The organism is Caballeronia sp. ATUFL_M2_KS44 (assembly GCF_023630965.1).
Classification (GTDB): Bacteria; Pseudomonadota; Gammaproteobacteria; order Burkholderiales; family Burkholderiaceae; genus Caballeronia; species Caballeronia concitans.
The window spans coordinates 113835-170672 of sequence record NZ_JALQEA010000057.1 but is presented as its reverse complement, the minus strand read 5'-3'; the positions used below and the strand labels follow the sequence as shown (position 1 = coordinate 170672).

The 56838-nt window shown below is 61.8% G+C and carries 55 protein-coding genes (1 of these 55 cut by a window edge); 26 read left to right on the top strand and 29 right to left on the bottom strand.

Translation table 11 applies throughout. The annotated features are described in order from the left end of the window. Positions 1 to 96: 96 nt before the first annotated feature. The 3 genes from NCR39_RS24520 to NCR39_RS24510 are packed head-to-tail and all read right to left on the bottom strand — an operon-like array spanning position 97 to position 2796. Complete coding sequence (locus tag NCR39_RS24520) at positions 97 to 957, bottom strand: ABC transporter permease (protein ID WP_040053446.1); 861 nt, start codon at positions 955 to 957, stop codon at positions 97 to 99. A 23-nt stretch (positions 958 to 980) separates the two neighbouring features. Continuing rightward, positions 981 to 1769: an ABC transporter ATP-binding protein gene (locus tag NCR39_RS24515; protein ID WP_250455161.1), complete on the bottom strand. Its 789-nt coding sequence runs from the start codon at positions 1767 to 1769 to the stop codon at positions 981 to 983. A 10-nt stretch (positions 1770 to 1779) separates the two neighbouring features. After that, positions 1780 to 2796: an ABC transporter substrate-binding protein gene (locus NCR39_RS24510; protein ID WP_250454678.1), complete on the bottom strand. Its 1017-nt coding sequence runs from the start codon at positions 2794 to 2796 to the stop codon at positions 1780 to 1782. 166 nt (positions 2797 to 2962) lie between these two features. Here NCR39_RS24510 and NCR39_RS24505 point away from each other — a divergent pair, with 166 nt between their 5' ends. Continuing rightward, positions 2963 to 3640 carry a response regulator gene (locus tag NCR39_RS24505; protein ID WP_250454677.1) on the top strand — a complete coding sequence of 226 codons (678 nt, stop codon included), beginning with the start codon at positions 2963 to 2965 and terminating at the stop codon, positions 3638 to 3640. Then, positions 3630 to 5006, top strand: a complete 1377-nt coding sequence (locus NCR39_RS24500) for a sensor histidine kinase (protein WP_250454676.1) — start codon at positions 3630 to 3632, stop codon at positions 5004 to 5006. Before NCR39_RS24505 ends, NCR39_RS24500 begins: the two co-directional genes overlap by 11 nt. A 44-nt stretch (positions 5007 to 5050) precedes the next feature. Here NCR39_RS24500 and NCR39_RS24495 read toward each other — a convergent pair whose 3' ends face one another. From NCR39_RS24495 to NCR39_RS24460, 8 genes are all read right to left on the bottom strand, one after another. Then, entirely contained in the window at positions 5051 to 5806 is a 756-nt protein-coding gene (locus NCR39_RS24495) for a COG4705 family protein (protein WP_250454675.1), read from the bottom strand. Between the two features lie 247 nt (positions 5807 to 6053). Next, entirely contained in the window at positions 6054 to 7673 is a 1620-nt protein-coding gene (locus NCR39_RS24490; RefSeq protein ID WP_250455159.1) for an alkaline phosphatase family protein, read from the bottom strand. Positions 7674 to 7953: 280 nt separating this feature from the next. Next, a complete protein-coding gene (locus NCR39_RS24485) occupies positions 7954 to 8292 on the bottom strand; it encodes a DUF4087 domain-containing protein (RefSeq protein WP_250454674.1) in 339 nt (112 codons plus the stop codon). 96 nt (positions 8293 to 8388) lie between these two features. Beyond that, positions 8389 to 9078: a hypothetical protein gene (locus tag NCR39_RS24480; RefSeq protein WP_250454673.1), complete on the bottom strand. Its 690-nt coding sequence runs from the start codon at positions 9076 to 9078 to the stop codon at positions 8389 to 8391. Positions 9079 to 9104: 26 nt separating this feature from the next. Beyond that, complete coding sequence (locus NCR39_RS24475; protein WP_250454672.1) at positions 9105 to 11120, bottom strand: hypothetical protein; 2016 nt, start codon at positions 11118 to 11120, stop codon at positions 9105 to 9107. 7 nt (positions 11121 to 11127) lie between these two features. Beyond that, positions 11128 to 12765: a hypothetical protein gene (locus NCR39_RS24470; RefSeq protein WP_250454671.1), complete on the bottom strand. Its 1638-nt coding sequence runs from the start codon at positions 12763 to 12765 to the stop codon at positions 11128 to 11130. Positions 12766 to 12783: 18 nt separating this feature from the next. After that, complete coding sequence (locus tag NCR39_RS24465) at positions 12784 to 13281, bottom strand: hypothetical protein (RefSeq protein WP_250454670.1); 498 nt, start codon at positions 13279 to 13281, stop codon at positions 12784 to 12786. 413 nt (positions 13282 to 13694) lie between these two features. After that, entirely contained in the window at positions 13695 to 14087 is a 393-nt protein-coding gene (locus NCR39_RS24460; RefSeq protein WP_250454669.1) for a RidA family protein, read from the bottom strand. 240 nt (positions 14088 to 14327) lie between these two features. On the opposite strand from NCR39_RS24460, the gene NCR39_RS24455 reads away from it, so the two are divergent. Then, positions 14328 to 14909: a flavin reductase family protein gene (locus tag NCR39_RS24455; RefSeq protein ID WP_250454668.1), complete on the top strand. Its 582-nt coding sequence runs from the start codon at positions 14328 to 14330 to the stop codon at positions 14907 to 14909. Positions 14910 to 15088: 179 nt separating this feature from the next. On the opposite strand, the gene NCR39_RS24450 is transcribed toward NCR39_RS24455, so the two are convergent. The 4 genes from NCR39_RS24450 to NCR39_RS24435 are packed head-to-tail and all read right to left on the bottom strand — an operon-like array spanning position 15089 to position 18807. Then, complete coding sequence (locus NCR39_RS24450; RefSeq protein ID WP_250454667.1) at positions 15089 to 15880, bottom strand: ABC transporter substrate-binding protein; 792 nt, start codon at positions 15878 to 15880, stop codon at positions 15089 to 15091. A 44-nt stretch (positions 15881 to 15924) separates the two neighbouring features. Next, on the bottom strand, positions 15925 to 17370 hold the full coding sequence (locus NCR39_RS24445) for an NAD(P)/FAD-dependent oxidoreductase (RefSeq protein WP_250454666.1): 1446 nt from the start codon (positions 17368 to 17370) through the stop codon (positions 15925 to 15927). Next, the gene (locus NCR39_RS24440) at positions 17367 to 17678 is read right to left on the bottom strand and encodes a (2Fe-2S)-binding protein (RefSeq protein WP_502800276.1); all 312 of its coding nucleotides are present in this window, start codon (positions 17676 to 17678) and stop codon (positions 17367 to 17369) included. The genes NCR39_RS24445 and NCR39_RS24440 overlap by 4 nt, the downstream gene beginning before the upstream one ends. Continuing rightward, positions 17662 to 18807, bottom strand: a complete 1146-nt coding sequence (locus NCR39_RS24435; RefSeq protein WP_250454665.1) for an NAD(P)/FAD-dependent oxidoreductase — start codon at positions 18805 to 18807, stop codon at positions 17662 to 17664. Before NCR39_RS24435 ends, NCR39_RS24440 begins: the two co-directional genes overlap by 17 nt. A gap of 101 nt (positions 18808 to 18908) precedes the next feature. On the opposite strand from NCR39_RS24435, the gene NCR39_RS24430 reads away from it, so the two are divergent. The 5 genes from NCR39_RS24430 to NCR39_RS24410 are packed head-to-tail and all read left to right on the top strand — an operon-like array spanning position 18909 to position 25421. Next, positions 18909 to 19814 carry a LysR substrate-binding domain-containing protein gene (locus tag NCR39_RS24430; protein ID WP_250454664.1) on the top strand — a complete coding sequence of 302 codons (906 nt, stop codon included), beginning with the start codon at positions 18909 to 18911 and terminating at the stop codon, positions 19812 to 19814. Positions 19815 to 19864: 50 nt separating this feature from the next. Then, positions 19865 to 21001 carry a cytochrome c oxidase subunit II gene (gene coxB / locus NCR39_RS24425; RefSeq protein ID WP_502800280.1) on the top strand — a complete coding sequence of 379 codons (1137 nt, stop codon included), beginning with the start codon at positions 19865 to 19867 and terminating at the stop codon, positions 20999 to 21001. Between the two features lie 10 nt (positions 21002 to 21011). Continuing rightward, positions 21012 to 23612 (top strand): cytochrome c oxidase subunit I, encoded by a 2601-nt coding sequence (gene ctaD / locus NCR39_RS24420; RefSeq protein WP_250454663.1) that lies wholly within the window; start codon positions 21012 to 21014, stop codon positions 23610 to 23612. Continuing rightward, entirely contained in the window at positions 23555 to 24085 is a 531-nt protein-coding gene (locus NCR39_RS24415) for a hypothetical protein (RefSeq protein WP_250454662.1), read from the top strand. The genes ctaD and NCR39_RS24415 overlap by 58 nt, the downstream gene beginning before the upstream one ends. Position 24086: 1 nt before the next feature. Next, positions 24087 to 25421, top strand: a complete 1335-nt coding sequence (locus tag NCR39_RS24410; protein ID WP_250454661.1) for a c-type cytochrome — start codon at positions 24087 to 24089, stop codon at positions 25419 to 25421. Positions 25422 to 25430: 9 nt separating this feature from the next. Here NCR39_RS24410 and chrA read toward each other — a convergent pair whose 3' ends face one another. Together chrA and NCR39_RS24400 are read right to left on the bottom strand one after the other, a co-directional pair. Further along, positions 25431 to 26663 (bottom strand): chromate efflux transporter, encoded by a 1233-nt coding sequence (chrA, locus tag NCR39_RS24405; protein WP_250455153.1) that lies wholly within the window; start codon positions 26661 to 26663, stop codon positions 25431 to 25433. A gap of 94 nt (positions 26664 to 26757) precedes the next feature. Beyond that, positions 26758 to 27051, bottom strand: coding sequence for a GYD domain-containing protein (locus NCR39_RS24400; protein WP_250454660.1), 294 nt, complete (start codon positions 27049 to 27051; stop codon positions 26758 to 26760). Between the two features lie 587 nt (positions 27052 to 27638). Between NCR39_RS24400 and NCR39_RS24395 the strand changes: the two genes are divergently transcribed. Then, positions 27639 to 28640, top strand: coding sequence for a sugar-transfer associated ATP-grasp domain-containing protein (locus tag NCR39_RS24395; RefSeq protein ID WP_250454659.1), 1002 nt, complete (start codon positions 27639 to 27641; stop codon positions 28638 to 28640). Positions 28641 to 28646: 6 nt separating this feature from the next. On the opposite strand, the gene NCR39_RS29695 is transcribed toward NCR39_RS24395, so the two are convergent. The 4 genes from NCR39_RS29695 to NCR39_RS24380 all read right to left on the bottom strand — a co-directional run bounded on the left by NCR39_RS29695 (position 28647) and on the right by NCR39_RS24380 (position 30768). Beyond that, positions 28647 to 28775, bottom strand: coding sequence for a hypothetical protein (locus NCR39_RS29695; protein WP_284507342.1), 129 nt, complete (start codon positions 28773 to 28775; stop codon positions 28647 to 28649). Positions 28776 to 28834: 59 nt separating this feature from the next. Continuing rightward, the gene (locus tag NCR39_RS24390) at positions 28835 to 29200 is read right to left on the bottom strand and encodes a response regulator transcription factor (RefSeq protein WP_250454658.1); all 366 of its coding nucleotides are present in this window, start codon (positions 29198 to 29200) and stop codon (positions 28835 to 28837) included. A 50-nt stretch (positions 29201 to 29250) separates the two neighbouring features. Then, a complete protein-coding gene (locus NCR39_RS24385) occupies positions 29251 to 29919 on the bottom strand; it encodes a response regulator transcription factor (RefSeq protein WP_250454657.1) in 669 nt (222 codons plus the stop codon). Between the two features lie 84 nt (positions 29920 to 30003). After that, complete coding sequence (locus tag NCR39_RS24380; protein WP_250454656.1) at positions 30004 to 30768, bottom strand: bestrophin-like domain; 765 nt, start codon at positions 30766 to 30768, stop codon at positions 30004 to 30006. A 255-nt stretch (positions 30769 to 31023) separates the two neighbouring features. On the opposite strand from NCR39_RS24380, the gene NCR39_RS24375 reads away from it, so the two are divergent. Continuing rightward, on the top strand, positions 31024 to 32988 hold the full coding sequence (locus tag NCR39_RS24375; protein WP_250454655.1) for an alkyl/aryl-sulfatase: 1965 nt from the start codon (positions 31024 to 31026) through the stop codon (positions 32986 to 32988). 6 nt (positions 32989 to 32994) lie between these two features. Here the strand turns inward: NCR39_RS24375 and NCR39_RS24370 are convergent, their stop codons facing one another. Then, a complete protein-coding gene (locus tag NCR39_RS24370; RefSeq protein WP_250454654.1) occupies positions 32995 to 34938 on the bottom strand; it encodes a sensor histidine kinase in 1944 nt (647 codons plus the stop codon). 142 nt (positions 34939 to 35080) lie between these two features. Here NCR39_RS24370 and NCR39_RS24365 point away from each other — a divergent pair, with 142 nt between their 5' ends. Together NCR39_RS24365 and NCR39_RS24360 are read left to right on the top strand one after the other, a co-directional pair. After that, the gene (locus NCR39_RS24365; protein ID WP_250454653.1) at positions 35081 to 35962 is read left to right on the top strand and encodes a class I SAM-dependent methyltransferase; all 882 of its coding nucleotides are present in this window, start codon (positions 35081 to 35083) and stop codon (positions 35960 to 35962) included. 206 nt (positions 35963 to 36168) lie between these two features. Then, positions 36169 to 36561, top strand: coding sequence for a hypothetical protein (locus NCR39_RS24360; RefSeq protein WP_250454652.1), 393 nt, complete (start codon positions 36169 to 36171; stop codon positions 36559 to 36561). A gap of 222 nt (positions 36562 to 36783) precedes the next feature. Here the strand turns inward: NCR39_RS24360 and NCR39_RS24355 are convergent, their stop codons facing one another. After that, on the bottom strand, positions 36784 to 37149 hold the full coding sequence (locus NCR39_RS24355; protein ID WP_250454651.1) for a hypothetical protein: 366 nt from the start codon (positions 37147 to 37149) through the stop codon (positions 36784 to 36786). 12 nt (positions 37150 to 37161) lie between these two features. After that, a complete protein-coding gene (locus NCR39_RS24350; RefSeq protein ID WP_350029695.1) occupies positions 37162 to 37899 on the bottom strand; it encodes a putative bifunctional diguanylate cyclase/phosphodiesterase in 738 nt (245 codons plus the stop codon). A gap of 730 nt (positions 37900 to 38629) precedes the next feature. Between NCR39_RS24350 and NCR39_RS24345 the strand changes: the two genes are divergently transcribed. The 3 genes from NCR39_RS24345 to fghA are packed head-to-tail and all read left to right on the top strand — an operon-like array spanning position 38630 to position 41180. Further along, positions 38630 to 39739 (top strand): S-(hydroxymethyl)glutathione dehydrogenase/class III alcohol dehydrogenase, encoded by a 1110-nt coding sequence (locus NCR39_RS24345; protein ID WP_250454650.1) that lies wholly within the window; start codon positions 38630 to 38632, stop codon positions 39737 to 39739. Between the two features lie 32 nt (positions 39740 to 39771). Continuing rightward, positions 39772 to 40347 carry an S-(hydroxymethyl)glutathione synthase gene (gene gfa / locus NCR39_RS24340; protein ID WP_250454649.1) on the top strand — a complete coding sequence of 192 codons (576 nt, stop codon included), beginning with the start codon at positions 39772 to 39774 and terminating at the stop codon, positions 40345 to 40347. A gap of 2 nt (positions 40348 to 40349) precedes the next feature. Further along, the gene (fghA, locus tag NCR39_RS24335; RefSeq protein WP_250454648.1) at positions 40350 to 41180 is read left to right on the top strand and encodes an S-formylglutathione hydrolase; all 831 of its coding nucleotides are present in this window, start codon (positions 40350 to 40352) and stop codon (positions 41178 to 41180) included. Between the two features lie 45 nt (positions 41181 to 41225). Here the strand turns inward: fghA and NCR39_RS24330 are convergent, their stop codons facing one another. The 4 genes from NCR39_RS24330 to NCR39_RS24315 form a co-directional block, all read right to left on the bottom strand. Further along, entirely contained in the window at positions 41226 to 42341 is a 1116-nt protein-coding gene (locus NCR39_RS24330; protein WP_250454647.1) for an aminotransferase-like domain-containing protein, read from the bottom strand. Positions 42342 to 42758: 417 nt separating this feature from the next. Beyond that, positions 42759 to 43811 (bottom strand): Rieske 2Fe-2S domain-containing protein, encoded by a 1053-nt coding sequence (locus NCR39_RS24325; RefSeq protein ID WP_250454646.1) that lies wholly within the window; start codon positions 43809 to 43811, stop codon positions 42759 to 42761. Positions 43812 to 43887: 76 nt separating this feature from the next. Further along, positions 43888 to 44859, bottom strand: coding sequence for a PDR/VanB family oxidoreductase (locus NCR39_RS24320; protein ID WP_250454645.1), 972 nt, complete (start codon positions 44857 to 44859; stop codon positions 43888 to 43890). A 15-nt stretch (positions 44860 to 44874) separates the two neighbouring features. Continuing rightward, the gene (locus tag NCR39_RS24315) at positions 44875 to 45264 is read right to left on the bottom strand and encodes a VOC family protein (protein WP_250454644.1); all 390 of its coding nucleotides are present in this window, start codon (positions 45262 to 45264) and stop codon (positions 44875 to 44877) included. 288 nt (positions 45265 to 45552) lie between these two features. On the opposite strand from NCR39_RS24315, the gene NCR39_RS24310 reads away from it, so the two are divergent. The 7 genes from NCR39_RS24310 to NCR39_RS24280 all read left to right on the top strand — a co-directional run bounded on the left by NCR39_RS24310 (position 45553) and on the right by NCR39_RS24280 (position 52306). Further along, positions 45553 to 46200 (top strand): GntR family transcriptional regulator, encoded by a 648-nt coding sequence (locus NCR39_RS24310; protein WP_250454643.1) that lies wholly within the window; start codon positions 45553 to 45555, stop codon positions 46198 to 46200. Beyond that, positions 46197 to 46841 carry a Rieske 2Fe-2S domain-containing protein gene (locus NCR39_RS24305; RefSeq protein WP_250454642.1) on the top strand — a complete coding sequence of 215 codons (645 nt, stop codon included), beginning with the start codon at positions 46197 to 46199 and terminating at the stop codon, positions 46839 to 46841. The genes NCR39_RS24310 and NCR39_RS24305 overlap by 4 nt, the downstream gene beginning before the upstream one ends. A 10-nt stretch (positions 46842 to 46851) precedes the next feature. Then, positions 46852 to 47190, top strand: coding sequence for an NAD(P) transhydrogenase subunit alpha part 2 (locus NCR39_RS24300; protein WP_250454641.1), 339 nt, complete (start codon positions 46852 to 46854; stop codon positions 47188 to 47190). Beyond that, positions 47187 to 48653 (top strand): NAD(P)(+) transhydrogenase (Re/Si-specific) subunit beta, encoded by a 1467-nt coding sequence (locus NCR39_RS24295; RefSeq protein WP_250454640.1) that lies wholly within the window; start codon positions 47187 to 47189, stop codon positions 48651 to 48653. The genes NCR39_RS24300 and NCR39_RS24295 overlap by 4 nt, the downstream gene beginning before the upstream one ends. A 76-nt stretch (positions 48654 to 48729) precedes the next feature. Then, positions 48730 to 49821: a LysR family transcriptional regulator gene (locus NCR39_RS24290; protein ID WP_250454639.1), complete on the top strand. Its 1092-nt coding sequence runs from the start codon at positions 48730 to 48732 to the stop codon at positions 49819 to 49821. Between the two features lie 340 nt (positions 49822 to 50161). Beyond that, entirely contained in the window at positions 50162 to 51208 is a 1047-nt protein-coding gene (locus tag NCR39_RS24285; protein ID WP_284507340.1) for a porin, read from the top strand. 147 nt (positions 51209 to 51355) lie between these two features. Further along, a complete protein-coding gene (locus NCR39_RS24280; RefSeq protein ID WP_250454637.1) occupies positions 51356 to 52306 on the top strand; it encodes a LysR substrate-binding domain-containing protein in 951 nt (316 codons plus the stop codon). Between the two features lie 46 nt (positions 52307 to 52352). On the opposite strand, the gene NCR39_RS24275 is transcribed toward NCR39_RS24280, so the two are convergent. Next, positions 52353 to 52904, bottom strand: a complete 552-nt coding sequence (locus NCR39_RS24275) for a DUF2889 domain-containing protein (RefSeq protein ID WP_250454636.1) — start codon at positions 52902 to 52904, stop codon at positions 52353 to 52355. A 170-nt stretch (positions 52905 to 53074) separates the two neighbouring features. Here NCR39_RS24275 and NCR39_RS24270 point away from each other — a divergent pair, with 170 nt between their 5' ends. The 4 genes in view from NCR39_RS24270 to NCR39_RS24255 are tightly spaced (at most 19 nt apart) and all read left to right on the top strand, a layout consistent with a single transcriptional unit that may run on beyond the window. Further along, positions 53075 to 54220 carry a CoA transferase gene (locus NCR39_RS24270; RefSeq protein ID WP_250454635.1) on the top strand — a complete coding sequence of 382 codons (1146 nt, stop codon included), beginning with the start codon at positions 53075 to 53077 and terminating at the stop codon, positions 54218 to 54220. A 19-nt stretch (positions 54221 to 54239) separates the two neighbouring features. After that, positions 54240 to 55457: a CaiB/BaiF CoA transferase family protein gene (locus tag NCR39_RS24265; RefSeq protein ID WP_250454634.1), complete on the top strand. Its 1218-nt coding sequence runs from the start codon at positions 54240 to 54242 to the stop codon at positions 55455 to 55457. Beyond that, positions 55454 to 56638, top strand: a complete 1185-nt coding sequence (locus NCR39_RS24260) for a thiolase family protein (RefSeq protein WP_250454633.1) — start codon at positions 55454 to 55456, stop codon at positions 56636 to 56638. The genes NCR39_RS24265 and NCR39_RS24260 overlap by 4 nt, the downstream gene beginning before the upstream one ends. Before the next feature lie 8 nt (positions 56639 to 56646). Next, on the top strand, positions 56647 to 56838 hold the 5' end (the start) of the coding sequence (locus NCR39_RS24255; protein ID WP_250454632.1) for a Zn-ribbon domain-containing OB-fold protein. 243 nt of this gene lie beyond the right edge of the window; only the first 192 of its 435 coding nucleotides appear in the window; it begins with the start codon at positions 56647 to 56649; its stop codon lies off the right edge, out of view.

The window sequence follows — 56838 nt, the reverse complement described above, 5'->3', positions numbered from 1 at the left end:
TACTAGTCGCAAGAGGTCGTGCATATCGAGTAGGTTTCAACAAAAAAAGCCCCACGCAGCCGCGTGGGGTTTTTTCTTGAACGCACGAACGAGCGATCAACTCACTGTGGGCCGCCATTTCAACAAGCGGTGCTCGACCGCCGTGAGCAGATAATCCGCCGCAAGCGCGACCACGGCCAGCACGATCATCGCCGCGAACACGCCGCTCGCATTGAACGCGCCTTGCGCCGTCGAGATCAAGAGGCCGATGCCCTGTTTCGAGCCGAGAAACTCGCCGACCACCGCGCCGACCAGCGCAAAGCCGAAGCTTACGTGCAGGCTCGCGAGAATCCACGAGAGCGCCGACGGAATCACCACCGAGGTCGTCACCTGCCGCCGTGACGCGCCGAGAATCTGCGCATTCGCGATCATGTAGCGATCCGCTTCACGCACGCCCTGGAACGCGTTCGCGAAGACGACGAAGAACACCATGACGACCGCGAGCGCGACCTTCGACGCCATGCCGAGACCGAGCGCAATCACGAACACCGAGCCGAGCACGACGCGCGGAATGGAGTTGGCGATCTTGATGTACAGGCTGAACACGTCGGACAGCAGCTTGTTGCGCCCGAGCACGATGCCGCAGAAGATGCCGCCCACCGAGCCGATCAGGAAGCCGAGAATCGTCTCTTCGAGCGTGACCCACACTTGCGTGAGCAGCGGGCCTTGCGAGGTGCCCTCGACGAACCATTCGACGATCTGTTCGAAGATCGCGGACGGCATCGAGAAGAAGAACGGGTCGATCCAGTGCAGCCGCGCGGACAATTCCCAGCCGCCGAGCACGAGCACGAGCACGGCGATGCGCAGTCCGATCACGAGCGCGTGGCGCTGCTTGATGCGCTTCTGCGCTTCACGTTCGACCTGCGCGAGCGCGGTCGGGTCGATGCCCGCGGGCATCGCTTGTTGAGGCGTGGACATAGTGATGTTCCTTTGGAGCGGGTTCAACCGATCTGCACTTCTTCGCGCAGGTCGTGCCAGATATCGCGCGAAATCTCGATGAAATGCGGGTGATAGCGGATTTCCGACGTGATGCGCGGACGCGGCAAGTCGATCTCGTAGACCTTCTTGAGCGTCGCGGGGCGCGCGGTCAGCACGAACACGCGGTCCGCGAGCGCAATCGCCTCTTCGAGATCGTGCGTGACGAACACGACCGATCCCGCATTCGCCGACCACAGTTGCAGCAGTTCGTCCTGCATCAGCGTGCGCGTTTGCATGTCGAGCGCGGAGAAGGGCTCGTCCATCAACAGGATTTCAGGCTTGTTGATGAACGTCTGCGCGAGCGCGACACGCTTTCGCATGCCGCCCGAGAGTTGATGCGGATAGTGCTTGCCGAACTTGTCGAGCCCGACGCGGCGCAGCCATTCGTTGGCTTCGTCGTAGGCGGCGGACTTCGACCGGCCGCGATACATGGGGCCGGCCGCGACGTTGTCGAGCACCGAGCGCCACGGAAACACGGCATCCGCCTGAAAGACGAAGCCGATGCGCGGATCGATGCCATCGACCGGCTGGCCCATCACGCGCACTTCGCCCGTCGTCGGCTTGAGCAGGCCGGTGATCATGCTGAGCGTCGTCGATTTCCCGCAGCCCGTCGGTCCGACGATCGCGACGAACTCGCCCTTCGCCACGGACATGCTGAAGTCGCGCAACGCGACGGTCGCCTTGCCGTCCGGCGAGATGAAGCGGCATGAAACGTGGCGCAGTTCGATGGCCGGTTGAGTGGTTTGATTCATCATTGAAGCCTCACTTGGACGCCGTCGCCGTGGCGGCCACGTAGTCGTTCGAATACGTGCGCGCGAGATCGATATGCTTGCCCTTCACCGAAGGATTGAACGCGGAGAGCACCTTCAGCACGGTGTCGGGACCATCGGCGGGCATCTTGCCGTCCTTCGTGAACATCGGCAGCGAGGCCTTCAGCGCGGCCACGTACAGGTCCTTGTTCTTCGCGTAATAGTCCTTCGGCATCTTCCCGGTGATCTCTTCGGCGCTATGCGTCGCGATGAAGTTGAGCGTCTTCGCGAACGCGTGCGAGAGCTTCGCGGCTTCCGTCTTGTGCGATTCGGCCCATGCGCGCTGCACGTAGAAGCTCGATGCGGGATACGTGCCGCCGAGCGCGGCGCGCGTGCCTTCGAGCGTGCGCATGTCGACGAGCACCTTGGCGTCGCCCGTCTTGAGGAGTTGCGAAACGGTCGGCTCGGTGGTCATGCCCGCGTCGATGCGCTCCTGCTTGATCGCCGCGATGAAGCTCGCATCCGCGCCCACCGGCAGCAGCGTGTATTCCTTCGACGTCACGCCCGAGCGTTGCGCGAGATATTGCGTGAGAAAGCTCGTCGATGAACCGAGGCCCGTCACGCCGAGCGTCTTGCCTTTGACATCGGCCATGCTCTTGATCTTGTCGGCCTGCTTCGTCGAGACCATTTCGACTTCGCCCGGCACCTGACCGAAGATCACGAGCGCCTGCACTTCCTTGCCCTTGCTTTGCAGGTCGATGGTGTGATCGTAAAAGCCGACGACGCCTTGCACCGCGCCCGCGAGCAACTCGTTCTCGGCATCGACGCCTGCGGGTTGCGAGAGAATTTCGACGTCGAGCCCTTCGTCCTTGAAGTAGCCGAGCTGCTCGGTCAGCTTCGCGGGCAGATAGATGATCTTGGTGGCGCCGCCGACCATGATGGAAATCTTTTCGGCGTGCGCGGACACGGACGCCGCCGCGAGTGCGAAGGTGATGCCGGACAAGACAGCGATCTGGCGAAGGGTACGCATCTGAAGTCTCCTTGTGTGTGGGCCGCGACGAAGTGCGACCCGCTTTTCGATTGTGTGCGGCGATTATAGGAACGCGAAACCTTCTGCCAGCTTTCTGCGGCGATGCCAAAACATGGGTGTTAACCCGATGCGTTCATTGCGCGAGACACCTCTACAATCGCGCACCATGAAGCTGCTTCTCGTCGAAGACAATCCGACACTGTCCCTCTGGCTCGCGAAGATGCTGGAACAGGACGCGTTCGTGCTCGAAGCCGTGCAGGACGGCGAATCCGCCGATCAACTGCTGCTTACGAATCAATACGATGTCGTGCTGCTCGATTTGAATCTCCCGCGTCTATCGGGCAAGAACGTACTGCGCCGCATGCGCCAGCGCGGCGATGCGACGCCGGTGATGATCCTGACCGCGAGCGGTTCCATCGACGAGAAAGTGGAGTTGCTCGGCGCGGGCGCGGACGATTATCTGGTGAAGCCGTTCGAAGTCCGCGAACTCGTGGCGCGCGTGAAGGTGATGATCCGGCGTCGCTCGTCATCGACGGCGAACGAAGTCGCGTGCGGCGATCTCGTCTTCGATATCGACACGCGCCAGTTCACGCTCAAGAGCGCACCGCTCAACGTGACGCCGCGCGAACGCAGCGTGCTCGAAGCGCTCATTCTGCGTCTTGGCAAGACGGTCTCGAAGGCATCGCTACTGGATGCGATCTTCTCGCATGAAGATCAGCCGAGCGAGGACGCGGTCGAAATCTACGTGTCGCGGCTGCGCAAGAAGCTCGATGGCAGTTCGGCCGCGATCGTCACGCTGCGTGGGCTCGGCTATCTGCTGCGCAAGAAGGACGATGACCAATAGCTTGCGCATTCGCCTGTTGTGGTGGCTGCTCGTGCCGCTCGCGATCTACGTGTTCGTGACCGGCAAGGCCGCGTACGACAACGCCCGTCACACCGCCGATCTCGTGCAGGAAAACACGCTGCTCGCTTCGGCGCGGATGATCGCGGGCGAAGTAGAGTGGTCCGATGGCCGCCTGCTCGTCGACATTCCGCCTGCCGCGCTCGAAGTGTTCGCATCGCCGCAAGGCGATCAGGTGTTCTACAACGTCAGCGTCGACGATGGCCGTCTGCTCGCGGGCGCACCCGACTTTCCGACGCGCAAGACATCGGCGGGCCACGATTCACCCGTCTTTTACGACGCCGCGATACACGGCAAGCCGATCCGCGCGGTCGGCATGGTGCGCCAGATGTACGACAACGGCGCGATCCGCAGCGTGCTCGTTTCTATCGGCAAGACGCAGGCTTCGCGCGATGCGATGCTCCGCGAAATCTGGCGTCCGCAACTCGTGCGGCAGATCGAGATGGTGCTGCTTGCCGTGGCGCTGACGTGCATCGGCCTCACGTTCGAATTGCGGCCGCTCCTGAAGGTGAAGGAAGAGGTGATGGATCGCGATCCGATGCAGCTCGAACCCTTGCGCGTCGAGCGAATGCATACGGAGTTGCGGCCCATTGTCGAGGCGATCAATCAGTGCATCGCGCGCCTCGGGCTTCAGGTGGCGGCGCAACGGCGCTTTATCGCGGATGCCGCGCATCAGTTGCGCACGCCGCTCACGCTGCTGGAAACGCAACTGCAATTCGCGCGGCAGCATCGCGAGATGGAGCCGACGCTTTCGGAAGCGCTCGCGGCCATGCAACGCAGCAACCGGTCGATGGTCGGCCTGACCAACAAGCTGTTGCTGCTCGCGCAGGCGGAAGCCGCGGACTATACGCAGCTCGCGAGGCAGAAGGTCGATCTCGCTGCGATTGCGCAGGACGTGATAGAAGATCTCGCGATGTTCGCGCAGAAGCACGACATCAATCTCGGCGCGGAGCTGGCCGAATCGGCGTGGATGATCGGGCATCAGGGATTGCTGTCGGCGCTCGTTCATAACGTGACCGAGAATGCGATTCGCTATACGCAAGCGGGCGGACACGTGACCGTCGCGGTGGCGCGCGACGAAACGCGCGTGACGCTCACCGTCACCGACGACGGCCCCGGCATTCCCGCCGAAGCGCGCAGCCGCGTGTTCGAGCCGTTCTATCGCGCATCCGCGGATACGGAAGGGACCGGGCTCGGGCTCGCGATCGCGAAGGAGATCGTGCAGGCGCATCGCGGGGAGATTGCGCTTACGCATCGCGAGCAGCCGATGCGCGGGGTCATCGTCACGGCGACGTTTGGGGCCTTATAGAGCGAAGAGAGTGTGACGCGCGGGGCACGATGCGTGTGAACCCTTCAATGCATGGCCGAAGCCGGACGCTGCCTGAACATCAGCATGCAGATGAGCATGAACGTCACCAGCGCGAGCGATGCCCCATAACGGCTCAAATCGAGTCCGCCTTGCGCGATGGGTTTATCGAGGAAGTCGCCGAGCACCGCGCCAAGCGGTCGCGTCAGAATGAACGCGCTCCAGAACAGGAACGTGCGTGAGATGCGCGTCGCGAAGTAGGCAATCGCGATCAGCGCGAGCAAGCCGCCGAAGATCAGCGCGGCGCCCGTGTAGCCGAGGCCCGCGGTATCGGCGGTCCAGTCGCCGAGTGCCGTGCCGAGCGTCTGCGAGAACATGATGGTCACCCAGTAGAAGATCTCGGCGCGCGGCGATGAAACGGTCGTCACCGATACCGAACCCATCATGCTGTACCAGACGCCGAGTGAAATCAGCAGCAACGCGAGCAGGATCGCACTGCCGCCTGCGTAGCCGATCCCGAGCGAGCGATCGGCGAAGTCCGCCATCGTGGTGCCGACGGTCGTCGTCGCGACGATAGTGAGCCAGTAAAGCGCGGGATGAAACTTGCGGGCCTTCATCTGCGCGCTGACGGCGGCGATGAATATGATCGCGAAGATGATCGTGCTGATCAGATAGCCGAGCTTCATCGACATGGACACGGCGTCGCCCCCGGTTTCACCGAGCGTCGTGGCCGCGATCTTGATGAGCCAGAAGCCGAATGTGACTTCCGGAACCTTGACAGTGAGTGCGCTTCTTTCTTGCATGGGTGCTCCACTTAATAGAACGAGCGCAACAGCGGTTGCTGCTGCGCTCGTCATGGTGCTCAAAGTTTAGTCAACCATTGCTTAAGAAAGTCTTAGCGCGCCGGGCACTTGTTCAGTCACCTTTCATGCATGTTGAAATTTCCTGTCATCGGCGCGATGGCTAAGCACGTCTTGGCGATGCAACATACGAAGCCGCGCGATCTCGCCGCGACAGTGCTCTTTTCAGCCGATGATTCGCGTCGAGCGATCAGTCGCGGTCGTGGTCATGACCGCGATTGCCGTCGAGACCCGGCAGCGCTTGCGTGCCTTCGGCCACGACCGAGTGCAGACGCTTCGCATCCACGCCGAGCAGATCCAGCATCGTCGGCGCGACTTGCGTCGTCAGCACGCGATCGTTCACTGTGCCGCCCGCGTGCTTGCCGCCGGGCGCATACACCACGAGCGCGAGATGATTGTCGTCCGGTGCGTTGCCGCCGTGTTCCTCGTCCTTCGCCGTGCTCGACGTGTAGATGACGCCCGGATTCGGCTGCACGATGATATCGGGCGTACGGCCTTCACGCGGATCGCCGAACGCGGCCGTCATGCGCGGACCATAGAGCAGATACGCATACGGACCATCGGCGCAGATGCCGGGCGCGTTGCAGCTCAGATTGTCCTTCAGTGTCTTGACGACCTGCGCAAGCTGATGCTGATCGCGCAGCCAGATAAGCCCGACATCGTCCGTTTGCGCGAAGCCGGTATTGACGAGCCCGGTGCCGTCGTTCAGATTGCCGCTCTTCGTCGCGTTCTGGCCGTAGTTGCCGTTCGGATCGAGATAATTGTTCGTCTGAAGCAGCTTGGAAAGCGTGTCGCCGTTCTTGACGAGCTTGCTGTGATCCGTCGGCGACTGACCATGCTTGGACGTCACGACGATCGCCGTCGACTGATAGAGATTGCGCTGCTTCAATTCCGCGACGATGCGGCCGAGCGATGCATCGACATACTTGATGGCCGCGCTCACTTGCGTTCCCGGCGTGAAGCTCGCATCGAGATAGCCGCCGTTCTTCGCGACCGGCGCTTTCTGCGCCACGCTCAGCGTCTGGAAGTTCGCGCCGAAGAGCGTCGGCACAGCGGCCGATGCCGTGCCCGTGGAGTCCTTGCCATCGATCTGATTGATGAGCGCCTGCACATGCAGATCGTCGAATACTTCGGTGTGCGTATAGACATCGGTGTAGTCCGTCTGCGTCTTCGGATCGATGGAGTTGATCTCCGTGCGCATCAGATCGTCGACGCCCGCGCCCGATGGTCCGTTGAGCCAGTCATAACCCCATGCATGCTTGTCGGCCCATGCGGTGCGCGCGTTCGGCACGCCCGCCTTGACCGCTTCGAAAACGGTATTCGTCTTCACATAATCGTGCGGATACACCGGCTTGCACGCGCCATTGACCTTCGCATGCGGAATGGCCTGCGGATTGAACGCGCCGCCGCCATCGAGATGCGTGAGCGCGCCGCCATTCTTCGCATCGATGCCGGTGGTTTCATCGAACACCACGTTCCAGCCTTGCGCGCCGCTGCAATTGGAGTCGGACGGCGAGTAAAGCGTGCGGTCGTAGGACACGTCATAGAAGAGTCCGGCGGTCTTCGGCGAACCGCCCGTCACGAGCGCGGCGAGTCCCGGAAACGAATCCGACAGGCCGGGCGTATGCGCGTTCGTGTAAGTCGTGCCGTCCTTCGCCAGCAGCGCGATGTTGGGACACGTATTGGACGCGATGCATCGCGCCACGTCCTGCTCGTGCATGCCGTCGAAGCTGATGAGCATCACATGCCTGATCGCGTGGGCGTGACTGTTGTCGCGATCGTGACCGCGATGATCGTCGTCGCCTGCCATCGCATGCGACGCATGCAATGCAGCCACCGCGAGGATCGCGGCGGCGATGGGGCGTTGCGGGATTGCGCGCTTGTTCGTCTTCCTCATGCCTCGACTCCGTTTGCTGTTGATGAACGTCTTGCGGAAGTCGCTTACTGTGCTTTCCAAATGCGGCGAGTCGATGAACAAGGACTTTCAGTTGGCTTTTATTTCACGTTTTATTTTTTCTGATGCCAAGCCATTCTTAAGGATCTCATAAGGAATGTTGAGGAAGAGATTCGATGCGAGGCGCGGCCGCGTTTCAATTGGCCAGGTGATACCGCGCCTTGAACGCCTGAGTGAGTTTCTTGTCTGCATCGCAGACTTTCATCGGCTTCAGCTTGCCGCCCGTCACGCTGGTGAACGCGTGCGTCTGCGTGTCGGTCGTGCCGGTGACGCAGCCGCATTGTTCGCCGCGATTCGTAGGAGGCATGTTGTCGGGCACGCCGTTCTGGTCGAGCGTCCAGGCGGCGTCGCGATCGTCCAGCGTCAGTTCGCCGCCGGGCAGCGTGTTGGTGATGATCCCGCAGCGCGTCTCGGCGTGCGCGCTGATCGACAACGCCGAAAGAACGATGGCCGCCGCGAACGTGAATGGCTTCATGATGTCCTGCTATCGAATCGAATGGGTTTGGATGCTCGCGCGTGAACCCGGACGCATGCCGGACTCACGCATGATCGATGAATCGCCGATTGACGCTTACAGCGTTTCGACCGGCTTCTGATCTTCGGAAGCCGACTTCGGCAGCGCGGCGATCTTGCCCGTGCTCGACAGACGAATCAGACCTTCGCCGATCTTCGCGGTGCTGACCGCCTGCGCGCTCACGGACGTGGCGACATCCTTCAGTGCGGCGAGACGCGGGAGCAGCATCGGATTGGCGGCGACGCCGGTCACGAGCGCACGGCTTCCGTCGGCCAGTTGCTTGTCCTTCAGCACGCCCAGGAAGTAGGTGAATGCCGCGTTGCCGAATGCCTTCAACTGGTCCTTGTTCATCGCGGCGAGCTTCTGTTGAATGTCGTTGCTCGCCAGCGCCTTCTGAACGGCGGTCGCTTCGTCTTCGCGAATCTTGTTGATGGCCGCGGCCTTCTCGGCCGGATCGGCGATCGCGTTTGCCGTTGCCAGTTCGGCTTCCTGCTTCGCGATGGCTTCCTTGCCTTCGATCGCGCGGAAGATATAGCGCGACGACGTGGCGATCATCATGTCGGCGTCCTGCGCGGTCTTGATGAAGAGATCGATGTCGGAGCCGGTCACCGTGCTCGCCGATGCACCGCCGCCCACAGCCGGAATCGCCGAGGTCAGATTGCCGAGACCGAAGGCGTTGGCTTGCGGCATCTGAATGGCGAGGCCGGTCACGATGAGCGCGCCGAGCAATGCGGAGTAGGTTTTCATGCGATGTGTTCCCGTGAGAGTTATTTCTAGTTGGTTTTAAGGAGGAGCTGCTTCATGACACCATCGAGACCCGAACGCGTGTCCGCGTCGAGATCCACGTTCTGTAGTTCGGCGATATTCGACTTGTCGGTCGAGGCCGGATACGCGTTCGTCGTGAATCCATGTTCGAGAATCGCCTGACCCGCGACCGTATCGCCCGCTTTCTGACGGTACGCGAGACGCACGTTGTAGACGGTCGCGCATGCGCCGCTTTCGCAATGCTGATCTTTCTGATCGATGCGGTTCAGCGCCTGAAGGCAGCGGTCATAGACGGCCGGCTTGAGTTCGAGCGTCGTCGAGAAACCGGTCGTGCCGTTCACGCGTGCCTTGACGAGCGCGGCGAGCGTGGGATCGACGAGCGTGATGGGCGCGCGCGTCGCGCTTGCATACGCGAGCTGGTTGAAGCGATCGAGCGTGACCGAGCCGATCTGATTCTTGTCCGACGGACAGAACGCCAGCCGCTGCGCGCTCGCCGATGCATTCGCAATGCCGTCGAGCAGCACGACATCGCCACGCGAAGGACGCGGCGGATCGCCCGCGACGGCCAGGTCCGTGGCCGCGACGACGGTATTGCCGTTGCGGCTCACGACGCGCGCTTCCCACGTCGGCACGAGCACGTGTTCGGTGATGTTGCCCGGACGGCCCGCGTCGTGCGACACCTGGAAGCTGTCGCCGGGCTGCAGGTTCATGCCGGGATCGTCGACTTGAAACGTATCGGACGATGCATCGGTCACGTTCAGTGTCACCGGCTTGAAGCGCACCTCCTTGGCGAAGCGGTCGGCGAGATCGCTGAGCGCATTCTTTAGGATGACTTCCTTTCTGTCCGCGACGTTGAAGCCGGACTGATTGGTCACGGTATCGTCGATGCGCTGATCAACGTCCGCTGCATACAGCACGCGTCCGTCCTTCGATACGAGTTCCGCGAAGGCCCACGCCTGATAGTGCTGCTGGGTCTTGTAGGCGAGATTGGTCGCGAGCGCATAGTGACGCGCGGGCGGCAACACCATGCGGATGAAGTAGTTCGGCAGCGCGCGTTTGCCGCTCACGTCATGACCGATTCCGGTATGACTGTCGATGGACGCCTGCACCTGACTGAAGTTCGCGTTGAGCGGCAGCGTGGCGAACGGCGCGTTGCTGCCGAGGCGGTCGGTGAAAAGCTGCGTGCTGACGGCATCGGACAGGTCGCTGTTGCCGTCGCTCACGATCGCCAGCACGCGCGGCTTGCGCACGTCGGAGAGCGCCATCGTGCCGGGGCGGCTGAACACCGTGCCGCTCGCGGGCTTGCCGAGCACCGGAACCGCGACCGCGTAGCTCTGCCCGGCGTAGACCACGCGCACTTCGGCGTCGCCGGCATCGAGCACGTCGCCCTTGCCGATGCCCGACTGCGATCCCTTGTCGAGCAGCGTGAAGCCGCGCCACGTATCCGCGACGGTGGCTTCGATCACGTACGGATTGAACTGGCTCGATGCCGCCGTCAGCGTGCTGTCGAGCAGCGCGGCGAAACCTGCGCGATACGCCGCGCTGACCTTTGCATCGAGATCGGCGCGTGAGAGCGATTGCTGCACGGTCATCACGTCATAGCGCGTCTGGCTGAACGACTGCAGCACTTCGCCCGTGACCGGATTGCTGAAGTACACGCTCAGCGTGATCGGCAAGTAGACGTCCGTCGTGCCGTCGCTCTTGTCGATCTGATAGCGCGACACGCGCGTCACCTGCACGGACAGCGCGAGCGTGCGCAGACGGTTCTTGCTGTCAATGGTCGGTTCGAGCGCGGAGAAATGCGCCTGCGCGCGTTGCTGAAGCATCTCGACCGTCTGCCCGATATCGAGCGATGCGCGAAAGCCGGGATCGATCTTGCTGCTCGCCGATGCGGTGCGTTCGGAGCCGGGCGCGGCATCGTCTAAGAAGATGCCGGGCACGACATACAGGCCGACCGATTGCGCGGCCTGCGCGTGCGGCACGCCTATTAAAGCGAGCGCGGCGATCAGTGCGGAGACTTTCATGCGCATGTCAGTGCACCGCCTTCTTGCAACCGTTCATGCACAGCGTGATGACGTTGCCGTCCACGGCGGAATCGAGGCTCGCGAACTGCGGGTTGGTGCCGAGCGCCATGGCGATCGCCTGATCGAGCGGATCGCTGCCGCGATACGTCGCGATCATTTCCACCTGACCGGCGCCGGCCTGACGCTGCGTGGCCTTGTCGAGTCCCGGCACCGACTTCAGCGCCTGGCCGAATGCCGTGCGCGTCATGAGCGGAAGATTGTCGCCCGTGAGACGGATCGTGTATTCGGCGCCGTACATCGTGCGCTTCTTGACGAACTCCTGAATGCGCTTGCCGACCTGATTGCCGAGGCTGCCCGCGAGCTTGACGGCGAGACGCGCGCGGCAATCGTCCGGCGATGCGCCGATCGCGGCTTCCGATTGCGTGGCCGAGCCGATGTCTTCGCCGGTCTTGGTCGAGAAGGTCTTCGTGCTGGCGACGCCCGTGCACGACTCCTGGCCCGAGCTTTTATCGACGCCGAGATCGTAGATCACCGACGAGCCGATCATCAGATAGTCGGCGGTCGCGTCCTTGCGCGCATAGTCGACGTACTTCGTCAGTTCCGCGCCGTTCTCCAACTGATCCAGCGTGATGGCGCGGTCGCCGAAGTAGCGGCTCTTGAAGATCGCGTTGTCGAGCACCTTGATGTCGAGATCGCCGAGCTGGCCTTTCAGCTCGTTATACGTGTAGTTCTTGCGGTCGGGTCCGGTGTTCTGCGGCTGGTACTTCACGAGCTTGCGGAAGTACGTGTTGTCGTGATCTTCGGCGTTCACGTTATGCGCGTAAGCCGAATTCGACGATGACGCCGCCGCGACCCGGCTGCTCGCCGCAGCGGCCACCTGACGCGACGCGGCGCCCGCCGCCTGATGACTGTTCTGGCTCGACGCATCGAGCCGTCCCGAGCCGCTCGCGGACATCGCCGCCGCGTTCCCGTAACTGTCTTGCGCGGCGCCCGCGACGTTCGCGTTGTACGCGGCGTTCACGCGATTGGCCGACTTGTCGTTGACGGCGAACGCGACCTGTTCCTTCGACGCGTAAGCGGCATCGCTGCTCGCCGCATAAGCGGCATGCTTCGAACTCGACGCGGCTTCCTTCTCGTTGTAATGCGAGCCTTCCTCGTGGCGGAATTCGGTGAGTTCCTCGAGCGGGGCGTGAAGGTTGGTCGGCGTCGTGAAGAACTCGTCCATCATCACGAGGATCGGCTGGCTGCGCGTGGCGTTCGTGTTCAGCGCAAGACCGAGATCGCTGATCTCGCTGCGCAGCGCCTTGTCGTCCATGCGAAGCGTCACCTTGACCTGATACTGGCCGTCGGCGGAACTGGGCGTGACGTCATAGAACGCTTCGTCGCCGATCTGCACGACGAGGTCGTCGAGCTTCGCCTGCACGTCGGCATTGCGGCTCGTTCCCGCGCCGACGACCTTGTCGAGTGCGGACAGCACCGCGTTGCGCTTCGCCTGACGCAGGGCCACGGTACGCACGGAGTTGACGTCGCCCGTGATCGCGGCGGAACCGACGCCGCGCGCCTCGATATCGAGCGCGTGAGCGCAGGGCGCGATGACGAGCGCCGCGACCGCGACGCTCAGCAGTTTCTGTTTGAAGAAAGTCATGTCGTTGCGTGTGATGGATTATTTGTCGTTCGGAAGCGAGACGGACACGTCGCCGGCACGCACCACCGTGCCCGTCGACGTTTCGACGATCGAGGTATCGCCGGCCTTCGCGAGCGGGCGCATGAGCCCGAAGCGCATGAGCAGCGCTTCGTATTCGCTCGATGAACGAAGCGGATCGAGATAGGAATCGGCATCGAGGCGCGTGATGTCGCGCATGCCGCGGTTCATTGCGCTTTCGAGCGCCGCCAGCGCGTCGATGCGATTGCCCACTGCCGAACGCGCATCGGCGGCGATCATCCAGGCATCGACATCGTTCGGATTGGAGGCAGTGAGTTTGTCTGCGAGCGACGCCGCCTGACCGAAGTTTTTATGGTCCAGCTCTGTGCGCACCGTGGCGACGGTCACCGGAACATCGCCTTCACGCGTGGACAGGCTTTTCTCGCTGTCCTTGCACGCCGACACGCCGAGCGTGAGGGCGAGCAGAAGCGGCGCAACATGAATGCTGCGAAACTGCATGGGTTGGTCTCCCCGTACTGGAAAATCGTGCTGCACCTGAGGTGCTTTTGTTCGTGTGCTCGTGACTACAGCCGGCCCTCGTAGGAGCTTAAAATCATTTTGGATATCTAATTAAATTGAAAGCTTTCTCTCAGTGAAATGACTGGACCCCGCCCAGCATCACGACTTACTGATTCAGCCTCTCACCCGTACGCTCATGCGATATTTATCTTTTTGAGTTGGATCAGAGCATATCATGTGCTTATCAATTCGATAAGAATCGTCTGAAGTTTTTTCGCGCGTTTTTACAGAGATTTGAAAGATGGTCGCGATAGGCGGCTCGCCGGATAAAAAACCCTAAAGTCGGCGCGAATGCTGCCGTTAATAACCGCCTTCGATCATCGAGTGAGTCGCGATGATGCGCGCTCCATCGCTCAGAGCGCTGCCACGCAGTCGATTTCGATGTCGAAACGCCCGGGCCATGCCGGCACGTTGATGAAGATGCGGGCAGGCGGCTCCGGCCCGAAGAAGCGCGCATAAATCTCGTTGACGACCGGAAACAGTTCGACCGATGTGCAATAGACATTGCACTTGAGCACCTGATCCAGCGACGATCCCGCCGTCTCGACGCACAGCTTCAGTTGCTCCAGCACGCGTTGCGTCTGCTGTTCGATGGGTGCATCGAGCACTTCGCCGGTCGCCGGATCGAAAGGCGGAAGGCCGGACACGTAGAGCGTGTCGCCGTGACGCGTGGCAACGGAGGTCGGCGCCTTCCAGCGCTCGAGCCAGGTGGACAGCGGTTCCACACGGATGATTTCGCGAGCCATCTGCTTCTCCTTGAATGCAAGACGTTTCTGCTGGCATGCAAAATACCAACGGCTGCGGCCGCGCGCCTGATATGTCGTCTGCTCTTGCGCCGCAACATCCGACAGCCACCGCGCGCGCATCCGATTGATTCTCCGCGAAATCGAAAGCGCGCGCATTCGCCGAGCCCTTGGCGGCGCAACGTGCTGCGGACCGATAACGCCTACAATCTCGCGTCTCCTGGCCCAAACGGATTTCCGCCCATGTCCCGATTCGTCCCCGTCGCGCTCGAACACGCGAGCCGCCTCGTCAACCATGGCCCGACCGTGCTCGTGACCAGCGCCCACGGCGAGCGCCGCAACGTGATGGCCGCCGCCTGGTCGATGCCCGTCGAATTCACGCCGCCGCGCATCGCCATCGTGATCGACAAGAGCACGTACACGCGCGAACTGATCGCCGCGAGCGGAACGTTCGGCGTTTGTGTGCCGGGAGCGGCGGCGATCGACCTGACGTATGCGGTCGGCACGGCGAGCGGCCGTGACATCGACAAGTTCGATGCATTCGGTATTCAATCGACAAAAGGCCAAATGCTGGGCGTGCCGCTCATCGAGCGCGATTGCGCCGCGTGGCTCGAATGCCGGCTGATCAGCGAGCCGCATACGGAAGCCGCATACGACACGTGTTTCGCGGAAGTCGTCGCAGCGGCAGCGGATGCGCGCGTGTTTGCGAACGGCCACTGGAATATCGATGAATCGAATGCAGAATTACATACGATCCATCATTTGGGCGCGGGGAAATTCGCGCGGGCATCGGACGTGCGGCAGGCGAGGGCGCTGCCGCGTTGATCGACTGGTGATTCGTCGATGCCTTGTCGCCGGCCGGCATGGCGAAGATCGCCGAAGGTGATTCCGGCCTTGAGCGATGCGGTTGCCGTGCTGCGCGGCATCGCCCGCCGGCAGACTTCGAAGCGATCCGCGAACGCGTGCAAGGCCGGCCGCTGCCGGCGGCACCGCAAGTCTGAAACTTACTTGCCGTACATATCGAAGTCGAAGTATTTGGCTTCGATCTTGCGATACGTCCCGTCGCGCAAGATATCCGCGATGGCGCCGTTGAGCGCGTCGCGCAGATCGGCGTCCGACTTGCGCACGCCGGCGGCGTCGCCATCGCCCATGATCTTCGGGTCGTACACGACATCGCCCGCGAACGCGAAGCCCTTGCCCGCGGGCGTCGCGAGAAAGCCGAGCTTGCCTTGCACGGCATCCATGAGCACGGCATCGACGCGGCCTGCGGTGAGATCGCTGTAAGCCTGGTCGTAGCTCGGATACGCCACGACATCCACGCCTGCCGACGCCCACTTCTCGCGCGCGTACGTTTCCTGCACGGTGCCTTGCTCGACGGCCACGCGCTTGCCCGCGAGCTTCGACGCCTCGGGCAGCAGATGCGCGCTTTCCTTCGCGATGAGACGCGTCTGGTTGCGATACAGCCGGTCGGTGAAATCGATCTGCTGGCGGCGCTTCTCGTTTGCCGCCATCGACGAAAGAATCACGTCGAACTTGCGCGCCTGCAGGCCGGGAATGAGGCCGTCGAAACTGCTTTGCACCCACACGCACTTCGCCTTGAGCTTCGCGCACAGTGCATTGCCGAGGTCGATGTCGAAGCCCTGCACCGCGCCGTCTTTCGCGACGGATTCGAACGGCGGATAAGTCGGATCGACGCCGACGCGAATGGTGCTCCATTCCTTGGCGGACGCCATCGTGCTCGTCGCCATCAGGGCGAGGGCGGCGGCGGTCATCATCGTGTATGCGCGTATTTTCATGTGGGCTCCGTGGGTGTGGTCCGGGTTCGTCGTGGATTCGTTGTTCAGCTTGGAAATTCGCCGCGCGTGAAGCCGTCGTCGAGCGCGATGGATTCGGCGATCTCATCGACCGTGACGGGTTTGATCGGCGCGCGAATGCGGTAGTAGCCGACATCGCCGACCGAACGTTCCTGCACTTGCGCGATCAGTTCGCCGACCGTGGTGCCGCACCATCGGCCCTGACACGGACCCATGCCGCAGCGCGAAAACGCCTTCATCTGATTCGGCCCCTGACAGCCGAGCGCCGCGATCCGGCGTATCTCGCCCGCGCTGATCTCTTCGCAGCGGCAGACGGTCACGTCGTCATCGGGACGGCGCAGCGAAGCGGGCGGCGTGTAGAGCGCATCGAGCAGCGGGCGCACGGCAAGATGACGCTTCATCGCGCGCAACAGGGGACGGCTGCGTGCATCGCGCGATGGCGCATCGAGCGCGCCGAGTTCGCGTGCGATATCGAGCGCCGCAAGCGCGCCCGCGTGCGCCGCGGCCTTCGCACCGCCGATGCCCGCGCCGTCGCCCGCAATCCACACGCGCTCCACGCTGCTGCGCCCGCGCGCATCCGTGCGGGGACGCCAGCATGCCGACGATGCATCCCACGCATGTTCGCAACCGAGCGAGCGCGGCAGTTGCGTCGACGGAATGACGCCCTGATGCAGCAGCACGAGCGGCGTGTCGATAACGTGCTGCACGCCGCTCGCATCGACGAAGCGCACGCGTTCGGCGCGGGCATCGCCTTCGATCGACAACGCGCTCGCGCCGCGATGCACCGGAGTGCCGGCGCGCTTGACCGCGCGCATCATGCGCAGGCCCTTGAGCAGATAGTCCGCGCCGGCGAGCGCGGGCAACGCGTGCGGCAGGGCGGCGTGCCACGCGCCGCGCGGCGTCGTGTCGATAATGGCGCGCACGCGGCGACCCGCATTCAGCAATTGCGACGCGAAGAGCCACAAGAGCGGCCCGCTGCCCGCGAGCACCGCATCCTGTGATGGCGCGAGCCCCGACGACTTCAGCAGCGTTTGCGCCGCGCCCACGCCCATCACGCCGGGCAGCGTCCATCCGCGCACGGGCCACGGACGCTCCTGCGCGCCGGTCGCGACGAGCACCGCGCGCGCCGCCACTTCGAGCGTGCCGCCGTGGCCGTCGTGCGGCCTGCGCGTGAGCATCGCGATGACCTCGCGGTTTTCGAACGCGATCTGCCAGACCACGCATCGCGCGAGATGCTTCGCGCCGCTGCCATTGAAACGTTCGATGAGCGTCCGCCCCGCGAGATAGTCGTCGCCCAGCACGCGGACATCGGCGAGCGGCGACTGCGCGGCATCGCGATAAATCTGACCGCCTGGCCCTTCGCCTTCGTCCGCGACGACGACATCGAGGCCCGCGGCCCGCGCTTCGATCGCCGCCGACATGCCCGCCGGCCCCGCGCCGACGATCAGCAGGTCGCACTTCAGTTGCGTCATGCGAGCCTCGCCTTGCCCGTCATCGCGCGCACGCGCATGCCGTTGCGCACGCGCGTCATGCACGCCTGCTCGTTCGGCACGCCATCGACTTCGACGAGGCAGTCGAAGCACACGCCCATCATGCAGAACGGGCCGCGCTGCGCGCCGCTCACGGGCGTCGTGCGGCACGCGGCGGCGCCGCTTTCGAGCAGCGCGGCGGCGACCGAATAGTGCGGCGGCACTTGCCGCTCGACGCCGTCGATGTCGATGCGGATCGTGCGAGTCGTGCTGCCCGGCATGACGCCGAGGGATTCAAAGAGCGTGGGCATCGGTCGGATTCGAAAAACGTGTGGCGACGAAGGGATGGAGAATCGCGGGCTTGTCGCCGCCCGCGATCCACGGCGCGATGACGTCCGCATGCGCGGCGGCGAGCGTCACGCCGCTATGGCAGATGGCGATGAACGCGCCCGGATGCGCGCGCGATTCCTCGTAGACCGGCAGGCCGTCGGGCGTCATGATGCGCAGCGCGCCCCACGACCGCACGATGCGCGCATGCGCGAGCAGCGGAAACGCCGTGCGTGCGCGCCGCGCGATATCGGCCATCACGGCGCGCGTCTGGCCGTCGTCGAAGCCGACCTGTTCCGCCGAATCGCCGAGCAGCACCGAGCCTTCGGGCGTCTGACGCACGACGAGCGTCGGATAGTCGAGGAAGGGCGCGAGCCGCTCCGTCACCATGATCTGCCCGCGCAACGGCGTGATGGGCGCGTGCATGCCGACCATCGGCGCGAGCCGCCCGTTGTCGAGTCCCGCCGCGAGCACCACGCGTTCTGCTTCGAGCGTGCCGTTCGCCGTGTCGATCTCGAACCGGCCCGCATGCGGACGAATCTCGCGCACCTCGTTGCGCGGCAGATACGTGCCGCCGTGAAGTTGAAACGCCTGCTGCAGGGCGCGCAACGTGTAGAGCGGACTCGCGTGGCCGTCGTGCGGCGAGTAAAGCGCGCCCGCGAGCGCATCCGATGCAGACGGCACGCGCGCCTTCAACGCCTTCATGTCGAGCACGTCGTAGGTGAGCGAAGCGTCCTGCGCGTGGATCGATTCGAGCAGCCGGCGACCGGTCTCGAGTTGCTCCGCCGTCTCGCACAACTCGATGCCGCCGGGCCGCTCGAAGCCCGCATCGACGCCGGTTTCGCGCAGCAGTTGCGCGGCGAATGCGCTCCACCGTTCCGACGATTCGCGCGACCATTGCGCGTAGGGCAGGCATCGGCCGCCCTTGCCTTGCACCCAGACGAGCCCGAAATTGCCGCGTGCCGCGCGATGCGCCGAGTCCGCGCCGTCGCATACGGCCACGCGCTTGCCCGTGCGGGCGATGCCATACGCGATCGCCATGCCGACGAGCCCGCCGCCCGCGACGACGACATCGAAACGGCCTGCCTTGTTATGGGCCTGCTTGTGCTGCATCGAATGCTTTTCCTGCCTGTTTGATGAGTCCGGCAGCCACTTTGGGCGAGGCAAAATTCCGCGTCAAATACCGATTCTTGGGTCGCCTATAATCCAATGTTATGGATACCACCGGACTCAAGATTCGCCAGATCGAAGCCTTTCGCGCCGTGATGCTGCGCCACACGGTGACGAGCGCCGCCGACTCGCTGCATATCTCGCAACCGGCCGTGAGCCGGCTCATTGCCGACCTGGAGAGCCGCGTCGGCTTCGTGCTGTTCGACCGCCAGCAGGGCCGCCTTTCGCCGACCGCCGAGGCGCGCGTGCTGTTCGAAGAAGTGGAGCGCGCGTTCGTCGGCATGGACCGCATCGCGCTCGCGGCGCAGCAGATTCGCGCGATGCGGCGCGGGTCGCTGCGGGTGGCGGGTTCGCCTGCTGTCGCGCTCGATCTGCTGCCGGCGGTGATCGCGCGCTTCGTCGAGCGTCACGCGGGCATCGACGTCAATCTGCTCGCGCATAGCGCAACGACGGTCGTGGAGAAAGTCGCGTCCGGCCAGTGCGATGTCGGGCTGATCGCGGAGCCTATCCCGCATCCGGCCGTGAAGAGCGAGCGGCTCACCCATGCTCAAATGCGATGCATTCTGCCGCGCGGGCATCGGCTCGCGCGGCGTGCGTCGTTGCGCCCCGCCGATCTGCGCGGCGAGCGCTTCATCTCCTTTCCGCAGAGCTTCGATGCACGCAGCGCCATCGATCGCGTGTTCGTGGAAGCGGGCGTGTCTCGCGATCTCGTGATCGAAGCGCAACTGTCGCAAGCCATCGTCGCGCTGGTCGCGAACGGCGCGGGCGTCGCGCTGATCGATCCCGTCACCGCCGCTTATGCGCAGCAGCGCGTCGCGGTGAGAGACTTCGCGCCCGCCGTGCAGGACCACTTTTATATCGTGACGAACGCATCGCAGCCGATGCCCGTCGTGGCCGAGACGTTCTGCGCGGACGTCAGGGAAGCCTTTGCGAAATTGGTGAACGCGTAAGCCCTTTTCAATGCGCTCGAAAGCATTCGCGAAGCGGCTTGCCTGATGCAATGAACGCGCCGATGCATGCAGGTATGAGGACTGCTATCTCGCGTGCTCCAGCGTGGCATCGAGGAGCGAATGTGATTGCGATACGCCGGCTTTCGGCATGGACATGCCGGCTCGGCGCGACGTGCGCGGTCGCGCTGTACGCCTTGTGCGCGTGGGCCGGCAACGGAGCATCGGCGAGTCAGGAATTGGTGGCGCACGAATCGACGCCGCTCGCGTATTTTCTGCGCAGCAAGGGACCGGCTGCGCATCCGGTGCTGCGCCTCGACTGGATACTCACGGCCATCTGCTGTTTCGTGTGTCTCGTCATCGCGGCGATGCTGATCATCGCCATGTTCCGGCGTCGCAGGCAGCAGGACCCGCGCGCGCTGACATCGAAAGGCGGCGTGAGCTTCGTCTATGTCGGCACCGCTATTTCAACGGTCGCGTTGCTGGGCATCGGCGTCTACATGCTGATTGTGCTGGCCGAGGTCGCCGATCCGCCGCGCACGCCCGCGCTCACCGTCACCGTGACCGCTTATGACTGGTGGTGGAAAGTCGACTACGGCGACGGCCCGACTCACTTCACGACCGCCAATGAACTGCACATTCCGGTAGGTGTTCCCGTGCTCGTGCAACTCAAGAGCGCCGACGTGATTCACGCCTTCTGGGTGCCCGAGCTGTCCGGCAAGACGCAGACGATACCGGGCGTCGTGAACCGACAGTGGATTCAGGCGGATCGCCCGGGCGTGTTTCGCGGGCAATGCACGCAGTATTGCGGCTTGCAGCACGCGCACATGGCTTTCGAGGTCTATGCACAGCCGCAAGCGGAATTCGAACGATGGTTGACCGCGCAGCGCGCGCCGGCGCGTGCGCCATCCACCGTGCAGGCCGTGCGCGGCGCGAAGCTCTTCGAGGAACGCTGCGCGGGCTGTCATACGGTGCGCGGCAGCCAGGCCGCGGGCGTGCAGGCGCCCGATCTCACGCACGTGCTGTCGCGCAGACTCATTGCGGCGGGCACGGTCGTCAATACGCCGGACAATCTGATGAACTGGGTTCAGCACGTGCAGGAGATCAAGCCCGGAACGCTCATGCCCGACATGAAACTCACGCCCGCCGAGGCGGGGGATCTGTCGGCGTATCTCGCTGCTCTCAGGTAAGGAAGACACGATGTCCGCAACGAGCGATCGCAGCATGAAGCAGACGGACCGCGTCGCGTTCCGGCGAGAGCCAGACTTCGGCCGCGTGCCGCAAGGTTCCGAAGATGAAAAGCGTTTGCGCGAGATATGGGAAGGCGAATCGGGCTGGCGCGGCTTCATCACGACGGTCGATCACAAGAAGATCGGCTTGCGCTATATCGTCACCGCGTTCGTGTTTCTGCTGATCGGCGGCGTGGAAGCGCTATTGATGCGTCTGCAACTCGCGCGGCCCAACGAAACGCTGCTCACGCCCGATCAATACGCGCAGCTATTCACGATGCACGGCGTGACGATGATCTTTCTCTACGCACTGCCGGTGCTGAGTGGATTCGCCAACTTCCTGTGGCCGCTCATGCTCGGTTCGCGCGACATGGCGTTCCCGCGCCTCAACGCGCTTTCGTACTGGGTGTTTCTGTTCGCAGGCGTGTTTCTGTATTGCAGTTTCCCGTTCGGTCAGGCGCCCAATGCGGGATGGTTCAACTATGTGCCGCTGTCATCGCTCGAATATAGCCGTGGCCCGAACATCGATGTCTATTCGCTCGGCATGGTGCTGCTCGGCATCTCGACGACCGTGGGCGCGGTGAACTTCGTCGTGACGCTGTTTCGCATGCGCGCGGTGGGCATGTCGGTGGACCGGCTGCCGATCATCGTATGGGGCACGCTGACGGTTTCGTTCGCGAACCTGCTCGCCGTGCCTGCCGTGAGCCTCGCGTTCTTCCTGCTATGGATGGATCGCAATATCGGCACGCATTTCTTCGATGTCGCCGCCGACGGCCGCCCGTTGCTCTGGCAACACCTCTTCTGGATGTTCGCGCATCCGTGGGTCTACGTGGTCGTGCTGCCGGCGATGGGCATCGTCTCCGATGCGTTGCCGACATTCAGCAGGCGTCCGCTCGTTGCATACGCGGCGGTCGCGATGTCGACGGTCGCCACGATGATCATCGGCTTCGAAGTGTGGATTCATCACATGTTCGCCACGGGCATCGCACCGCTCGCGCTCGCATTCTTCGGCGCGGCGAGCGTGCTCATCACGATACCGAGCGCGGTCGCCGTCTTCGCATGGATCGCGACCATATGGATGGGCCGCCCCGTGTTCACCGTGCCGTTCCTCTACTTCGCGAGCTTCGTGCTGATGTTCGTGATCGGCGGCGTGTCGGGCGTGATGACGGCCGCCGTGCCGCTCGACTGGCAACTCAATGAAACTTACTTCGTCGTGGCGCATCTGCATTACGTGCTGCTCGGTATCAACGTGTTTCCCGTCTTCGGCGGCATCACTTACTGGTTTCCGAAATTCACCGGGCGGCTCATGAACGAGACCATCGGGAAGATCGCATTCTGGATCGTCTTCGTGGGCTTCAATCTCGGCTTCTTTCCGATGCACATCTCGGGCCTTCTCGGCATGCCGCGCCGCATTTACACGTATCCGGACGGCATGGGCTGGGACACGTCGAATCTCATCACGACGATCGGTTCTTTCCTGCTGGGCGTCGGCGTACTGGTGTTCGCGGTGAATGCGCTCGTCTCGGCAAGGCGCGGGAAGATCGCGCCGCCGAATCCGTGGGATGCGCCCGGCCTCGAATGGTCCCTGCCTTCGCCGCCGCCGCCGTACAACTTCGCGGTGCTGCCGATTGTCGAGTCGCGTCATCCGATGTGGGAGGATCGGTTGCAGCCTTCGGGACGGAGTTCGAGTCTCGAAGAAGGCTATCTGCTTCATCAGGGGCGCGAGTCGCTCGGCGTGCATCCGTTCACCGGCAAGCCCGACGTCATTCTCAAGATGCCGGACGACGCATGGTCTCCGTTCTTCCTCGGACTCTTCACCGCGCTGACGTTTCTCGGCATGCTGCTGCGATCGCCCTCGATGACGCTCGCCGCATTCGCCGCGAGCGGCGCGACGCTGATTGCATGGATGTGGCCGCGTCGATCGCTCGCGCAGCGCGAACCGCCCCAAGCGGAACAGACCACGCCGGCGCGCAGCGCGAAGAAGCGGGACGCACTTCCCGTCGGCAGCGCGGGCGAACATTCGGGCGGATGGTGGGGCGTGCTCGCGCTCGTCGTGACCGAGGCGAGCCTCTTCGGTTATCTCATCTTCGGCTACTTCTATTCGCAATCGCAGACGCAACTCGCGTGGCCGCCCGAAGGCATGCCGAAGATCGGCATCGGCGCAATGAGTACGGCGGTGCTGATATTGAGCAGTGTGTTCGCGTGGCTATCCGAACGCACGCTCAAGAAGAGCCGCACGCGTCCGGCGTTCTGGCTGATGGTTATCGCCATTCTGCTCGGGTGTCTCTTCGTCGGCATTCAGATGAAGGAATGGCACGATCATTCATATGGTGTGAGCGCCCATCTCTACGGCTCTCTGTACTACACGATCACCGGCTTCCATCTGGCGCACGTGCTCGTCGGCATCGTGATTCTGGTGTTGCTCGCGACATGGATCGCGCTAGGTTATTTCGATGCCGAGCGCAATGCGGCCATGCGAATCGGCGGGCTGTACTGGCATTTCGTCGATGTCGTGTGGCTCTTCATCTTCACTTCGCTTTATGTGACGCCGTTCTGGCTAAGGGGCCATTGATGCAAGGCTCCGCACCCGACGCGCTGAAACTCACTCACGCCGAGAAGCGCCGCCTTGCATGGTGCGCGGGCGCCGGCTTCTTCATTTCGCCGGGCGCGTGGCTCTTGCAGGTGATCGTCTCCGAAACGATTTCCGCGCAAACGTGCGATTCGACCGTGCCGCTCGACTCGCCCGGCGTGGCGCACATGCACGCCTGGTTATGGGCGACATCCATCGTCGCGCTGCTTATTTCCTTCGTATGCGCGGCGCTTGCTTTCCACGGCTTCATCTTTCTGCATAAGAAACATCAACGCATGAAGGAGCGGACGAAAGACAGTGAGTTAAAAGAAGAGCCGCCTCGCGAAGAAGAGGAAATCAGCCGCAAGCGTTTTATTGCGTTATGCAGTGCGTTGATCGGTTGCGGATTCGTCGTCGGAGTCGCGTTCACGATCCTTGCGGAAGTGTTTCTCGTCTCTTGCAGTCAATGGCATTGATATGAACGCGCCAAGAAGCTCGACACGCCTTATCGCTTCGATGCTGCTCGCAGCGGCCACGGTGCTCGCCGGATGCAGCGGAAGCGCGGACGATCATCTTCCGCGCGACATCACCGCGCAATCGCCGATGGCAAGTGACCCGAAGCTCATCGCACGCGGCGAATATCTCGCGAAGGTCGGCGATTGCGCGGCCTGTCACGATGCCGCGGATCACACGCCGCTCGGTGGCGGCATGGCGGTCAATTCCCCGTTCGGCCCGATTTATGCCAGCAATATCACGCCCGATCCGGTGTACGGCATCGGACGCTATACGTTGAAGGAATTCTCGGACGCGATCCGCTATGGCAAGCGTCGCGACGGCAAGCGGCTTTATCCCGCGATGCCTTATGCGTCGTTCGCGCATATGACCGATGACGACGTGACCGCGCTCTATGCCTACGCCATGCACGGCCTCAAGCCTGCGGCGAAACGCGCGCCGGAGACGCATCTGCCGTTTCCGTTCAATCAGCGCTGGGGCATGCTGTTCTGGAACTTCGCGTTCGGCAATCACGATGAATACGCGCCGGACCCGAAGCAGAGCGCGCAATGGAATCGCGGCGCTTATATCGTGCAAGGTCTCGGACATTGCGGCGCATGTCACACGCCGCGCGGCCCCGCATATAACGAACTCGGCTATAGCGAGAAGTCACCGCTATATCTGACTGGCGGCGCGAACGATCACTGGCTGGCGCCGAATCTCACAGGCGATCCGGGAAGCGGATTGGGGCGCTGGTCGCAACAGGACATCGTCGATTTCTTGCGCACGGGACACGGCGCAGGCGCCATCGCCTTTGGTGCGATGGCGCCTGCGATCGAAGAGAGTACGCAATACATGACGAATGGCGATTTGAACGCGATAGCGGTGTATCTCAAGTCACTGCCGCCGCAGCACACGTACGGCAGTTACGACAACAACGCGCACGCCAGAGTGCAGACCGAACGAAGCCTGAAGACCGGCGAGAAGGAATTGCCCGGAGCCGGCGTGTATCTGTCGTTCTGCGCGCGTTGTCATCAGGCTGACGGAAGCGGGCAACCGGGCAAGGCAGCGGCGCTTGCGGGCAATCCGGCGGTGCTGTCGGATGATCCGACTTCCGTCATGCGTATCGTCATCGAAGGAAGCAAGAGTCCGGCGACCGAGACCGGACCCGCCGTGCAAAAGATGCCGGGCTTTCACGATCAACTCACGTCGAGTCAGATTGCAGACGTGGTCACGTTCATCCGAGGCACATGGGGTAATCATGCGAGGCCGGTGTCGGATAGGCAGGTCGAGCGGCTTCGCTCGGCGATCCATAAATAAAGCATCGTTTCAACGCATGACCGCTTCGGCAATACCGGCGAATGCGCAAAGAACGACCACGACGAGCGGCGGAACCTTCCAGCGTGTCAGAAGAAAGAAACCAGTGACGGCAATCGCGAAGTCGTACTTCGTGTTGATCGCGCTGGTCCAGACAGGCGAGTAGAGCGCCATCGCCAGGAGTCCCACGACGGCCGCATTCACGCCCGATAACGCAGCGGCCATGGAAGGACGCGCGCGCAACGCTTGCCAGTACGGTAATGCGGCAAGCACGAGAAGCAGGCCGGGCAGAAAGATGCCGGCCGTCGCGAGCAGCGCGCCGTAGAAGTGACTCTGCATCGCGGTCATGGTCCAGCCGAGAAACGCAGCGAAGGTGAAGAGCGGACCGGGAACGGCCTGCGCTGCGCCATACCCTGCGAGAAACGCACTCGACGACACCCAGCCCGTCGCCACGGTTGCCTGCTGAAGAAGCGGCAGCACGACATGACCGCCGCCGAAGACCAGCGCGCCCGAGCGATAGAACGCATCGAATATCCGGACCGTATGCGTTGAATCGAGCGACGCGAGTGCCGGCAGCCCGAAAAGAAGCGCACAGAAGAGAATGAGCGCGAGTGCGCCTGCAAGACGCGACACGCGAAACTCATGCGTGTGCTCGTGCGTCGTTGCGATACTTGCCGGTGCGTTCGTCCTGCACATTGCAACGCCGAGCAGCGCGCCCAGCAAGATAGCGATGAGTTGCGCGTAAGCGGTGTCGATGAGGGCGAGGAGGGCGATCGTCGCGAGCGCGATTCCCGCCCGCCGATGATCCGGACACAAGCGCCGCGCCATGTCCCACACGGCTTGCGCAACGACCGCAACCGCGACGAGCTTCAGCCCGTGAATCAGGCCGCTGCCGAAAGGGCCGGCCATCGACGGAGCAATGCTTGCAAAGCCGATCAGCAGCGCAACCGATGGCAGCGTGAAGCCGCACCATGCCGCAATGCCGCCGAGCCAGCCCGCACGCAGCAAGCCGATGGAGAAGCCCGCCTGACTGCTCGCCGGTCCCGGCAGGAACTGACAAAGGCCGACGAGATCGGTGAACGTTTCATCGTTGAGCCAGTGACGCCGCTCGACGAACTCACGGCGAAAATAGCCGATGTGCGCGACAGGTCCGCCGAACGACGTCGATCCGAGTTTTAAAAAGACCAGAAGCACTTCAAGTGCCGTGCCCGCGCGTCGATTGCGCGCCGACATGTTTGCTTCCATGGTGCGTTGGCTCACGTAAATGCCTTGTTCAATACAAGGCGAAGGTGAGCAACGATACACTGGCGCAGCGCCCGCGTGCGTGCGCCCTTTGCATCTACTTCAGTCCGCCGACTATGCGCTCCATCTCGTCTTCGCCGAAAGCGCGCATCGTCGTTGTGCGTACGTTGCCTATGCCGCCGAGCGCCAGTCCGAGACGTGTTGCCGTTTCGTCGTCGGGTGAGTCGAACGTGACAACGAGATCGTAGGAGCCGAGCGTCCAGTGCATTGCGCCGATGGTTACGCCCATCGCCTTGCTCGATTCGCGGAATGCGCGCGCCCGGTTGACGGTGTCCTTCGCGGTACGCACGCCCTGATCGGTCCAGTTGAGCAGCATGATGTAAGTGGCCATGTTGTCCTCTCGAAGTGAAGTGAATCTGCCGCACGCGTGCATCGTGCCGATCCGCGAAGGACGGCCTGCGCGACACGGCGTGCGCCGGATTTTCCATGCGTGCATAAAGACGCAAAGACGAAGGAAGACAAGGCGGCATGGCGCCTAAGAATGGGCGCTCGCGTGACAACGCCGCGGATGAAGGAACATCGTTTGAATGTTTCGCGTTCCAGTTGGCACTTGGCGCTTAACGCTCGCGCCAGATGCAAAAAAATTATAGGCCACGCATAGGGGCGCAACAGCCGCCTATCGTCTGACAACATCGCCTATTTCCCGGTCGCGTCTGTCGTATTGCTTACGACGAAATGGTGATGTAGTGAATTAGCAAGGTAAATCAATCAACGCGGCGTCAAAACGCAGCGCTTATCCGCCAAGTTTTGCTTCATTAAGCGCTTGATAAGACCGCACTGGTTAACGTCGATGCTGGCACGAAGAACATCTAAACGGACCGCACTATGTCACCCAAGCAGGTCAAGACCTTAGTCAAAGTTTCATGGCGGAATCTCTCGTCCCGCCGGTTTCACTGGAGGCATGGCGTCGAGGCCCGAATGATCCGCCGCGCGATCGAAGAGAAGCACGGAAGAACGGACCCCGCTCAATTGCGGCTCGCCGATGCCTACGCATCCGATGTTTTCGGCGACGCGTGTTACGCGCCGTGGCTGCACGTCTATACGGCGCTGAGCGGCAAGTTCAAGGAAGGCTGGATTCCCGATAACTATTACGGCTGGGTCGTGGTGCCGAAGCTGAAGGGACTCTACGGTCAGGTCTCGCACCTCAAGCCCGTTGCGCGGCTCCTCTTTCGCGACGACGCGTTCCCCGATCTCGCCTACTACGTGAACGGTATTTTCTATACCGCCGATCATATTGCGATTCCGGATTCGGAAGTCGCGAACATCGTGTTCCGCAGCACGGACAGCGTCGCGGTCAAGCTCGATCAGACTTCGCAGGGCAAGGGCGTCTTTCTGATGAATCGCAAAGAGTTCGATGTCGCGCGCATCCGTCAGCTGGGCAATGGCGTGCTGCAACGATTCATCGTGCAGCACGCATGGTTCGACCAGTTCGCATCGAAGGCGGTCGCCACGGTGCGCCTGACCACCGTCGTCGACGATGCGGGCCACGTCTCGTTGCGCGCCTGTTTCCTGCGTTTGGGCCGCGCCGCCGACACGTATATCCGCCCCGACAGCGAAGTGTGCGTCCCCATCGACCTCGCGACCGGACGCCTCTTCAGCAAGGGCTATCTGAGCGACTGGACCGACGCCCACGCGCATCCCGATTCGAAAGTCGCCTTCGAAGGTCTGACGTTGCCCGCGTTTTCCGCATGCGCCGACAAGGTCGTCGAGCTTCATGCGAAGGTGCCGTTCGCGCGCTGTATCGGCTGGGATCTGACTGTGGATTCCAACGGGAAAGTTGTGATACTGGAGTGGAACGCCGAACACAACGACGTGAAATTCAGCGAAGCGACGCAAGGTCCGTGCTTCGCCGATCTGGGGTGGGAGGCGCTCAAGTTGTCGGAACGGGATCGGCGCGTATCGCTGGCCGATAGTCCCTAAGCGGCACTACACGCGAGCGGACTCCGTGGCGCCCGCGTTGACATCGCGCGAAATGATGATGGCGGCTGTCTCCGCGAATGTCTGCGCGAGTTCGAGGTCCGAGGCCGTGGTCGATGGCGCCGATCGAATATTCATATGAAAGATCGCGATTGTCTTCTGCCCATGTAGCAGCAGACACGCAAGCGTCAGCGCGGTCAGGACCGGCCCGTCCTCGCGATCACTTCGAGCAGGTCCGTGCCCGCGAACGGCTTGATGAGCAGCTCGACGCCGCCTGCCCGGGCAACCGCGTGGCGCGTGCTCGCATTGTCGTGCGACGTGATGAACACGGCCGGCGGCCGCGACGCGCCTAGCTGTTCGTAGAGTGCCGGTCCGGACATGCCGCGAAGTTGAACGTCCAGAACGAGGCACCCGGCACGCTCGACGACATTCGCCGCCTGAAGGGCTTCGGCGCTTTCGAAAGCGAGCGTGTCGAATCCGGCCAGTTTGAGCAGGCGTTGAAGTGCGCGTCGGAGGCCATCGTCGTCTTCGACAATGACGATCGTATTTCTGGTATCGCTCATGGCCAGCCATGGTGAGATACCTGAAGTGTCGTGCGGGGAAAGCAGCGCTGCTATCGGGACGTGGGGCAACCGGATTGCCCTTGAGGGCAAGAAGGACTCAGCGGGCCAGCGTGCTTTCGAACGAACGGGTCCGCGAGTCGGACGAGTTCAGCGAGCGAGTGCGCGCCGAACTTGCGCATGATTTCCGCACGACACGATTTGATCGTGCGTTCGCTTAGCGCGAGTTCCGCCGCGATTTGCTTGTTCAGCTTGCCTTCGATAATGCCGTGAAGAACGAATGCTTCGCGGTCGCTGAGTGAAACATGAGCTTGTTGCGGCGATGCCGGTTCTGCGAATGCGCCCTGATTTGCAGCAAGCGCGCTTTCGATGGCTGCAAGCAGTGCCTGCGTGTCGATGGGTTTGAGAAGAAAGTCACTCGCGCCGGCCTTTATTGCAAGGACCGTTCTGGGAATGTCGCGATAGGCGCTAATGAAAATAATGGGAAGCGGCTTCTCGCGGCGTTGCAACGCATGTTGCAAATCCAGACCGCTCGGCCCCGGAAGCTCCACGTCGAGCAGCATGCAGCCCGGCAAAGGTCCGTGTTCTGCCACGAGAAAGTCGCCTGCGCTCGCATACACATGCACCGTGTAGCCGGCGCACTTCAGCAGGCGCGACAGGGCAGTGCGCATGGCTTCGTCGTCGTCCACCACGTGGATGACAGCATCGGCATGATCGATCAACGTTCGAGCCCTCGTATCGTCGCCATGTTGTCATGGCTGTCGAATCGTTTCTCATTTATCAATACCACAATCGAGCCGATGCAGTTACTGATTCGGAATCGAAGCTGACGTTGAAATGAGATTTTGCGGACTCACTCGAATGAGTCCGTTGCGTGGACTGTCTATGTCCGCAATGAGTGTGAACGAAATTGAAACGATCAGCGGCATGATCAAGAGAAATCGCCGGCCCGGATTCGTACTCCGCGTGCCGTAGCCGATCAACACATTGCAGAAGAAGCCGATGATGACCATCAGCGCCCATGCCGACGCGGGAATATGGTTCCACCAGGCCGCTTGCGTATAGCCTTGTGTGTTGATGACATCGTTCATTCCGCTGATGGCGAGCGCCGAGAGCGGACTCGGTTGCGCGCTCGCGCCGGAGCGGGCTTCGGTCCACAGTTGCGTTTGCAATTCAGTTGTCGTCGCGTTGATGTGCTGCAGTTCATCGCCGTCGGCGGTCTGATAGAACCTGATTCGCTGAGCGGTGTATCGCGCAAGGAGCGTGCGGATGGCCGACGCCTGCGCGGCGGGAAGCAGCTCCGCGCGCAGCACTTCCGTGCCGATTGCGTTCGCTTCCTCTTCTTCGAGGTTCTTGCGTTGATCGTAACGCCCCACCGCCATGGAAAGACTGAAGCCGATGACCAGTGCAAGCAGCGTAAGCGCAGCCGATTGCACGATGCCGAAGTCCTCGCGCATGTCATCGGCCATGGGCCGGGCGCGACGTAGCCTGGCGCCCAGATAGGCGGCCGCCGACATCAGGATCAAGGAAAGCACGAGGAAGCTGACCGGATGGCTAACCAGTTGTCGCACGCGTTCCCCCTTCCAATCCTCGACCGTTAGCGTTCAGTGGTGCGCTGCCGGTGAGCGGCTTGTCGTGGAAATCTGCCATGTGAAGACCGTCCGCGCAATCCGGATGTCGGGCAATGCGATTGCCCTCGAGGGCAATTCGTTTCTGCGAGCGGCCATTGCCCCGAAGGGCAGCAACGGTTGCCCAATATCCCTATGGTGCGCACCGAACGACGCGTGAAATATTCGTAGCGTCGTTCACACCAACAGGGGTCGAGCATGTCCAGGACATCAAGCTGGCTGGTTGCTCTTGCCGTCATCATCGATGCAGCGACGACCATGGCAAGCGCCGCGCCCAACCAGGCCACCGACGCGACACAAAAGGCGAATCAGGCGGTCGCGAGTTACTTGCCGTTTTCGAATACTCAGGATTTCGACGACGTGCGTCGCGGATTCATCGCCGACTTGCCGAGCGCGGTCATCAAGGGTAGCGCGGGCAATACGGTCATCGATCTTTCTCAGTACGATTTCCTGCATCAGACCGGCCCCGCGCCTGCCACGGTGAATCCGAGCTTATGGCGACAGTCGGAATTGCTCTCGGTACGCGGACTCTTCAAGGTGGTGGACGGCATCTATCAGGTGCGCAATATCGACCTTGCGAATATGACGTTCATTCGCGGCAAGACGGGATGGCTGGTCATCGACCCGTTGACTTCCACCGAGACCGCGAAGGCCGCACTCGATCTCATCAACGAAAAGGTCGAGCGGCTGCCCGTGACCGGTGTGATCTTCACGCACTCACATGTGGATCACTTCGCGGGCATTCGCGCGGTCGTGGATGAAGCGGACGCGCGATCGGGCAAGGTGCCCGTCGTGGCGCCGGAGGGCTTCATGGAGGAAGCCGTCAGCGAGAACGTCTTCGCCGGCAACGTGATGAGCCGGCGCGCGTCGTATATGTACGGGAATCTACTGCCCAAGAACCCCGAAGGCACCGTCGGCGGCGGTCTCGGACTCACGACCGCGGCCGGCACCATTACGCTTTTCGCACCGAACAAGATCATTTCGAAGACCGGCGAAAAATTGACTATCGACGGCATCGACATGGTGTTTCAGATGGCGCCCGGCACCGAAGCGCCCGCCGAGATGCTGTTCTACTTCCCGCAATTCAAGGCGATCGATCTGGCCGAGGACGCCAATCACACGCTTCACAACTTACTCACGTTGCGCGGGGCCAAAGTGCGCAGCGCGCAGAAGTGGACGAGCACGCTCGACGAAACCATCGACATGTGGGGCAGCGATGCCGTGGTTTCATTCGGCAGTCACCACTGGCCTCAATGGGGCAATCAACGCGTCGTCGAACATCTGGAGAAGCAGCGCGACCTGTACAAGTACATCAACGATCAGGTATTGCGCATGGCCAATCAGGGCATGACGATGAATGAGATTGCCGAGCAGTTCAAGCTGCCGGACAGTCTTGCGAAAGAGTTCGCCAATCGCGGATATTACGGCGACCTCAAGCATAACGTGCGCGCGACATACCAGTTATATCTCGGCTTCTGGGACGGCAATCCGGCGAACTTCAATCCTTATCCGCCGGAGGAAGAAGCGAAGAAATACGTCGCGATGATCGGTGCGCGCAAGATGATCGACACCGCGAGGGCCGCTTACAGGCAGGGCGATTATCGCTGGGCCGCGACTGTCGGGAACAAGGTGGTCTTCGCGGATCCGCAGAACCGGGAAGCGCGCAATGTCGAAGCGGACGCACTGGAGCAATTGGGCTATCAGGCCGAATCCGGACCCGCGCGGAATTTCTATCTGTCGGGCGCGCAGGAATTGCGCGGAGGCGTGCAGAAGGCGGCGACGCCCAACACGAGTTCGCCCGACATCATTCGCGGCATGACGACGGACATGTTCCTCGATTTCCTCGCCATTCACCTCGACGGACCGAGGGTGGCCGACAAGTCATATGTCTATAACCTGAGTTTCCCCGACACGAAAGAGCAGTATGTTTTGACGGTCAAGAATGGCGTGATGAACTACCGGAAAAACAGGCAAATCGATAACGCGGATGGCACCGTCACGCTGAACCGCACGACGCTCGACGACATCGCACTCGGCAAGATCAAGCTCGGCAATCTTGCCGATACGGGGCAGGTCAGGATCGACGGCGACGCCGCGAAATTCAAGGACATGCTCGGCAATTTCGACAAGTTCGATTTCTGGTTCACGATCGCCGAACCTTGAAACGCTTCACGCCTGATCTCGCGCCGCATCGGACACATGCTGATGCGGCGCGAACAGTCGGCTCTTTTCCTCGCATGGCAGCCACACGGTGAATGCGCAGCCGCCGCCTTCTCGCGGTTCGGCGCCGATGCGTCCGCCGTGACTTTCGACGATCGTGCGCGCAATGGAGAGTCCGAGCCCCATGCCATGCGTTTTGGTCGTGAAGAATGAATCGAAGAGTTTCGACCTGATTGCGTCGGAGATGCCATGACCGCGGTCCAGAACCATCAGTTCGACGCCGTGCTCGCTTGGCCGCGTCGATATCGTCAATACGCGCTTAGCGGCTTCCGTCTCCTGCATGGCATCCATTGCATTGACCGATAGATTCAGAATGACTTGCTGAAGCTGCACGCGATCACCGATGATGAGCGGACAAGCCGCGCTGAGCGTCGATTCGATTGCGATACGGCGGCGCCTCGCTTCGGGCGCGAGCAACGCCAGCGCATCGTCGACGGTGGCGTTCAGATCGAGTGACACGAATTCCACAGGCTGTTTCTTCAGCAATGCGCGCAAGCGTTGCACGACCTGATTTGCACGCACCGCGTCACGACGCACGTCAGCAAGAATCTGATGCAATTCGGAAACCTCGTGCTCCGGGTTTTCGAGGATCAATCCGGCTGCATCGGCATTGCTGAGAATGGCCCCGAGTGGCTGCCCGACTTCGTGTGCAATGGAGGCGCTCAATTCTCCCGCGGACGATATGCGTGCGGCTCTTGCCAACTCGTTTGCGCGCAACGTGGCGGACTCTTCCGCGAGCCTTCTCTTGCGACGCTGCCAGAGCAGTCCGGTGATGGTGACAGCTTGCAATGCCACGACGGCAAGCGCAAAGAGAACGGTGCCGCGATATTGATTCCAGAGCGAGGCAGGCACGTTGATCTGCTCGCATTCGTCCGGGATCAGAGCGGAACGGATGCCGAGTCGATCGGCTTGCGCGCGGTCCACGATGCAGCGCGATGGCTCGGCGGGCAACGTCGCACCGTTCGACGAAACCTTGCGCAACAAGATAGACGCAGCCAGTTCCCCCGCGCGACGTCCGTTGCGTTCATAGCTGATGACGGCGCCGCCTAGCAGCCCCTGGTCGAGATAAGTGGGAAACCAGCCGTAAATGGGTGCGCGCGATGCACGGGCCATTGGTGCAACCACTTCGAACGGAAAGAAAGTTCGACCCTCGCGGTCGCGATACATGGTGGTATAAAGCACGGCCGTGTCGGCGGGATCGAGCGAGCCGAGCCGCGTCTTCAGTTCGTCGAGCGTGAGTCCGCTCCATAAACTCACTGTCCATTCGCGAGATTGTCGCGACCGCGCCGCTTGCTCCGCGACGCGCGCGGTGAATTCGTCGAAGGCGGTATTCCCGGAAACGATGACGAGCTTGCTCGCGTGCGGCTGCAATGCTTCCGCGAGCGCGAGGGTGCTGTGCGCATCGAAGTGCCACGCGATATAGGCAAACTCCGGCGGCATGCGCGCGATGCGGCTTTCGTCGATGCTCGTGATGAGAACCGGCGTATTCGGCCAGATGTCGTTGTGATAGCGCCTGGTGAAGTCGAGCGCGAAATCGGCGATGCCGATCACGATGTCGATATGCTTGTCTTCGTATTTTTTCTTTAGAAGCGCGAGAAATTGCGGAGTCAGATCATTCGTGTCGAAGCGCAATTCGTCGAGAGAATCCGTATAAAACTCGACGCCATCCGGCGCAGCAGCGGTCAACGCACTGCGCAGTGCGCGAATCTGAATGGCGACGGCCGGCTGCGTGGGATCGGCGCCCGGAAGAATGACGACTCGCCATCGCGCGCCGGCATCGACGGTCGCGGACCACAGGCTCAGGACGAGTGCGAAGAGACACAGCCGCCGTCGAAGCGGACCGCCATGACGCAGGCATGCAAGCGACGGCGCAAGCGAGATTCCCTCGAACATATCGACTCCGAAGCGTACGACATGCAATATAACAGGCGACTTTCAAATTCATGATGCTGGAAGTCGATTGCCGGCACGAACGAAGCAAACGGTCAGGAATACGCGTATCGTGTGCGGTATCTCAAGCCTCGCAACAATCGCCATGAACCTCAGTCGCCCCGACCGGATAGATTGTTTCGCCATTGCCGCCACGTTGCTTACGCTCGCCGTGACGGGCTGTGCCTCGTCGTCGATGCAGTCCCGCGATACATCGCGTGATTCGCAAACGCAAAGTGCAAGTGCGATGTCGCTCGATGCGGCCATCGCCGGATCGCAACGCAGCGAGCGCGCGCGTGCGCGAGATGGGTATCGCCATCCGAAAGAGACACTGCAATTCTTCGATCTCACTCCGACGCAAACGGTACTGGAAATTGCGCCGGGCGGCGGATGGTACACGGACATACTCGCGCCTTACTTGCGCGACTCCGGACACTTGTATGAAGCGCAATATCTGAGCACATCCGCCGAGCTTGCCGCAGAAGACCGCGAAACCGATGCGAATTATCGGCGCAAGCTCGCAAATGCGCCGGCCTTATACGGAAACACGGTCGTCGGCACATTGCAGGCAGGGCAGTTCGAAGGCTTCGACGCGCACGAACGATTCGACCGCGTGTTCACGTTTCGAAACATCCACAACTGGATCAAAGACGGACAGGTCGATGCCAACCTGCGCGCGTTTTACGGCGCGCTCACGCATGGCGGCGAGCTTGGCGTCGAAGAACATCGCGCGAAGCCGGGAACGACGGTCCAGCAGATGATCGACTCGGGTTACGTGACCGAGGCGTTCGTCATCGAGCATGCGCAGGCGGCCGGCTTCGTGCTCGTCGCGCGCAGTGAGATCAATGCGAATCCGAAAGATACGAAGGATTATCCGCACGGCGTGTGGTCGCTGCCGCCGACATACGAGGGCGGCGATGTCGGTCGCGCACGCTATGCCGCAATCGGCGAGTCGGATCGCATGACGCTCAAGTTCGTCAAGCCGTAGCGATATCGCGCTTATATCAAGGCTCGCAATCGTGAGCGCGGGTCCAATGCGTTCCCGCCCGCGATGACTTCGCGCAGGTCAAAGTATTCAGCGCTTACGGCGTTTAGCGCCACTTTATGCGTTCATCAGCGCTATGCCTCCCGGTGATCCGGCGTCGAAGGTATCTTGCCCCCACTATCGGAAAGATTCTTGCGAGGAGGGGGAACATGGAAGCAAAACGCATTGAACGCATTGCCTCGGCCTTGCGACGCGCCGCCGAGCACGAAAGGCTGCTGCCTTATCAACGCTTTCACGCGATGTTCGGGCCGGACGATCCACTGGCGGCCCGCTACGATGCGCTCGAAAAGGCAGTAGCTTCGCTCGGCGAACTTTCGGCCGTTGATTATGGCGCGTTGCTCACGCTTTACAACGGGCTGCCCGGGCCTGAATTCTTTCGCCGCGCGCGGAAGCACCGCTTCGACGATTATGTCTCCGTGATGGGGGCGGGCATTCATTGGGAGTCGATCAAGCGCAAACGGGTGCTGGTCGAAGTCGAGCGCCGCCGCGTCTATGACGACGCCAAACTCAAGGCCGCGGGCCGCGTCGTCGAGACGGTGTGAATGCGGTGAACCTACCGAACTGAACGAGGCGCGCGTCGGGGACACGGCGCGCGAACTGCGACAAAGCCGTGTGCAGGGGCGTAGCCATGCGCACGGCATCGACGTTTCTATCTCGCGAACTAACTCCAGCGAGAATGCCAGTAAGTTTGCCTTCAAATCACTCCCCCCTCGATCAAGAGATCGAGGGAGAGTGCTATCTACACTGTGGTGATTCCGAGCGCTTCATGGGAGCGGTTGCAACGCGGTCCAGCGCGTCCAACCCGCTGCGCTGTTCGGCGTACTGAGGCGCAACGCACGCGAGCCATCGCGGAAGATCAGCGACTCGGTACGGCAGGCGTTCGTATCGCGAATGCCATACGTACCCACGTAACCGAGTTCGCGAGTGAACGGTAGATTGCCTTCGCGCAGCAGCGCAAGGTAAGCCTGGAATTCTTCTTCGCAGGTCTGACTGGCCCAGCGGTTCAACAGTGTCGCGACAAGTTCTGCATCACACATGATTTCCTCCTGATTCGCGCCGTCTCCGTTTGGCACGATGACAAAATAATTATTCTTGGCAAACTGACTCTGCAAACGCACAGGTCGATTCATTCATTTCGTTAATCACGACAGCATGCGGACGAATTGCGCCGGGCTCGTTGCGCGGCCGAACAGAAAGCCCTGCAGCATGTCGCAGCCCAACTCTCGCAGCGCCCTGGCCTGAGCGGCGGTTTCAACGCCTTCGGCGGTCACGGTCATGCCGAGCGCATGCGCCATCGCAACGAGTGCACGCGTGATCGCGATCGAATCGCGACTGTCGGGCAAATCCGCAACGAATAAGCGGTCGATCTTCAGATTGTGCAAAGCGAAGTATTTCAGGACCGACAATGACGCGTAACCCGTTCCGAAGTCGTCGATAGCGAGCTTCACGCCAAGATCGGCCAGCGCCTTGATCGTCGCTCGAACGGCCGTGTCGTCAGGCATCAATATGCCTTCAGTGATTTCGATTTGAAGCGCCGACGCTTCGAGTCCGGTCCATTCGAGGCAAGCGGCAACGCGCTGCATAAGGTCCTCGTCGAACTGGACCGGCGAAACGTTCACCGAGACCACCAGGCGCGGGGCAACCGTCGAACGCCATTGAGCGGCCTCGGCACAGGCCTGTTGCAACACCCAGTCACCGATGCTTTTCATCAGCCCGGATTCTTCGGCAATCGGTATGAACTCGTCGGGCTCGACGTCGCCGAGTTCGCTATTGGTCCAGCGCAACAGCGCCTCGGCGCCCACGGTCTCGTGCGACACGCTATCGAGCACGGGTTGATAGGCGACCCTCAATTCACCCGCTGCCAGCGCATGACGCAGCAACGCTTCGACTCTCTCGCGGCGCTGCGAATCAGCGTGAGCGGTCTCTGCGCAGACGGATCTCGCGACAGCGCCCGCGCGGCCATGCGAACCCGGCAGCGCTTCCTGACAGCGCAGGCAATGTGTCGAACCGCGCGCGCGTCCATTCGCGTGCAGTGAGTTGGTTTCATGAGTCATCTTTTGCATCCTATGCTGAGAGCCACGTAGGACCAGTGGCCGACAGTCAAAGCCGCTCACGCGACAACACGCACCGCGATGTGTCAACGGTGCGATCACGATATCGCGGCATGGTGTGGGCGAATATGGATCGAGACAATGAACGCGTCAATCAATTGTGAACACACGCTGTGTCTCTGCGCCATGGACAGCGGTAGCTATACGCTCGATGTACGCCGGACACTCGGCATCGGAGCATCTGTACAGATAGCGCCAGCAACCGGCATGTATTCGCCTCCGTCACGGCCGCCTGATTGAAATATCGACTGCACATGTTCAGTGCACTGTTTGCCGACAATACTTTCGCGGAAAACTTCGTTCGAGCGTGCCGGCAGTATGAATCGCCGGGTGCAGCAGAAGTTATTCAGGCAGCGTCGAATTTGAGCCGGATATTCAATTGGTATTTCTTCTCGTCGTCAAGATGTTTTGAATCGACGAGTGAGATGACATCCGCTCACACGTCCAAGCGACTGCATACGCCGTCCTCTAATCTTTTTCTTCCACCAACCAAACCGTCATGAAATCACGAGCTGCCGTTGCATTCGCGCCCGGAAAGCCGCTGGAGATTGTCGAAATCGATGTAGAGCCGCCTCGCCGGGGCGAAGTGCTGGTGAAGATCACTCACACCGGCGTCTGTCACACCGATGCCTTCACGCTGTCAGGCGATGATCCCGAGGGCATCTTTCCCGCCGTGCTGGGTCACGAAGGCGCGGGCATTGTCGTCGAAGTCGGCGAAGGCGTGACCAGCGTGAAGCCCGGCGATCACGTCATTCCTTTGTACACCGCCGAATGCGGAGAGTGCCTCTTCTGCAAGTCGGGCAAGACCAATCTGTGCGTGTCCGTGCGCGCGACGCAGGGAAAAGGCGTCATGCCGGACGGCACCACGCGTTTCAGCTACAACGGCCAGCCGATCTATCACTACATGGGCTGCTCGACTTTCAGTGAGTACACCGTGGTAGCCGAGGTGTCGCTTGCGAAGATCAATCCGCAAGCCAACCCCGAACAGGTGTGTCTGCTCGGTTGCGGCGTGACCACCGGTCTGGGCGCGGTGAAGAACACCGCGAAGGTGCAAGCCGGAGACAGCGTGGCCGTATTCGGGCTTGGCGGAATCGGCCTCGCTGTGATTCAAGGTGCAAAGCTCGCCGAGGCTGGCCGCATCATCGCAATCGATACCAATCCCGGCAAGTTCGATCTGGCGCGCGCTTTCGGTGCAACGGACTGCGTGAATCCGAAGGACTTCGACAAGCCAATTCAGCAAGTGATCGTGGAGATGACCGGCTGGGGCGTCGATCATAGCTTCGAGTGCATCGGCAATGTCAATGTGATGCGTGCCGCGCTCGAATGCGCGCACCGGGGCTGGGGACAGTCGGTCGTCATCGGCGTGGCGGGCGCGGGACAGGAAATCAGTACCCGTCCGTTCCAGCTCGTTACGGGCCGTCGATGGCTGGGCTCCGCCTTCGGTGGCGTGAAGGGACGCTCGCAATTGCCCGACATGGTCGAAGACGCAATGACCGGAAAGATTCAGCTCGAGCCCTTCGTCACGCATACACGGCCACTTACCGACATCAACGAAGCATTCGACCTGATGCACGAAGGCAAGTCGATTCGCACTGTCGTTCACTATTAAAGACTATTAAAGACCCGAAAAGGAGATAGACCATGACCACACTTATTCACCCCTCCGTCGATCGCGGCATTCAAAAGGGCGCCAGTGACTTTGCAGGCGGTACGTTGCGCTGTTCGTGCGCCCACGATCCAGTCGAAGTGCGCGTCGACAATCAGGTGTTGTTCAATCACGCGTGCGGTTGCACCAAATGCTGGAAGCCTGCGAATGCGCTGTTCTCGGTCGTGGGCGTCGTGCCGCGCGAGAAGGTCGCGGTGACGTCGCATGGCGAAAAGCTGAAGGTGGTGGACGAAAGCGCGTTGATTCAGCGTCACGCCTGCAGTGCCTGCGGAACGCATCTGTACGGACGCATCGAGAACAAGGACCACGCTTTTTACGGGCTGGACTTTATTCATAGCGAACTGTCGAATGAGAGCGGCTGGGATGGTCCTGGCTTTGCAGCTTTCGTTTCGTCTGTCATCGAAAGCGGCACGCCGCCCTCTGCCATGGCCGACATCCGTCAGACGCTGCGTGACAAGGGACTCGAGCCCTACGATTGCCTCAGTCCCGCCTTGATGGACGTTCTGGCCGCTCACTCGGCGAAGGCCAAGGGCACCTATCGCGAGGCCTGATCATGGAACGCATCGAGCAACACGCCAGCTACGGCGGCCGCCAGGAAGTCTGGAAACACGCATCGTCGACGCTCGGCTGCGAGATGAAGTTCGGTCTCTATTTGCCCGATGCGGCCTTGCGCGGAGAAAAATGCCCGGTGCTGTACTGGCTTTCGGGTCTGACTTGCACCGAGCAGAACTTCGTAACCAAGGCCGGCGCTCAGCGTTACGCCGCTGAGCACGGCCTCATCATCGTGGCGCCGGACACCAGCCCGCGCGGCGACGATGTACCCGATGATCCGGCGTACGACATCGGCAAAGGAGCGGGCTTCTATGTCAACGCTTCACAAGAGCCGTGGGCAACTCACTACCGCATGTACGACTACGTGGTGGATGAATTGCCGGCGCTCGTCGAAGCGGAATTTCCTGCAAGTCAGGCACGTGCAATCAGCGGGCATTCAATGGGCGGACACGGCGCATTGACCATTGCACTGCGCAATCCGGGCCGTTACCGCAGCGTGTCGGCCTTCTCGCCGATCGTCGCGCCGACACAGGTGCCGTGGGGCCAAAAGGCATTCAGTGCTTATCTCGGCGAAGATCGCGAGGCGTGGAAGCAGTACGACACGGTGGAACTGTTGAAGAACTCGGTCGAGCGTTTGCCGCTGCTCGTGGATCAGGGCGAGGCCGACGAGTTTCTCGAAGGCCAGTTGCAACCGCAATTGCTTCGTGCAGCGTGCGAAGCGGCAGACCATCCGCTGCAATTGAATCTACGTCCCGGCTATGATCATAGCTATTACTTCATTAGCAGTTTCATCGGCGAGCACATTGCCTATCACGCGGAAGCATTGCGGTAACTCATAGAGTCCGTGTGCGCCTTTCATTGAAGAGGGCGCACCGGCTCACGCGTTCGGCGCACGCGCGGAGACGCTTCGCAGGAAGGAGAGCAACTCCGGCGCCCCACAATATGCAACGTTGAATCGAAACCAGACGCTATCCGTGGATGGCGAGAGCATGAACAGGTCGCCTCCCACGAGCGCAATCTTCGCAGCTTTCGCTTCCGCCGTGATCGATTCCGCATTGAACTGGGCAGTGGGTTTGACCTGCCATCCCGCACTCACGAAGAGTCCGCCACGAGGCGTCGCGAGAGGCGTCATGCCGACTTCCGCTAGAAACGAGAGAAAGCGCTCGCGATCGTTTGCAAGGCGCATCCGCAGTCTATCGATATAACGACGATGTCCCGGATCCGACAACAGCTCGAATATGCATCGCTCATTCAATTCCGACGTCGTCAGGCCGCATGCCATCTTCGTACGGACGATATCGGACACGAGATGATCCGGGCAAAGAATGAATCCTGTGCGCAAGGATGGCGCGATGGTCTTGGAGAAGCCACCCAGGCAAATCACGCGATTCAATCCATCCAGCGATGCCAATGAAGGATCCGAGGGCAATGCCAGATCGCGATAGATGTCGTCTTCGACGATATGGAAATCGTATTGCTCGGCCAACGCGACAACGCGATAAGCCTGCGAAGCAGGCAACGTGGACGACAACGGATTCTGCAACACCGAGCTGAGAAAGATGGCCTTGGGCCTGTGTTCCGCGGCCATCTCGGCGAGCTTATCGACGTTCAGTCCGTCCGATCCACGCGGAACGCCGAGTATGCGCACGCCGTAGTTGCGCAAGAGATGGTTCGTGTTGAAGTAACCGGGCTCTTCGACGAAGGCCGTATCGCCGGGCTGCAGAATGGTTCGTGCGACAAGGTCGAGCCCGTGCGATACGCCGTTCGTGAGAACGATCTGCTCCGGCGAGACGGGACAGAATCGCTCCGTGAAACCACGGGCGAGCAGCTGGCGAAGACGCGGGAAGCCGAGCGGATGACCATAACCGACGAGACGCTCAGCCGGCATCTTGATGGCCTGCTTGACCGCCTGTAACAGCATGCTTTCGCTGCACCACTCGGGCGGAAGCACGCCGGAACCTACTCGCAGCAGATCGGGATCCTGATTCCACACGAGGACCGGCAGCCATGAGCCGCAAGCCGCTTCCTTTCGTATGGGCGGTATATCCCTCAGCGCCGTCACGTGCGCGGTGCGCGAAGTGACGAAGTATCCGGAGCCCGGCCGCGAACTCAGCACACCCCGGGAGACGAGCACATCGTAATCCGACGGGCTTGTCGGTGACTTCGTGCGAATAAGCGACGACATGCCAGAAGTGGCGAAGCGACCGGTACACTCTCGCCTCACCCTCCACGTCCAATTCATTGCCCCGGGTAAATGCCGGGACTTCTTTCACGTTCGGAACACTCACTTTTTGTCTCCTCTCTATTGACGGGCGCCAACGTCATGGCGTCGCCGTCCGTCCGGGGGTAGCTTGCCGATATGCTTGAATATGCAAGCCGAATGTAGAAAAACTAACTGTGGTTATTCAACTCACTTCGAAGCGGTGAAGTTCTCGAACAGCCAGCGGCGATACTCGATCGAGACGATGTCGGAGCCACGCACCGGAATCTCGCGATCGTTGCGGGTGTCTCCGTTGAAACTGAACCACTTCGGCCGCTGCGATTCGATGATGGCCTTGTCTTCGCCGAGAATCGTGTCTTCCAGTTCCATGAAGAACTTGTCTTCGGACGGATCCGTGCGGAAGTCGCGCGCCTGCCACCAGAAGATGCGCGTCAGGTTTTCCGTGACCGGAGACGGGCTCATGAAAAGCACGTAATGCGTGTTGTTCGGCATGCGGAAACTCACTCGCACTGTCGCCGGGAGAAAGACGTGATATTCGTTCACCGGCGTCGCCTTATCCGCTTCGCGCACGGGGAACAGGAACTTATAGAGGTCGGGATTGGGCGGCAGGTAGCCGCTGCGGTCGAAGCGCAACACCTGGCCTTCGCGCCAGACCTTCACCGTCTCCACGCCGGGGTTGTCCCGTGCGCCGATGGTGCCGTCGTGGACATACGGGAAATGCGCGAAATCGACGAAGTTCTCGAGCCGGCGCGGTGCGCTCGTCGCCCATTCGTAGTTCGGACCTTGCTGAACGCGGAAGCTCGGATCAGTGAGTTCCGGGAATTCCGGCAGCGGTGCGATCGGCTTTTCGAGTGCCACCCAGATAATCCCGACATGCTCGGCCGCGTAGTAACAATCGACCGAGACGTTCATCGCATCGGTCAGTTCTTCTCTCGCCGGAACGCGGACACACTTGCCGCCGCCGTCGAATCGCCAGCCGTGATAGGGACATTCGATCGCGCCATCCACGACATTGCCCAGCGCGAGAGCGGTGCCTTTGTGCGGACACCGTCCATGCATCGCGCGGACTTCGCCATCGAGCCGCGCCACGACAACCGATTCGCCCAGCAGCGTGACACCGAGCGGCTTGTCCTTCAACTGGTCGGAATAGGCGACGGCATGCCAGTACTTGCGCATCGCAGTGTAGAGTTCCGGCTTTTCTTCTTTCTCGACATTGATCTTGATATCAGCGAGGTTCGTCATATCGATTGCTCTCTCATCAAATAAAAACAGGCGATTCTTTATTCAATCCGGTTGGTCTCCAGCGCGCGCCATCGGGCTATATGTCCAGAACCAGCGCTTCGCCTTTGCAGCGGGATACACAGATCATCATGGTCTGATTCGATGCACGTTCCTCCGGCGTGAGCACGTGATCCCGGTGATCCGGCACGCCTTCGATGACTTTGGTCTCACATGTGCCGCAAATGCCTTGTCGACACGACGACAGCATCGCGATGCCGTTCTCTTTCAGCACGTCGAGAATCGACTGGTCCGGCGGCACGACCAGCGTCTTGCCTTGCCTTGCCAGCGTGATGGTGAACGTGCCGGCCTCGATTACGGTGTCAGCCGCCGGCGCCTTGAAGTATTCGAGGTGAACGCGTTCGGGCGGCAGCACGGAAAACGTCGTCGAAAAGGCATCCATCAGCGGCGTGGGACCGCAGCAATAAAAATCCGCATCGGGTCGGTGCGTGGCGAGCACATCGGCGAGATTCAGGGATGCCGCGCCGGGTTCGCCGTCGAACACGCAATGAAGTGCGCCTGCGTGATGGCTCGCCGCGGCAAGTTCTTTCAGTTCAGCGAGAAATGCCGCCTTGGCCGGCGAACGGGCGCAGTAATAGAAGTCCCACGAGCGTCCGAGCTGACTCAGCCGCCGCGCCATCGCCAGCAAAGGCGTGACGCCGATTCCGCCTGCAACGAGAACCGAGTGCGTAGCAGTCTCATTCAGCGGAAAGAAATTGCGCGGCGCACTCACGGTCAAACGGGTGCCGAGTCCGACGGAGTCGTGCATGAACATCGAACCGCCTGCACCGCCCGCATCGCGATGAACGCCGATCACGTACCGGTGACGCTCGGGAGCGTTTGTCAGTGAGTATTGCCTGATCATGCCGGACGCAAGGTGCACGTCGATATGCGCGCCGGCCGTGAACGGCGGCAATTCCCCGCTGACAGGCCAAAGCTCGAAGGAGCGCACGGTTTCCGCTTCGATGCGGATGCCGCGCACTTCGACTTCAAACGTCTCCGACGACTTCATCGCTCCTCCCTGAACTCAGAGCAAGACTGTGTTGATTCGAAATACGTTGCTCTCCGGGTCGAGCAGAACCGCCTGATACCAGTGGTAGTAGGTTTCATACGGTGCCTTGATCAACGTGGCTCCGGCCTCGAGCGCGATGGGCACGAGCCTGTCCACGTCCTCCTGTGTATCGACGTCGAAATTGAGCAGGAACTTGATACCGCTCGTTTCGCTAAGATGAGAGAGTTGAAGTAAGTCGTATGCTTCTTGCGCATTGAATCCGATGCAACTCTTTCCCGTGTCGATGCCGCGAAAGATCGGCGACCGGATGGATTCGACTTCCCGAAAGCCGAATACCTTCTGATAGAACGCGCTCAGCTCCACGATGTCGCGGGCAAACACGTTGACGTAAGACAGATGTGCCATGTTCTTTTCCTGGGGACCGCCATTCTGATTTCGCTAAAGACGCCATCGGCTGAATGCGATTTCGGGCATCTTGCGTAATCGAACTTTTCCTGAACATGTTCAGTACGATTCGCTTTTCTCAAACGTCCCGTATGGGACCAATGAACGTGCAGGTTGAATGATCTGTACAGTGAACGGTCGTGCGGGGCGCCTGGGTTTTAAAGGGGCACGCCACGCAGCATTTACTCAACCGCTTCGCACAGAGATGCATTCCATACTTCGCTAATCATGTTTAGCCCGATTAGCGAAATGAAGCGTTTCATCTTTTCACCAGCCGTCCCGGATTTACCGGCGGCTTTTCCGCTTTGGCATGTTCGCCGCCTGGTAATCGTTATCACGATTCGCCTTTGCAGAGCCTTTGAAGTATTGACTCCATGGCGCGGATGCACGGAACCCGTAAGGCTCCGAACGAAATACCGGCGAGAAGCCATCAGTCGCGCGAGCGTTTCAACCGTGAAAAGCAACGTATTTTTTTCCTACCTGTTCTTGCGGCTATCGGTAGATAAAATTCATCTAGGAGCGATTCCATCCGCAGCCTTCGCAGCCGGATCGCAAAACAAACTACAGCGGAGACACCCCATGACTGGCTATGCAACATCAATGGCGGAGCGCATATCTGCGAATGACGCGATGCCGGACAGCGACTGTGAAGTCGCGACATTACCCATGCCTTCGCCTTCGAGGCGCGAACCGACTCAATTGGAAGAACTGCGCATCGAACGTCAGCGAGGCGTGAGCCTCGTGAAGCAGATCGTTGCGAAGCTCGATGCCATGGTCGAGTCGGGGCGCCTGCGTCCGGGTACGAAGACACCTTCGGTCCGGGAACTGGCGAAGTCACTCGAGGTGAGTACCTTCACGGTGGCCGAGGCTTCACGCTGCTGGAAACGGACATCGTGATCGTGCGGCTCAACGGCGAAATCTCCGTATTCGACGATCTCTGCCCGCATCGCGGCACGCGGCTTTCGCTCGGCCATGTGCGCGATGGCTGTCGTCTCGAATGCCCGTATCACGGCTGGCAATTCGACCAGGAAGGTGAGTTGACGCTCGCCCCGCAGCGCGCCGATCTCGCCGGGCAATTGCGCGCCCGAACCCGCAAGTATCTGTCGGTGGAGAAGTACGGCATGGTGTGGGCGTGCCTCGAAGACGAGCCGCATTTTCCGCTTCCCGAATATCCGGTCTGGGACGATCCCGCGTTCCATTATCTGGCCGTTTCGCCGGCGGAAGACTGGGATTGCAGCGCCCCGCGCCGTGTCGAGAATTACACCGACTACTCGCACTTCGCCATTCTTCACGATGGCTTTCTCGCGGACCGTGCCGTTCCGCAAGTGCCGCCGCACGAGGTATTCCGCAACGACCACAAGCTCGAGAACGTGCAAGAGGAAGGCGCTTGGGTGCGTGTGCCGATCGACTCGGCCGCATGGGGCGGGAAAGACAAGCCGGACGATCCTTATTTGCGCAAGCTCGTCATCGACCGGGCCGACGACATCGTCGCCGCGTGTCTGATGACCGGGCAGGAAGAAGCGGATCTGGCGAGCTAAGGAGACCTCAATGGAAATGGTGAATCACACGGTGATCAACCTGATCATCTTCGTACTGGCGATCTACGTGGGCTACCACGTGGTCTGGAACGTGACGCCCGCATTGCATACGCCGCTGATGGCGGTGACCAATGCGATCTCGGGCATCATCATCGTCGGCGCCATGCTGGCGGCCGGCCTGACCGAAGGCAATGTCGGGCGCGTGACGGGCACGCTCGCCGTGGCGCTCGCCGCCGTGAACGTGTTCGGCGGCTTTCTGGTCACGCAGCGCATGCTGGAGATGTTCCGCAAGAAGGCGCCGAAAGCGCAGCGCAAGGCCGGCGGCAACGTGGCGGAGGCCGGGCAATGATTGAACTGTCGATGAATTCGGTCACGCTGCTTTATCTCGGGGCCTCGGTCTGTTTCATCCAGGCGCTCAAGGGCCTGTCGCATCCGATCACGGCGCGCCGTGGCAACGCCTTCGGTATAAGCGGCATGGCGGTCGCCGCGGTGACCACGCTCATCCTGATCGTCAAGCTCAAGAACGAGTTCCTCGCGGCGGGCACGGCCGAGTCGCCGGTGGCCTCCGGGCTGATGCTCATCTTCGGCGCGCTGGTGGTGGGCGGCGGCATCGGCGCTTACGCGGCGAAGAAGGTCGAGATGACGAAGATGCCGGAACTCGTCGCCGCGATGCACTCGCTGATCGGTCTCGCAGCCGTGTTCATCGCGGTCGCGGCGGTGGCCGAGCCGGCGGTGTTCGGCATCACGACGCAGCAATCGCAGGAGATTCCGTTCGGCAATCGCATCGAACTGTTTATCGGCTGCTTCGTCGGGGCCATTACTTTTTCGGGCTCGGTGATCGCATTCGGCAAGCTCGCCGGGCGCTTCAAGTTCCGCCTGTTCCAGGGCGCGCCGGTGGTGTTCGCCGGGCAGCACGCGCTGAACCTGCTGCTCGCGGTGATCATGATCGGCTTCGGCGTCATCTTCGTGCAATCGCAGGAGTGGCTGCCTTTCGTGCTGATGCTCGCGCTCGCGTTCGTGCTGGGCGTGCTCATCATCATTCCGATCGGCGGCGCGGACATGCCCGTGGTGGTCTCGATGCTGAACTCGTATTCCGGCTGGGCGGCGGCGGGCATCGGCTTCTCGCTGAATCATCCGATGCTGATCATCGCGGGCTCGCTGGTGGGATCGAGCGGGGCGATTCTGTCGTACATCATGTGCCGCGCGATGAACCGCTCGTTCTTCAACGTGCTGCTCGGCGGCTTCGGCGGCGCGACCGGAGCGGCGGCAGGCAGCCAGCAGCAGCGTCCGGTCAAGTCGGGATCGGCCGACGATGCCGCCTTCCTGATGGGCAACGCGGAAACCGTGGTCATCGTGCCGGGATACGGTCTCGCGGTGGCGCGTGCGCAGCATGCACTTAAGGAACTCACCGAGCTGCTGAAGGAAAAGGGCGTGACCGTGAAGTATGCAATCCACCCGGTCGCGGGACGCATGCCCGGTCATATGAACGTGCTGTTGGCCGAGGCGGAAGTGCCGTACGATCAGGTCTTCGAGATGGAAGACATCAACGGCGAATTCGGCCAGGCCGACGTCGTGCTGGTGCTCGGCGCGAACGACGTGGTCAACCCGGCCGCCAAGACCGATCCCGGCTCGCCCATTGCCGGCATGCCGATTCTCGAAGCCTACAAGGCGAAGAGCATCATCGTGAACAAGCGCTCGATGGCCGCCGGCTACGCCGGACTGGACAACGAACTCTTCTACATGGACAAGACCATGATGGTATTCGGCGATGCCAAGAAGGTCGTGGAGGACATGGTGAAGGCCGTGCACTGACGCATACGGTCGAGCGGGACGAACGAGCGGCAGACAGGCGGATTTTTCCGACGGCTCTGCTCATCGTTCTCCCGCATTGCGGATCGCTTCGTTCCCGCGCCAGACTGAAACGTCATCGAGAGCCGCGACCGTCAATGGCGACGCGGCGCCGCGCCTTTACCGATGCCGCCTGACTCCGGCACATGAGCAGAAACGGGCGCCGCAGCGGAGAGTGGTTATGCAGTTAGATATGAGACTGGTGATGGCCTTCTCGCTCGTCATGCGAAGCGGAAGCCTCACGCAAGCCGAAGCCGTGAGCGGCATCTCCAAGGCAACGCTCAGCCGCCAGCTTCAGGTGCTGGAGGAGGAGCTGGGCGTGACGCTCTTCAACCGGCGCGCGCGCGGCATGACGCCGACGGAGGCGGGAAGAGCCTTCTACACGCATTGCGAGCAAATACTCGCCGACGTCTCCGGACGGCTGGAACTCGCCCGCGAACAATTGCAAGAGTTGGGCTCCGGCATTAGCGGCGAACTGACGATCAAGGCCGACAGCGAATTCAGCACCACGTTCGCCGCGCATGTCACGAAGCTGTTCATGGCGCGGCATCCGAACGTGAAGCTCAATCTCGACATCGCCGATTACCCCGGTTGCGTGAAAGCCGAGGAGATCGACGGCTACATCTGCGCCGACCTGCCGGACATTCCGGACCTCGTCGGCAAGCTGCTCGGTCAGATCGGCTATGGGCTGTACGCCAGCCCGTCGTATCTGCAGAAGAAAGGCGCTCCCGCGACGCCGATGGACCTGGCGCACCACGATTCGATCGTGAATCGGTCGGCCAGCGGCGACAAGGACGGCCTGATGATGCATTCGCAAGGCGGAGGCCAGCCGTATCGTCCCAAGGCCAATGTCACGACCAACGATCCCTGGATCATGAAGACGTTCTGCATCGACGGCTTCGGCATTGCCCTGTTGCCGGATTTCTTCGTGCGGCCCGAGCTGGGCCAGGAACTGCTCGTTCCGGTGCTGCCGGAGTGGAAGCCCAAGCCCAGACGCATCTACTGCGCTTATCAGAAACAGCGCTTCGCCGGAAGAAAACTGCGCGACCTGATCACGCTGATGGTCGATTGTGTCGAGGACATCGACACCTGTTCCGGGTACGTCGGAAGAAGCTCGGCTGGCATCGGCTAGACGGTTTGTAGTCGATTGTTTGGGGCCTCGCGTCGGCCAATTTAGTTAGGATTGCTATGCAATTAACCCGAACCTATGCGTATAGCTTTGTCAAACTGTACGGCTTGCGATGATCTTGCTATCCGTATAGAGACTGTCACACGCGTTCTGGCTAAAGTCGGCATCAAGGATGCGGCATGTCGACGAATTCGCATTCGACTCGCAGAAAACGTAAAGATAATCCGCTCCTTCGACATACCCGATTTTGACGTAAAGAAGAGATGTTATTGAACCGTTAAACACAAAAAAATAATCCTGCCCGGCACGCCCGGTCGGTGATCACGCACATCAGGAAGAGACAATGCGCAGACAATCGAGGTCGAAGGTCGTTGAGTTAGGTGCGTTTCTTGTTTTGGCGTGTGCGTCGCAAGGAGCGATGGCACAAAGCAGCGTGACGCTTTACGGAATTCTGGATGTAGGTCTTCAATACACGACGCGTGCGGACGGACAGCATTCGGCGGTCAACCTGCAGAATTACGGAAACATACCGACGATCTTCGGAATGCGCGGATCAGAGGATCTGGGCGGCGGGGTATCCGCGATTTTCGAATTGTCCCAATCGTTCAGCATGACTAACGGAATGGCGGGGCTTCCCGGTGAGGCGTTCGGGTGGCAAAGCTATGTCGGTCTCAAGGGCGGTTTCGGGAAGGTGACGGTGGGCCGCCACTTCTCCGTTCTCTTCGATGAGACGGTGACGTTCGATCCGAACTACTTCGCCGCCTATGGCGGGCAGGCGCAGCTCAATCCGCTGTCGGACATCATCGTCAACAACGCGATCAAGTACGTATCGAACAACTATGGCGGCTTCGTTTTCGAGGGGCTCGTATCGACGGGAGGCGTGGCAGGAAATTTCCGGTCCGGCCGTACCCTGGAAATCGGGATGCAATACAGCCACGGCCCGTTCAGCATGAGCGCGGCGCTACGGCAAAAGAACGGCGCGCAGACCGCAACGGCGGACACATCCGGGCAGACCGAAGAGATCGGCGTGATCGCCGCTGCGTACAAGATTGGCGCTGCAACGCTGCTCGCCGGTGTCGAGCGCACGACCGGAGACTTGTCGCCGGTGAAAACGGTGATTTGGGGCGGCGGGCGCTATGACGTTTCGCCGGATTTTCAGGTTCGCGCCGCGGCCTATCAGACGCTTTCGAACGATCCGCAGACGGGCAACCCGACGCTATATGTGGCAGGCGCTATCTATTCGTTATCCGTTCGCACGCAGGCGTATTTGAACGTCGGATTCTCGAGGAACTCCGCGCATAGCTCACAGACCGTTTATGAATATGGAGACGCGCCGCTCAATGGAGCGCATCAGTTCGGGGTGATGGCAGGCATCACACACCGTTTCTGATCGGCGCGTGGCTTTCACCGATGGTCTTCGCGTTCGGTCGAACCTCGGTACTCGTTCGCGAGTGACCTGTTTTGAAACGCGCTGCGGAGCGAATCGCCGTGACACGCCAGCATCTCGTCCCAGCGCAACTTGGGGCTCTTGGAACACATGAAGATTCATCAGCTTCGCGCTCTTGTCGCGGTCGCCGATACCGGCAGCGTGCGAGGCGCCGCGCGCATGCTCAACGCGTCACCGGCTGCGATCACGCAGAGTCTTCAGCAGATGGAAGGCGATCTCAGGCTCCAGCTCGTCGCGCGCACGCCGTCGGGCGTCACGCTCACGGCGGACGGGCGGACGCTGCTGGAGCACGCGCGTCTCATCGTCGGTCAGATCACGCGGGCGCATCAGGCCGTCGACACGATGCGCGGCGAAACGCGCGGACGCCTTTCCATTGCGGTCACGGCGTGGGTCGCGATGACGTTCCTGCCCGACGCCGTGCGCCGGTTCCGGCAGATCATGCCGGAGGTGCAACTCGAGTTCTTCGAGGGGTTGCTGGCGATTGCGAATCCCCGGCTGCGCGACGGCAGTCTCGACATTCACATCGGACGGCAGACGCCGGGCGAGATCGCCTCTGACTTCGCCTTCAAACCGCTCTTTCTGACGACGCTCGCCGTCGTCGCACGGCAAGGACATCCTCATGCGGAAAGCCGGGCGCTCGCGGACCTGCTCGTCGTCGACTGGCTCGTCGCGCACGATCCGCAGACCGAGGGAATCGCGCCGTACGACATGTTCAAGCGGCACGGCTTGCCTTCGCCGCGCAGCGTTCACTTTCTGCATTCGCTGACGGTTGCGGTCTCGTTGCTGCAAAGGACGGACATGGTCAGCATTTTTCCGTGGCCGCTCGTCGAGCGCTGCGCGCCACGCGAGTCGCTTTGCGCGATCCCCGTGCGCGAGCAGCTCGACGAGTCGCTGGTCGGCGTGGTCACGCGGCCGGGACAGCCGCGAAGCGCTGCGGCCGACTGCTTCGTCAATTGCCTGCTCGACACCATTCGCGATCCGGCATCGACATCGACGCCGGAGATGCGGCGCGTGATGAATTCCGTCGATGTGTTGATCTAGGCGTCGCTCCACGAAAAACCGGGAACCACCCGTGATCGACGATCGGTCATTCGTCTCTCTTCGAGGAATCGAACCAGTTGGGATAGTAGCGTCGAACAACCTCCCCGTTCGTCGCTAGCGCATGGCAGCGATCCAGCTGGAACGGCCGCCTGACCGATTGGGCATCGCGAGCGCGCTGGTTCGCCATCGTCTGAAATGCGAGCGTCGCGAGTATGCCGATCAGATCCGTCATGTGCGTGCAGCCGCGCGTGCCGCCGAAGCGCTCCCTCACCGCGCTGCTGAATCCCGGCGCAATGCGCAAGCCGACGAGTTTCCCGTAATCGTCCGCGATCCGCTCGCACGCGTCTTGATACGGAAACGCATCGAAGCATGCTTCGGCGGCGACGATATTCAAATCTGAATCGATCGTAATCCTAAGGGACATGTCGTGAACGGGCTCGCCGGCGCGACGTATCCCGGCAGGGCCCGTCTTGTCGTGCGTCTTGACATCGACGAGATGCGCTTCGAGGTCGTAGAGACCGCCCGGCCGCGCGTAGCCATGCGCTTCGATACGCCGCGTGTGCAGCAATTCCCGCTCTTCAACAGTAGACAGTGGCATGAAAAACTCGACGAAGGGCGAAGCCGCAGGCATCCGGCATCGCAGTGAGAAGACTCGGTTGTTGTCGCGTCGATGCCCCGACTCGTTCCATCCGGTGCCGCAAGCCGACACCTATTGCGCCTGTATAGAATATAAATTATATTTTGCACACACGGAACAGAGGAGGCGCGGTGAACAGTCCATTCGAAGACATTCAAATACTGGATCTGACGTGGGAATTCGGCCGCTACGTGGGCCGCTTGTTCGGGGATCTCGGGGCGCGCGTGACGCGTATCGAACCGCCGGGCGGATTGCCGGACCGCCGGGCGGCGACCTCGCCGGTGGCGACCGAGCGCGAGCCGGCGGTGTACGAATTCGAGTTCCTCAACGCGGGCAAGGGCAGCGTGACGCTGGATCTTGCGTCGCCGGAAGGCCGCGATGCGTGCGCGGCGCTCATGCGGGACGCGAAGGTGATCCTGCTGGAGCGCGGCGGTTTGCTCTACGACGAACTGCCGTGGGTGCGGGCGCAGGCGCCGTCGGCCGTCGTGACGTCGGTGTCGCCGTTCGGGCGCACGGGCCCGTGGGCGGATGCCCCGGCGACCGACCTCACGCTGCAGTCGGCGGGCGGCATCGCGTGGCTGTCGGGCCGGCTGGCCGATGGCCCGCTGCGTTTGCCCGGCCTTCAGGCCACGATGATCACCGGCGTGTACGCGGCCACGGCGACATCGCTTGCGCTGTACGACACGCTTTCGACGGGGCGCGGGCACGAGGTGGACGTATCCGCGCAGGAATGCATCGCGCATTCGCTGCAGAACTCCATCCAGATGTGGGATTTCGAGCGCCGGATTTCGATGCGCGGCGGCGAAGGCACGCGAGACGCGAGCGAGGACATGTTCGCGTGCCGCGACGGGCTGATCTTTCTCGCGGCGCCGCGCTCGCTCGGCGTGTCGTGGAACGCGCTGGTGAGCTGGATTCAGGAGACCGGACACGCGGCGGCGCAGGAACTCACCAGAGAGCGCTGGGCGGATCGCGTGTGGCGGCTGACCGGCGAGGCGAAGGCTATCTTCCGTCAGACGCTGGAATCGTTCACGTGCGACTACACGAAGGAGCAGCTCACGCAAGAGGCGCTCCGGCGCAAGATCGTCATGGGTCCGGTGGCGACGGTCAGCGACGTGCTCGACGATCCGCAGCTCAGGCATCGCGACTATTTTCAGCAGGTGGAACTGGCGCTCGCCGGCGCTCGCGTGAGCTTTCCGGGCGCGCCGTATCGTCTGTCCGAGCCCGTGTGGCGGCTTCGGCCCGCGTGCGCCGGCATCGAACAGCCGCAGCCGGCGTGACACAAGAGGAGAAGACTCAATGAAGCCGGATTTTCTGAAGGGCGTGCGCTTTACCGATCTCACCTGGGCCGGTGCAGGGCCGTTCGGTACGAAGGTGTTTTCGGATTTCGGCGCCGAAGTGCTGAAGATCGAGAGCACCACGCGCCTCGATTCCGTGCGCACGGCGGGTCCGTTCAAGGACGGCGTCGTCGGACTGAATCGCAGCGGCTACTTCGCGTCGCGCAACACGGGCAAGAAAAGCATCTCGCTGAATCTGAAGTCGGAAGAGGGCAAGCGCATCGTGCGCGAACTGGTCGCGCAATCCGATGTCGTGTCGAACAACTTCGGCCCCGGCGCGATGGACCGCTTCGGCTTCGGCTATGAGGCGCTGCGCGAGATCAAGCCCGACATCATCTATCTTTCGATGCCGATGTACGGCCAGGACGGCCCGCGCGCCGACCTGCTCGGCGTGGGCATGACGATCAGCGCCGTGACCAGCATCATGTGGCAGACCGCTTACGGCGCAGACGATCCCGTCGGTCCCGGCACGCATTATCCCGACCATGCCGCGAATCCGTATCACGCGGCGTTCGCGGTGCTCGCGGCCCTGGCGCATCGGCGCAAGACGGGGCGCGGGATGAAGATCGACTTGTCGCAGGTCGAGTCGACGATCAATTTCGCCGGGCCCGCCATCGTCGAGGCGAGCGCGACGGGCCGCGAGCCGCCGCAGATCGGCAACCGCAGCCGCAGCCATGCTCCGCACAACATCTTCCGCGCGAGCGGCGATGACCGATGGGTCGCGATCGCCGTCACGGACGATGCGCAGTGGCGCGCGCTCGCCGCGCTCATCGGACGCGCGGACCTGCGCGATGACGCGTCGCTCGCCGGCGCGGCGGGGCGGCTCGCATCGCTGGATCGCGTGGAAGCGGCCGTGGCGGCGTGGTGCGCGACGCATGCGCCCGACGAGACCGTCGCGGCCCTGCGCGCGCAACGCATCGCCGTGGCGGAAGTCGCGCATTCGCGCAATCTGATCGAAGCCGATCCGCAACTGGCGCACCGCGGCTACTGGCAGCACGTGCCGCATCCGGAAATCGGCGCGGTGCTGCTCAATTCGCCGCCGTATCTGATCGATGGCGAGCGCGTCGAGCTTCAGCCGCCGCCGCTGCTCGGCCAGCATACGCGCGAAGTGCTCGGCCGCCTGCTCGGACTGTCCGGCACGCAATTGGACGAACTCAACGATCAAGGAGTGTTCTCGTGAGCGAGTGGAAGGCGGCAAGCCCGTCGAAGGCGTTGCGCCGGGCGGCGGCAGTGGTCGGCATCGGCCATTCGGACTGGGCCGGCGACTGGAAGCGCGTGCGCGGCGGCGAAAAGCCGACCGACAGCTATGGCTACGGCGCGATCGCGTTTCGCCGCGCGCTGGGCGACGCGGGCATTCGCAAGGACGAGATCGACGGGCTCATCGTCGGGCCGACGACCGCGTACGAGCGCATGTCGGAAGTGCTCGGCATCGATCCGCGCTGGGGCGATCAGGCCGACGCGGTGCTGTCGGTCGCGCAGGCGGTGACTGCCGTGCAGGCGGGCCTCGCGGAAACGATCGCCCTCGTGTACGGCAACGACCAGCGTTCGGCGCAGATCCAGTACGGCGGCCCGCAGGCCATGGGCGGCGACGCGTTTCTCTCCTACGTGTATCACTCGCCGTGGGGCCTCACGTCGCAGGGCGCGCTCTACGCGCTGACGTTCCGCGCATTCTGCGAGGCGCGCGGCTTCGATCCGCTCGATCTCGGTCACGTGGCCGTGGCGCAGCGCGCGTGGTCGTCGATGAATCCGAACGCCGTGATGCGCAAACGGATCACGCTCGACGAATATCGCGCGTCGCAATTCATCTGCGAGCCGCTGCGCCTCTACGACTACTGCATGATCAACGATGGCGGCGTCGCACTCATCGTCACGACTGCCGAGCGGGCGGCGCGCTTCGCCAAGCCGCCCGTGTACATCGAGGCGATCGGGCGGCGCGATCTGAATCGCGGCGCCACGAGCCTCGAACCGCGCCTGACCGATTTCTACCTGTCCGCACAGCAGGATTGCGCCCGCCAGGCCTACGAAATGGCGGGTTTCGGCCCGCAGGACATGGACCTGTTCCAGGTGTACGACAGCTTCTCCGTGCACGTTCCGCTCGCGCTGGAAGGATACGGCTATTGCGCGGTCGGCGAAGCGGGCCGCTTTCTGCGCGAGGAGGGCATCGGTCCCGGCGGCAAGCTGCCGACCAACACCGGCGGCGGGCACCTCTCGGAAACGTACATGCAGGGCTGGGCGCATCAGATCGAATGCGTGCGCCAGGTGCGCGGCGAATGCGGCGAGCGTCAGATCGGCGATTGCCGTCATGCGCACTACACCTCGGACGTCGCCGGCAAGGCCGTTTCGATCATCTATAGCCGATAGGAACCGACATGAGTGACGAACCAACCGAAGTGCCGCGCACGCCGCAGCCTGTCATGGGCATGTACGACGCCGTGATGTGGCAGAGCATCAGCAATGGCGCGCTCGAACTTCAGCACTGCGCGTGCTGCGACACGACGCTTTACCCGCCGGCACCGGTCTGCCCGCACTGCCTGTCGGACGGGCTGCAATGGCGCGCGGTG

Coding starts and splice junctions, on each gene's coding strand:
- NCR39_RS24395 (WP_250454659.1), top strand. CDS start 27,639: ATGATCCGCCGCGCGATCGAAGAGAAGCACGGAAGAACGGACCCCGCT.
- chrA (WP_250455153.1), bottom strand. CDS start 26,663: ATGGAAGCAAACATGTCGGCGCGCAATCGACGCGCGGGCACGGCACTT.
- NCR39_RS24375 (WP_250454655.1), top strand. CDS start 31,024: ATGTCCAGGACATCAAGCTGGCTGGTTGCTCTTGCCGTCATCATCGAT.
- NCR39_RS24440 (WP_502800276.1), bottom strand. CDS start 17,678: ATGCCCACGCTCTTTGAATCCCTCGGCGTCATGCCGGGCAGCACGACT.
- NCR39_RS24365 (WP_250454653.1), top strand. CDS start 35,081: ATGAACCTCAGTCGCCCCGACCGGATAGATTGTTTCGCCATTGCCGCC.
- NCR39_RS24315 (WP_250454644.1), bottom strand. CDS start 45,264: ATGGCACATCTGTCTTACGTCAACGTGTTTGCCCGCGACATCGTGGAG.
- NCR39_RS24520 (WP_040053446.1), bottom strand. CDS start 957: ATGTCCACGCCTCAACAAGCGATGCCCGCGGGCATCGACCCGACCGCG.
- NCR39_RS24320 (WP_250454645.1), bottom strand. CDS start 44,859: ATGAAGTCGTCGGAGACGTTTGAAGTCGAAGTGCGCGGCATCCGCATC.
- NCR39_RS24360 (WP_250454652.1), top strand. CDS start 36,169: ATGGAAGCAAAACGCATTGAACGCATTGCCTCGGCCTTGCGACGCGCC.
- NCR39_RS24370 (WP_250454654.1), bottom strand. CDS start 34,938: ATGTTCGAGGGAATCTCGCTTGCGCCGTCGCTTGCATGCCTGCGTCAT.
- NCR39_RS24460 (WP_250454669.1), bottom strand. CDS start 14,087: ATGGCTCGCGAAATCATCCGTGTGGAACCGCTGTCCACCTGGCTCGAG.
- NCR39_RS24470 (WP_250454671.1), bottom strand. CDS start 12,765: ATGACTTTCTTCAAACAGAAACTGCTGAGCGTCGCGGTCGCGGCGCTC.
- fghA (WP_250454648.1), top strand. CDS start 40,350: ATGGAACGCATCGAGCAACACGCCAGCTACGGCGGCCGCCAGGAAGTC.
- NCR39_RS24500 (WP_250454676.1), top strand. CDS start 3,630: ATGACCAATAGCTTGCGCATTCGCCTGTTGTGGTGGCTGCTCGTGCCG.
- NCR39_RS24465 (WP_250454670.1), bottom strand. CDS start 13,281: ATGCAGTTTCGCAGCATTCATGTTGCGCCGCTTCTGCTCGCCCTCACG.
- NCR39_RS29695 (WP_284507342.1), bottom strand. CDS start 28,775: ATGAATATTCGATCGGCGCCATCGACCACGGCCTCGGACCTCGAACTC.
- coxB (WP_502800280.1), top strand. CDS start 19,865: ATGAACGCGCCGATGCATGCAGGTATGAGGACTGCTATCTCGCGTGCT.
- NCR39_RS24275 (WP_250454636.1), bottom strand. CDS start 52,904: ATGCCACTGTCTACTGTTGAAGAGCGGGAATTGCTGCACACGCGGCGT.
- NCR39_RS24515 (WP_250455161.1), bottom strand. CDS start 1,769: ATGAATCAAACCACTCAACCGGCCATCGAACTGCGCCACGTTTCATGC.
- NCR39_RS24490 (WP_250455159.1), bottom strand. CDS start 7,673: ATGGCAGGCGACGACGATCATCGCGGTCACGATCGCGACAACAGTCAC.
- NCR39_RS24485 (WP_250454674.1), bottom strand. CDS start 8,292: ATGAAGCCATTCACGTTCGCGGCGGCCATCGTTCTTTCGGCGTTGTCG.
- NCR39_RS24505 (WP_250454677.1), top strand. CDS start 2,963: ATGAAGCTGCTTCTCGTCGAAGACAATCCGACACTGTCCCTCTGGCTC.
- NCR39_RS24510 (WP_250454678.1), bottom strand. CDS start 2,796: ATGCGTACCCTTCGCCAGATCGCTGTCTTGTCCGGCATCACCTTCGCA.
- NCR39_RS24345 (WP_250454650.1), top strand. CDS start 38,630: ATGAAATCACGAGCTGCCGTTGCATTCGCGCCCGGAAAGCCGCTGGAG.
- NCR39_RS24300 (WP_250454641.1), top strand. CDS start 46,852: ATGGAAATGGTGAATCACACGGTGATCAACCTGATCATCTTCGTACTG.
- NCR39_RS24475 (WP_250454672.1), bottom strand. CDS start 11,120: ATGAAAGTCTCCGCACTGATCGCCGCGCTCGCTTTAATAGGCGTGCCG.
- NCR39_RS24295 (WP_250454640.1), top strand. CDS start 47,187: ATGATTGAACTGTCGATGAATTCGGTCACGCTGCTTTATCTCGGGGCC.
- NCR39_RS24390 (WP_250454658.1), bottom strand. CDS start 29,200: ATGAGCGATACCAGAAATACGATCGTCATTGTCGAAGACGACGATGGC.
- NCR39_RS24355 (WP_250454651.1), bottom strand. CDS start 37,149: ATGAATCGACCTGTGCGTTTGCAGAGTCAGTTTGCCAAGAATAATTAT.
- NCR39_RS24435 (WP_250454665.1), bottom strand. CDS start 18,807: ATGCAGCACAAGCAGGCCCATAACAAGGCAGGCCGTTTCGATGTCGTC.
- gfa (WP_250454649.1), top strand. CDS start 39,772: ATGACCACACTTATTCACCCCTCCGTCGATCGCGGCATTCAAAAGGGC.
- NCR39_RS24450 (WP_250454667.1), bottom strand. CDS start 15,880: ATGAAAATACGCGCATACACGATGATGACCGCCGCCGCCCTCGCCCTG.
- NCR39_RS24400 (WP_250454660.1), bottom strand. CDS start 27,051: ATGGCCACTTACATCATGCTGCTCAACTGGACCGATCAGGGCGTGCGT.
- ctaD (WP_250454663.1), top strand. CDS start 21,012: ATGTCCGCAACGAGCGATCGCAGCATGAAGCAGACGGACCGCGTCGCG.
- NCR39_RS24265 (WP_250454634.1), top strand. CDS start 54,240: ATGAAGCCGGATTTTCTGAAGGGCGTGCGCTTTACCGATCTCACCTGG.
- NCR39_RS24430 (WP_250454664.1), top strand. CDS start 18,909: ATGGATACCACCGGACTCAAGATTCGCCAGATCGAAGCCTTTCGCGCC.
- NCR39_RS24455 (WP_250454668.1), top strand. CDS start 14,328: ATGTCCCGATTCGTCCCCGTCGCGCTCGAACACGCGAGCCGCCTCGTC.
- NCR39_RS24410 (WP_250454661.1), top strand. CDS start 24,087: ATGAACGCGCCAAGAAGCTCGACACGCCTTATCGCTTCGATGCTGCTC.
- NCR39_RS24310 (WP_250454643.1), top strand. CDS start 45,553: ATGAAGCGTTTCATCTTTTCACCAGCCGTCCCGGATTTACCGGCGGCT.
- NCR39_RS24445 (WP_250454666.1), bottom strand. CDS start 17,370: ATGACGCAACTGAAGTGCGACCTGCTGATCGTCGGCGCGGGGCCGGCG.
- NCR39_RS24280 (WP_250454637.1), top strand. CDS start 51,356: ATGAAGATTCATCAGCTTCGCGCTCTTGTCGCGGTCGCCGATACCGGC.
- NCR39_RS24480 (WP_250454673.1), bottom strand. CDS start 9,078: ATGAAAACCTACTCCGCATTGCTCGGCGCGCTCATCGTGACCGGCCTC.
- NCR39_RS24285 (WP_284507340.1), top strand. CDS start 50,162: ATGCGCAGACAATCGAGGTCGAAGGTCGTTGAGTTAGGTGCGTTTCTT.
- NCR39_RS24325 (WP_250454646.1), bottom strand. CDS start 43,811: ATGACGAACCTCGCTGATATCAAGATCAATGTCGAGAAAGAAGAAAAG.
- NCR39_RS24495 (WP_250454675.1), bottom strand. CDS start 5,806: ATGCAAGAAAGAAGCGCACTCACTGTCAAGGTTCCGGAAGTCACATTC.